This window comes from Nocardia sp. NPDC059195, from assembly GCF_042754695.1.
In the GTDB taxonomy this organism is placed as follows: Bacteria; Actinomycetota; Actinomycetes; order Mycobacteriales; family Mycobacteriaceae; genus Nocardia.
Window position 1 is genome coordinate 56,934 of sequence record NZ_JBHZBG010000015.1, and the last position, 57,671, is coordinate 114,604.

At 67.9% G+C, this 57,671-nt stretch carries 51 protein-coding genes (2 of these 51 cut by a window edge); 32 read left to right on the forward strand and 19 right to left on the reverse strand.

What is annotated here, in order from left to right; genetic code table 11:
- Both hutC and ACFXKN_RS20085 read left to right on the forward strand, forming a co-directional pair.
- Positions 1–29 carry the 3' portion of a histidine utilization repressor gene (gene hutC / locus ACFXKN_RS20080; RefSeq protein WP_378966207.1) on the forward strand. The gene continues 727 nt to the left of window position 1, outside the view, so only the last 29 of its 756 coding nucleotides appear in the window; its start codon lies beyond the left edge, outside the window; its stop codon occupies positions 27–29.
- Positions 30–62: 33 nt separating this feature from the next.
- Complete coding sequence (locus ACFXKN_RS20085) at positions 63–233, forward strand: hypothetical protein (RefSeq protein WP_378966196.1); 171 nt, start codon at positions 63–65, stop codon at positions 231–233.
- Between the two features lie 234 nt (positions 234–467).
- On the opposite strand, the gene ACFXKN_RS20090 is transcribed toward ACFXKN_RS20085, so the two are convergent.
- Positions 468–779 (reverse strand): hypothetical protein, encoded by a 312-nt coding sequence (locus ACFXKN_RS20090; protein ID WP_378966188.1) that lies wholly within the window; start codon positions 777–779, stop codon positions 468–470.
- A gap of 48 nt (positions 780–827) precedes the next feature.
- Here ACFXKN_RS20090 and ACFXKN_RS20095 point away from each other — a divergent pair, with 48 nt between their 5' ends.
- The 13 genes from ACFXKN_RS20095 (at position 828) to ACFXKN_RS20155 (ending at position 15,875) form a co-directional block, all read left to right on the forward strand.
- Complete coding sequence (locus ACFXKN_RS20095) at positions 828–1,424, forward strand: hypothetical protein (RefSeq protein WP_379433569.1); 597 nt, start codon at positions 828–830, stop codon at positions 1,422–1,424.
- 772 nt (positions 1,425–2,196) lie between these two features.
- The gene (locus ACFXKN_RS20100) at positions 2,197–3,261 is read left to right on the forward strand and encodes a polyprenyl synthetase family protein (protein ID WP_379433570.1); all 1,065 of its coding nucleotides are present in this window, start codon (positions 2,197–2,199) and stop codon (positions 3,259–3,261) included.
- Positions 3,258–4,520, forward strand: coding sequence for a hypothetical protein (locus tag ACFXKN_RS20105; RefSeq protein WP_379433571.1), 1,263 nt, complete (start codon positions 3,258–3,260; stop codon positions 4,518–4,520). Before ACFXKN_RS20100 ends, ACFXKN_RS20105 begins: the two co-directional genes overlap by 4 nt.
- Before the next feature lie 50 nt (positions 4,521–4,570).
- On the forward strand, positions 4,571–5,566 hold the full coding sequence (locus ACFXKN_RS20110) for a fatty acid desaturase (RefSeq protein ID WP_379433572.1): 996 nt from the start codon (positions 4,571–4,573) through the stop codon (positions 5,564–5,566).
- Positions 5,557–6,354 carry a methyltransferase family protein gene (locus tag ACFXKN_RS20115; protein ID WP_378966151.1) on the forward strand — a complete coding sequence of 266 codons (798 nt, stop codon included), beginning with the start codon at positions 5,557–5,559 and terminating at the stop codon, positions 6,352–6,354. The genes ACFXKN_RS20110 and ACFXKN_RS20115 overlap by 10 nt, the downstream gene beginning before the upstream one ends.
- A 36-nt stretch (positions 6,355–6,390) precedes the next feature.
- Entirely contained in the window at positions 6,391–7,437 is a 1,047-nt protein-coding gene (gene mvk / locus ACFXKN_RS20120; protein ID WP_379433573.1) for a mevalonate kinase, read from the forward strand.
- The gene (gene mvaD / locus ACFXKN_RS20125) at positions 7,434–8,516 is read left to right on the forward strand and encodes a diphosphomevalonate decarboxylase (protein ID WP_379433574.1); all 1,083 of its coding nucleotides are present in this window, start codon (positions 7,434–7,436) and stop codon (positions 8,514–8,516) included. Before mvk ends, mvaD begins: the two co-directional genes overlap by 4 nt.
- Positions 8,513–9,595 carry a phosphomevalonate kinase gene (locus ACFXKN_RS20130; protein ID WP_379433575.1) on the forward strand — a complete coding sequence of 361 codons (1,083 nt, stop codon included), beginning with the start codon at positions 8,513–8,515 and terminating at the stop codon, positions 9,593–9,595. The genes mvaD and ACFXKN_RS20130 overlap by 4 nt, the downstream gene beginning before the upstream one ends.
- Positions 9,592–10,689, forward strand: a complete 1,098-nt coding sequence (gene fni, locus ACFXKN_RS20135; RefSeq protein WP_379433576.1) for a type 2 isopentenyl-diphosphate Delta-isomerase — start codon at positions 9,592–9,594, stop codon at positions 10,687–10,689. Before ACFXKN_RS20130 ends, fni begins: the two co-directional genes overlap by 4 nt.
- Positions 10,682–11,740, forward strand: coding sequence for a hydroxymethylglutaryl-CoA reductase (locus tag ACFXKN_RS20140; RefSeq protein ID WP_379433577.1), 1,059 nt, complete (start codon positions 10,682–10,684; stop codon positions 11,738–11,740). Before fni ends, ACFXKN_RS20140 begins: the two co-directional genes overlap by 8 nt.
- 2 nt (positions 11,741–11,742) lie before the next feature.
- Positions 11,743–12,909, forward strand: coding sequence for a hydroxymethylglutaryl-CoA synthase (locus tag ACFXKN_RS20145; protein ID WP_379433614.1), 1,167 nt, complete (start codon positions 11,743–11,745; stop codon positions 12,907–12,909).
- A 9-nt stretch (positions 12,910–12,918) separates the two neighbouring features.
- On the forward strand, positions 12,919–14,400 hold the full coding sequence (locus ACFXKN_RS20150; protein WP_379433578.1) for a flavin-containing monooxygenase: 1,482 nt from the start codon (positions 12,919–12,921) through the stop codon (positions 14,398–14,400).
- On the forward strand, positions 14,397–15,875 hold the full coding sequence (locus tag ACFXKN_RS20155; protein ID WP_379433579.1) for a flavin-containing monooxygenase: 1,479 nt from the start codon (positions 14,397–14,399) through the stop codon (positions 15,873–15,875). Before ACFXKN_RS20150 ends, ACFXKN_RS20155 begins: the two co-directional genes overlap by 4 nt.
- On the opposite strand, the gene ACFXKN_RS20160 is transcribed toward ACFXKN_RS20155, so the two are convergent.
- From ACFXKN_RS20160 to mftR, 6 genes are all read right to left on the reverse strand, one after another.
- Complete coding sequence (locus ACFXKN_RS20160; RefSeq protein ID WP_379433580.1) at positions 15,867–18,224, reverse strand: SpoIIE family protein phosphatase; 2,358 nt, start codon at positions 18,222–18,224, stop codon at positions 15,867–15,869. The two genes, ACFXKN_RS20155 and ACFXKN_RS20160, sit on opposite strands and share 9 nt — an antisense overlap.
- A 52-nt stretch (positions 18,225–18,276) precedes the next feature.
- On the reverse strand, positions 18,277–18,870 hold the full coding sequence (locus tag ACFXKN_RS20165) for a SpoIIE family protein phosphatase (protein WP_379433581.1): 594 nt from the start codon (positions 18,868–18,870) through the stop codon (positions 18,277–18,279).
- Between the two features lie 19 nt (positions 18,871–18,889).
- Positions 18,890–19,303 (reverse strand): ATP-binding protein, encoded by a 414-nt coding sequence (locus ACFXKN_RS20170; RefSeq protein ID WP_378966074.1) that lies wholly within the window; start codon positions 19,301–19,303, stop codon positions 18,890–18,892.
- A complete protein-coding gene (locus tag ACFXKN_RS20175) occupies positions 19,293–19,673 on the reverse strand; it encodes an STAS domain-containing protein (protein WP_056809990.1) in 381 nt (126 codons plus the stop codon). The genes ACFXKN_RS20170 and ACFXKN_RS20175 overlap by 11 nt, the downstream gene beginning before the upstream one ends.
- 10 nt (positions 19,674–19,683) lie before the next feature.
- Positions 19,684–20,589 carry an STAS domain-containing protein gene (locus tag ACFXKN_RS20180; protein ID WP_378912777.1) on the reverse strand — a complete coding sequence of 302 codons (906 nt, stop codon included), beginning with the start codon at positions 20,587–20,589 and terminating at the stop codon, positions 19,684–19,686.
- Positions 20,590–20,700: 111 nt separating this feature from the next.
- Positions 20,701–21,327 (reverse strand): mycofactocin system transcriptional regulator, encoded by a 627-nt coding sequence (gene mftR / locus ACFXKN_RS20185; protein ID WP_379433582.1) that lies wholly within the window; start codon positions 21,325–21,327, stop codon positions 20,701–20,703.
- 82 nt (positions 21,328–21,409) lie between these two features.
- Here mftR and mftE point away from each other — a divergent pair, with 82 nt between their 5' ends.
- Entirely contained in the window at positions 21,410–22,111 is a 702-nt protein-coding gene (mftE, locus tag ACFXKN_RS20190; protein ID WP_379433583.1) for a mycofactocin biosynthesis peptidyl-dipeptidase MftE, read from the forward strand.
- Complete coding sequence (gene mftD / locus ACFXKN_RS20195) at positions 22,108–23,352, forward strand: pre-mycofactocin synthase MftD (protein ID WP_379433584.1); 1,245 nt, start codon at positions 22,108–22,110, stop codon at positions 23,350–23,352. The genes mftE and mftD overlap by 4 nt, the downstream gene beginning before the upstream one ends.
- Before the next feature lie 99 nt (positions 23,353–23,451).
- Here mftD and ACFXKN_RS20200 read toward each other — a convergent pair whose 3' ends face one another.
- A complete protein-coding gene (locus tag ACFXKN_RS20200) occupies positions 23,452–23,643 on the reverse strand; it encodes a hypothetical protein (protein WP_379433585.1) in 192 nt (63 codons plus the stop codon).
- Positions 23,644–23,659: 16 nt separating this feature from the next.
- Between ACFXKN_RS20200 and ACFXKN_RS20205 the strand changes: the two genes are divergently transcribed.
- Positions 23,660–23,905, forward strand: coding sequence for a hypothetical protein (locus ACFXKN_RS20205; protein WP_379433586.1), 246 nt, complete (start codon positions 23,660–23,662; stop codon positions 23,903–23,905).
- On the opposite strand, the gene ACFXKN_RS20210 is transcribed toward ACFXKN_RS20205, so the two are convergent.
- Positions 23,902–24,411, reverse strand: a complete 510-nt coding sequence (locus tag ACFXKN_RS20210) for a MarR family winged helix-turn-helix transcriptional regulator (protein WP_379433587.1) — start codon at positions 24,409–24,411, stop codon at positions 23,902–23,904. The genes ACFXKN_RS20205 and ACFXKN_RS20210 overlap by 4 nt on opposite strands.
- A gap of 256 nt (positions 24,412–24,667) precedes the next feature.
- Here ACFXKN_RS20210 and ACFXKN_RS20215 point away from each other — a divergent pair, with 256 nt between their 5' ends.
- From ACFXKN_RS20215 to ACFXKN_RS20225, 3 genes are all read left to right on the forward strand, one after another.
- Complete coding sequence (locus ACFXKN_RS20215; protein ID WP_378965993.1) at positions 24,668–26,344, forward strand: fumarate hydratase; 1,677 nt, start codon at positions 24,668–24,670, stop codon at positions 26,342–26,344.
- A 103-nt stretch (positions 26,345–26,447) separates the two neighbouring features.
- Positions 26,448–27,869 (forward strand): ABC1 kinase family protein, encoded by a 1,422-nt coding sequence (locus tag ACFXKN_RS20220; RefSeq protein ID WP_379433588.1) that lies wholly within the window; start codon positions 26,448–26,450, stop codon positions 27,867–27,869.
- Positions 27,870–27,878: 9 nt separating this feature from the next.
- Positions 27,879–28,388 (forward strand): M15 family metallopeptidase, encoded by a 510-nt coding sequence (locus ACFXKN_RS20225; RefSeq protein ID WP_379433589.1) that lies wholly within the window; start codon positions 27,879–27,881, stop codon positions 28,386–28,388.
- A gap of 38 nt (positions 28,389–28,426) precedes the next feature.
- Here the strand turns inward: ACFXKN_RS20225 and ACFXKN_RS20230 are convergent, their stop codons facing one another.
- Positions 28,427–29,563 carry an epoxide hydrolase family protein gene (locus ACFXKN_RS20230; protein ID WP_379433590.1) on the reverse strand — a complete coding sequence of 379 codons (1,137 nt, stop codon included), beginning with the start codon at positions 29,561–29,563 and terminating at the stop codon, positions 28,427–28,429.
- An 85-nt stretch (positions 29,564–29,648) separates the two neighbouring features.
- On the opposite strand from ACFXKN_RS20230, the gene ACFXKN_RS20235 reads away from it, so the two are divergent.
- Entirely contained in the window at positions 29,649–30,611 is a 963-nt protein-coding gene (locus ACFXKN_RS20235; RefSeq protein WP_379433591.1) for a helix-turn-helix transcriptional regulator, read from the forward strand.
- A 130-nt stretch (positions 30,612–30,741) separates the two neighbouring features.
- Here the strand turns inward: ACFXKN_RS20235 and ACFXKN_RS20240 are convergent, their stop codons facing one another.
- Complete coding sequence (locus tag ACFXKN_RS20240; RefSeq protein ID WP_378965948.1) at positions 30,742–31,170, reverse strand: RidA family protein; 429 nt, start codon at positions 31,168–31,170, stop codon at positions 30,742–30,744.
- A gap of 62 nt (positions 31,171–31,232) precedes the next feature.
- Between ACFXKN_RS20240 and ACFXKN_RS20245 the strand changes: the two genes are divergently transcribed.
- Positions 31,233–32,204, forward strand: coding sequence for a helix-turn-helix transcriptional regulator (locus ACFXKN_RS20245; RefSeq protein ID WP_378965941.1), 972 nt, complete (start codon positions 31,233–31,235; stop codon positions 32,202–32,204).
- A 134-nt stretch (positions 32,205–32,338) separates the two neighbouring features.
- Here the strand turns inward: ACFXKN_RS20245 and ACFXKN_RS20250 are convergent, their stop codons facing one another.
- The 4 genes from ACFXKN_RS20250 to ACFXKN_RS20265 form a co-directional block, all read right to left on the reverse strand.
- On the reverse strand, positions 32,339–36,826 hold the full coding sequence (locus tag ACFXKN_RS20250) for an SbcC/MukB-like Walker B domain-containing protein (protein ID WP_379433592.1): 4,488 nt from the start codon (positions 36,824–36,826) through the stop codon (positions 32,339–32,341).
- A 2-nt stretch (positions 36,827–36,828) separates the two neighbouring features.
- Positions 36,829–38,208, reverse strand: a complete 1,380-nt coding sequence (locus tag ACFXKN_RS20255; RefSeq protein WP_379433593.1) for a TIGR02678 family protein — start codon at positions 38,206–38,208, stop codon at positions 36,829–36,831.
- A 73-nt stretch (positions 38,209–38,281) separates the two neighbouring features.
- Positions 38,282–39,787: a TIGR02677 family protein gene (locus tag ACFXKN_RS20260; RefSeq protein WP_379433615.1), complete on the reverse strand. Its 1,506-nt coding sequence runs from the start codon at positions 39,785–39,787 to the stop codon at positions 38,282–38,284.
- A 132-nt stretch (positions 39,788–39,919) separates the two neighbouring features.
- Positions 39,920–41,059, reverse strand: a complete 1,140-nt coding sequence (locus ACFXKN_RS20265) for an XRE family transcriptional regulator (RefSeq protein WP_378965915.1) — start codon at positions 41,057–41,059, stop codon at positions 39,920–39,922.
- A gap of 348 nt (positions 41,060–41,407) precedes the next feature.
- Between ACFXKN_RS20265 and ACFXKN_RS20270 the strand changes: the two genes are divergently transcribed.
- A complete protein-coding gene (locus tag ACFXKN_RS20270; RefSeq protein ID WP_056809962.1) occupies positions 41,408–41,713 on the forward strand; it encodes a hypothetical protein in 306 nt (101 codons plus the stop codon).
- On the opposite strand, the gene ACFXKN_RS20275 is transcribed toward ACFXKN_RS20270, so the two are convergent.
- Both ACFXKN_RS20275 and ACFXKN_RS20280 read right to left on the reverse strand, forming a co-directional pair.
- Entirely contained in the window at positions 41,615–44,179 is a 2,565-nt protein-coding gene (locus ACFXKN_RS20275; RefSeq protein ID WP_379433594.1) for an AMP-binding protein, read from the reverse strand. The genes ACFXKN_RS20270 and ACFXKN_RS20275 overlap by 99 nt on opposite strands.
- 72 nt (positions 44,180–44,251) lie before the next feature.
- The gene (locus ACFXKN_RS20280) at positions 44,252–45,082 is read right to left on the reverse strand and encodes a PAC2 family protein (protein WP_378966605.1); all 831 of its coding nucleotides are present in this window, start codon (positions 45,080–45,082) and stop codon (positions 44,252–44,254) included.
- A 192-nt stretch (positions 45,083–45,274) separates the two neighbouring features.
- Here ACFXKN_RS20280 and metH point away from each other — a divergent pair, with 192 nt between their 5' ends.
- From metH to hisG, 8 genes are all read left to right on the forward strand, one after another.
- On the forward strand, positions 45,275–48,871 hold the full coding sequence (gene metH / locus ACFXKN_RS20285) for a methionine synthase (RefSeq protein ID WP_379433595.1): 3,597 nt from the start codon (positions 45,275–45,277) through the stop codon (positions 48,869–48,871).
- A 232-nt stretch (positions 48,872–49,103) separates the two neighbouring features.
- Positions 49,104–50,969: a protein kinase gene (locus tag ACFXKN_RS20290; protein ID WP_379433596.1), complete on the forward strand. Its 1,866-nt coding sequence runs from the start codon at positions 49,104–49,106 to the stop codon at positions 50,967–50,969.
- Positions 50,970–51,050: 81 nt separating this feature from the next.
- On the forward strand, positions 51,051–51,722 hold the full coding sequence (locus ACFXKN_RS20295; RefSeq protein ID WP_378965876.1) for an HAD family hydrolase: 672 nt from the start codon (positions 51,051–51,053) through the stop codon (positions 51,720–51,722).
- A 179-nt stretch (positions 51,723–51,901) separates the two neighbouring features.
- On the forward strand, positions 51,902–52,765 hold the full coding sequence (locus ACFXKN_RS20300) for an arpA protein (RefSeq protein ID WP_378965871.1): 864 nt from the start codon (positions 51,902–51,904) through the stop codon (positions 52,763–52,765).
- A gap of 12 nt (positions 52,766–52,777) precedes the next feature.
- Positions 52,778–53,593 carry a class I SAM-dependent methyltransferase gene (locus ACFXKN_RS20305; protein WP_378965867.1) on the forward strand — a complete coding sequence of 272 codons (816 nt, stop codon included), beginning with the start codon at positions 52,778–52,780 and terminating at the stop codon, positions 53,591–53,593.
- 9 nt (positions 53,594–53,602) lie between these two features.
- Positions 53,603–55,423: a choline/carnitine O-acyltransferase gene (locus ACFXKN_RS20310; protein ID WP_378965865.1), complete on the forward strand. Its 1,821-nt coding sequence runs from the start codon at positions 53,603–53,605 to the stop codon at positions 55,421–55,423.
- A 55-nt stretch (positions 55,424–55,478) separates the two neighbouring features.
- Positions 55,479–55,760: a phosphoribosyl-ATP diphosphatase gene (locus ACFXKN_RS20315; protein WP_174562637.1), complete on the forward strand. Its 282-nt coding sequence runs from the start codon at positions 55,479–55,481 to the stop codon at positions 55,758–55,760.
- 57 nt (positions 55,761–55,817) lie between these two features.
- The gene (gene hisG / locus ACFXKN_RS20320) at positions 55,818–56,669 is read left to right on the forward strand and encodes an ATP phosphoribosyltransferase (protein WP_378919606.1); all 852 of its coding nucleotides are present in this window, start codon (positions 55,818–55,820) and stop codon (positions 56,667–56,669) included.
- Positions 56,670–56,708: 39 nt separating this feature from the next.
- Here the strand turns inward: hisG and ACFXKN_RS20325 are convergent, their stop codons facing one another.
- Together ACFXKN_RS20325 and ACFXKN_RS20330 are read right to left on the reverse strand one after the other, a co-directional pair.
- Positions 56,709–57,068: a hypothetical protein gene (locus ACFXKN_RS20325; RefSeq protein ID WP_378965854.1), complete on the reverse strand. Its 360-nt coding sequence runs from the start codon at positions 57,066–57,068 to the stop codon at positions 56,709–56,711.
- 5 nt (positions 57,069–57,073) lie between these two features.
- Positions 57,074–57,671, reverse strand: the final stretch of a protein-coding gene (locus ACFXKN_RS20330; RefSeq protein WP_378965848.1) for a putative T7SS-secreted protein. The gene runs 5,948 nt beyond the window's last position; 598 of the gene's 6,546 nt are visible here — the last part of the coding sequence; its start codon lies beyond the right edge, outside the window — the gene reads right to left on this strand; it ends in the stop codon at positions 57,074–57,076.

Genomic DNA, 57,671 nt, shown 5'->3' on the forward strand with positions numbered 1-57,671 from the left:
AGGGCAGCTTCGGTAGCGAACCGAGCTGATTTCGCGTCGAGTGTCGGTGGCTCGCAGCAACAGTGCGCCGTCGACTCGAAATCGCCGTAGCCGCGGGACAATTGCGCGATGGCAATCCGATCAGGGAGATAGTCGAACTGATCCGTGCGCCGTTGCATTACCGGCTACTTGTCGGCGGCAATGATCTCGCCGAAACGTCAGCCGTTGTCGAGTTCATTCACGATGGCCTGTGACCCGCACAATGAGAACGATAGGCGAGTGCGGCCGACCCCTGAAATTGTTATCCGATCTAAATGGAATCCAGGCATAGCAAATTCATAGCTACCCAAAAAATAGTGTCTGAACTGGGTATACGTCTGATAGGTGGATCGAGTTCAGTTTCGGGTTATCACTGTTTCGTGACGAAGTACGCGCTATGCCGGATCGGGGCTGTACGTTTGGGGCTCGAGAGTTTCGCTGGGTTCCATTCAGGTAACGGAGAGGGCGGAAATGGCTACAGTCACGCAGCCGTCGGGGCCGCACACCATGATCTCCCGACGTAGTTTCTCCGCAGCGAAACCGGCGATGGCTCCGGCGAGTCTGGTGACTCTCGGGTTGATCTTGCTGATCCCCGTGTTCATCACGGCGGGGCCGATCTTCGCGTTGGCGTTGATCGCGCGAAATAACGGTGTCGGGTGGTCCGGCGGGGTGGTTTTCGGGGCGATCGCGGCCTGCGTCGTGATGTCGGTGCTCGCCTCGGCGTGGGCATTCCGCCTGGCATGGCGGCGCGGCTGCGCCACCACGCAGCACCCGTTCGGTTCTTCTCGCTTGCGGTAGGAGGTCGACCAATGCAGACGCACCGACACCCGGCGGCGCCGCTCATCGAACCGCCCGCGGCCACCGCTGCCGACGAATGCCGCCGCCTGCGGATCGTCGCCCGGATCGAGTCGCCCCACCTGTGGGACTCGACCGCCGCCCGCTTGCTCGACTGCGCGCGTCGGCGCTGGCAGGGCAGACGTGATATCGCCGATCACCCGGCGTTGCGCCGCTGGTCGCAGATCCAGGACTCCCAGCAGCGGCCCGAGCAGCCCTGCCTGCGCACGCTTTTCGCTGCCTTCGCCTCGGGTTCGCTGGTCGGCGGAGATCCCTGCGCCGACCTGGCCGCCGCCGTCATGCTCCTGTCGAGCTGCCCGGCCGACGCGGTCCAGCAGGCCGACCCGCTCAACGACCAACGCACGGTGCGCTTCTCGGTGTACGCCTACCGCGAAGACGACCTCCCGCTGGCCGAAGACTTGATCACCACCACCATCCACGCCTGCGGCACCTTGCTGGCTCGCCGCTGCACGATCATGCACCCGCCGACCCGTTCCTCGGCTTCACTCGTCGACCACCCGACCCCGGACCTACTGGTCCTCGGCGGCCTCGGCAGCACCGCCGCCCGCTGACCCCTCTGGTCAGCGCGGCGCGAGCGGGGGGATGCCCGATTCTCTGCGCGGTCGACGACGGACTGCCGCGATTTCGCACCTTTTCACTTCGCACTGCTGTGCCGCAGTGTGTTGCTAGCGAAACTAACAGTGCTGCAACATATTTGAACGCCACACCGAACGCGATATCGGATCGTCGTGGGACCTCCGGGTCGGTTCCCGATCGCGCCTCGGCTCGCGAGAAGGCGCTCCGGATTGTATGGTTCTGACGGAGCTGCACCGTCACCGAAGCTGTTGGCGATCTGGCAGATCATGTCACTCTGGTCCTGATCCCGTGTGTGCCAACAACATTGACGTGGTGTGGTTGCTGCGCGACCGCGTGCCTGTCGACCCCGCGCATCGCCGGACGACCCTGAGGTCGTTTCCCGGCGATCTATGAGTTCATGCCCAGATGTCCCGCGATGACGCGGAAGCCGTTGTGGTGCAGGTGATTACGCCGCGCAATGGAATCGGAAACCCCTCCGCTGCCGCTGTGGTTCCCGCTCATCGACTTCGTAAACCGTTGTGATGCAGCACAATTGCGCGAACACAACTTGGAACATGTTGGAATGCTTGACATCTCGAGCTTCCTACAGAAAACTACCCGTCGGTAGCCAGCGAACGGGACGCTCGACCCCGTCGGCTGCGAGAGGTGACTCCCTACGACTGCCCCGCCGGAATCTCCGTCAACCCGTGTCCGGCCGTCGCCGGTGACCCTCTCCGCATCGTGACCACACCAAAGGAGCTCAGCGCTATGGATAATCCCGCGCTACCCGCAGCACAGCACTCGGGTGACCAGCACTCGGGTGACCAGCACTCGGGCGACCGAGTGGTGGTCATGCCCAGACCGGCCGGACCGGTCGAGCAACTGGCGTTGGTCACCGAACGGCTGCGGGAACTGCTCATCACCGGTGAAGACTTCGACGCGATCTACACCCACATCCTGGCCGCTCCCGGCAAACGCGTGCGGGCACGGCTCGTCCTGGCCTGCGCCGGCCTGCTCCCCGATGCCGCCGACACCGCGGTCCCGCTGCCTGACGCCGTCGACCTGGCCTGTGCGATGGAGATGCTGCACGAATCCTCGCTGGTCCACGACGACATCTGTGACGGCTCACTGCTACGCCGCGACGCACCGTCGGTGCCCGCCGCGTTCGGCGTGCGCACCAGCGCCCGCGCCGGGTTTCACCTGGCAGGCGCCTCGATGCAGGTGGTCGCCCGGGTGCTGACCGACAATCCCGAGATCTTCGCGCGGGTCGGTGAGGCACCCGGCATCACCTACGCGGATCGGCTTTCCGACCTGTCCTACGGTCAGCTCATCGAGACACTGCCACCCTCGATCGACGAGGTGGCGCTGCGCCGCCACTACGAACTCGTGGCCGGGGCCAAGACCGGCACCCTGTTCCGCCTGTCGTGTGCCTACGGCGGCACCGCGGGCGGCGTCGATCTCGATCGGCTCTACGCCCTGATGGAGTACGCCGACCAGCTCGCGCTCGCCTTCCAGATCATGGACGACGTGCGCGACATCGAAGGCGGCCCCGGCCTCGGCAAGGACGCGGGCGGTGACCTCGAACGCCGTGTGCCGACCTGGCCGGTCATCGAATGGCTCGGTGCGCGCCCCGGCGCCCGTGAAATGTGGCTCGACGCGGAGATTTCCAGCGCGACACTGCAAGCAGACCTGGTCGACAGCGGCGCGACCAAAGCCGCCCGCCTGGTCGCGATGGACGCCACCGAGAAGGCCACCCGCGCCCTGGATGTCTTCCCACCTTCCCTCGCGCGCGACGACCTGCGCGAACTCCTCCAGCAGGTGATATCCCGATGAGCACAGCACGACTTCCCCTCCTGATCCGCGGACTGCGCAACCTGCGCCGCGCACCGGATCTGGCCGCGCTGCGGGCCGCGCGGTCGCCGCGGGAACTGGCCGCGCTCGCCCTGATCCCCGCGGGCCGCAACCTGGGTATCGCCGTCGGCCTGCTGCCCGCGACCTTGCGCGCCGAAGCCACGGCCGCGCTGCTCGCCTGTCGTGTGCTCGACGCATTCGAAGATCTCAGCGACCGCGCGGTAGCGAGCGGTGCCGTGCTGTCGGCGGTGGACTATCTCAACGGCACCAGCGAGACTCTCCCGCCACCGCTGCCCGCGCTCGAGGGCAAGATCCGCGACAGCGAAGCGGTCGACCGCGTGCTCGCCGAGCGCATCGCCGACATCAGGGCACTGCTCACGGCGTTGTCCGCACAGGGCCGCGAGCGCGTCGGCCACGTGCTCACCGATGTCGGCCGGGTCATGGCCCGCAATATCGACGCGCCACTGACCCGCGTCGCCTACAGCGAGGGCGTGCTCGGCCGGATCACCCACTACGCGTGCGCTCTGGTCGCCGAAGATGTTCTGCCCGAAGCGGATCTGCGCGAACTGACCGCCTGTGTCGCCGTGATCGCCCAATCGGCCAACGACCTGCGCGACAACGAACTCGCGATCTACGGCGCCGCCGACCGTGAGGAACTCACGCGCATGGTGATGCTGCGCCAGCTCACCCCCGCGCTCGGCGGTTTCGCGCTGCTGGCCAAGCTCGGCCCCGGCACGCCGAGCCTGGGCGCGCGGGCGGCGATGGCGTACATGACGATCACGACCTCGGCGTTCCTGTGCGGTGCCGTCGACGCGCCCGCGCCCTTCCGGCGCCCGGTCGCCGCGGCCACGCTGGCCGCCGCCTCGCCGGCCTACTGGACCACGATGCTCGAGCGTGTGCGCCGCAGTGGCGATGCCGCGATCCATCAAATGCTCGACGCCTCACCGGATTTCACCACCGGCTCGGCCTCGGCGTCGCAGGTGCTCGCTGCGGGCGATCTCGCCTCGACGGAGACCTCGCTGATGCCGCTGATCGTCGACACCACCTTCGCGCTGGTGCACACGCTGCCCGAAGGCCGCTTGACCGGCGAACTCTCCGATTCGGCGATCCGCACCATGATGATCGCCGATCACCTGGCCTTCGGTGCCATGGAGCGGGTGCCGAGCCACGAACCCGACGCGATCCGGGCGCTGGCCACACGGCTGCAGCTCGCCGCTCTCGACAACAGCAGCCACCAGTAGTCGGGGAACACCTCCTCGATGATCGTCACTACTAGCGAAGGAGCTCTCCCATGAGCACCGGAACGCCCGTCGCGCCCACAGAGAAACCGCCGTTCAGCCGGCGCGTGTTCAAACTCGAGCACGCAGCCAACGTCGGCCCGCTGCTCCACATCGTGTTGTGGATCGGCATGACCTCGGCCGCGCTGTTCGTGCCGGGCACCTCGACCTGGTACCTCGCGGTGCCGCTGATCATCGTGCTCTCGCTGCTCAACCTCTCGCTGACCATCGGTGTGATGCACATGCACACCCATCGCCCGCTGTTCGTGTCCAAGTTCCCCAACCGGGTGGTCGACATCCTGTGCTGCCTGCCCGGCAACCTGACCGCGGCCGAGATGCGCGAGGTACACGTACTCAACCATCACCGGTTCAACGACGGCCCGGGTGACGTCACCGCGACCACCGGCATGGACAAGGGCATCGGTGCCATCTGGTACTGGGTCCGCTACGGCATGGTCGTCAAGATCCACACGGTGCGCACGGTTTTCGCCGCGAACCCGGCGCCGCGCCGCCGCAAGACGCGCCACCAGTTCATCTTCGACCTGGCCGTGTACGCGGTCGTGATCGGCTCGGTCTGGTACGTCGCCGGCTTCGAGAAGTTCGTGCTCTTCTACTGGGTCCCGTTCCTGATCACCCAGGTCAACGCCGGCTACTTCGCCTGGCTGAGCCACGCCCCCGCACGCGGATTCACCGATGAGCCGAGCACCTCGCTGAACAACGCGGGCAACATCCTCAACTTCTTGATCTTCAACCAGGGCTACCACAGCGTGCACCACCGCTACCCCGGCATCCACTGGAGCCAGATCCCCGACAAGCTCGACTACATGCGCGACGTGAACCCCGGGGTCATCGTGCCGTATTGGATGGTGGCGCAGTCGGGTTGGCGTCTGGTCGTGCCCGGCGGCTTCCTCAACGAGGGTTACGGCAACAAGTGGAAGGCGCGTCTGGAGACGCGTTTGGCAGCGGGCACCGTTCGTTCGCGTTTCCTGCCGTGGTTCGCATGGATCTGATGACACCCCAGCAGGTTCGGGGTGTGGTGAAAACCCCCTCGCGGCTCGTCCCGTTCCTGTTCTCCTTCGCCGTCTACGGTTTCGCGGGCATCACGGTGCCGCTGATGCTGCTGTTCGCGGGCGGCTGGTGGTTGCCCAAGACCGTCGACAAGGGACCGCACCTGTCCGCGGTCCCCGCGATCGCGATCGACCTCGTGCTGCTCGCGCTGTTCGCGCTGCAGCACTCGGGGATGGCCCGGCCCTCGTTCAAGGCATTCATCACCCGCTGGGTGCCCGAGGCGCTCGAGCGGACCGTCTACATCATCGGCGTGTGCCTGGTGATGTGGGTGATCATGCTGGCGTGGCAGCCGGTGCCGCACGTGCTGTGGTCGGCCGACGGTGCGCTCGGGGTGATACTCGACACCGGGTTCTGGATCGGCTTCGTGCTGGTCTACGCGGCTACCTTGCTGCTGAACCACTTCCACCTGCTCGGCATCAGTCAGGCCTACCGCCAGTACGTGATCCAGGTACCGGACGCGACGGTCGACCGTCTGCAGGTCAACGGCGTCTACAAGCTGGTTCGTCATCCGTTGATGACCGGCCTGCTGGTGTCGTTCTGGTTCGCGAGCGAGTTCACCGTGGGGCATGTGGTGTGGGCGCTCGGGCTGACCGGGTACATCCTGCTCGGAACCTACCTGGAGGAGCGCGATCTCATCGCTCGGTTCGGTGCGTCCTATCGCGCCTATGCTGCGCAGGTGCCCGCGTTCTTCCCGTCCGTGCGGGCCATTTTCGGTCGATCGACTCGGTAACCGGTACGGCCGGGCCGAGTCTGGAGAGGAATCGTCGTGAACAGTCCCGTTCGAGAACGCACTGAACACAGCTCCGCAGCGACCGGCCCGGTCCGTGGCGTGGGTCGGGCCCACGCCAAGGCGATCCTGCTGGGTGAGCACACCGTGGTACACGGGACGCCCGCCATCGCTTTCCCGCTGCCGACCTTGTCGGTGCGGGCGATCGCGCGTCCCGGTACGCCGGGTGCGGTCATCGATGTTCCCGAAGGACAGTTCGGGTTCGTCGCGGGCAACCCGAATGCCGCGGAGCACACGTTGTCCGGGCCGCGCGTCGCGGTCGAGGAGGCGTTGCGGCGCTGGGGACTGACCGGGCATATCGCCGATGTGGTGGTGGAGTGCGATATTCCGCTCGCTCGTGGGCTCGGATCGAGTGCGGCCTGCGCGGGTGCGGCGGTGCGCGCGGTCGCCGATCTGCACGGCCGGACCGTCGATCCCGCCACGCTCTACGAACTCGTGCAGTGCGGTGAACAGGTCGCCCACGGCAGGGCCAGCGGTATCGATGCGAGCGCGGTGCTCGCCGACGGCCCGGTCCTGTTCCACGAAGGAACCGCCACCGCACTGGATATCGGTGTCGACGCCGCCCTGGTGATCGCCGATACCGGGGTGCCCGGGTCCACGCAACACGCGGTCGCCGGGGTGCGCCGCACCCTCGAGCGTGATCCGCGGTCCGCGCGGGCGCTACTGGCCAGGGCGGGTGAGCTGATCAGCGGTGCCGCGGCGGATCTCTCGGCCGGGCACGCGGCCTCGCTGGGCCGGGCGATGCTCGACTTCCAGAACTTGCTGACCGAGCTCGGCGTGAGCACCCCCCACATCGACACCCTGGTCGCCACGGCGCTGGACGCGGGCGCCTACGGCGCCAAGCTCACCGGCGCCGGCCTCGGCGGCTGCGTCCTCGCGCTCACCGAAACCGGCGACGCGCGTACGGTGAGTGCCGCATTGCGCCGCGCCGGTGCGGTACAGACCTGGACGGTCCCCACCCGCAGCTTGCGTTCTGGCGCGCAGTCCCTATCCGTCTCGACATCGGAATACGGTGCCAACCAATGACTTTCACTCCCGCATCACCCGCTGCCACCGAACGTGGCGCCGTGACCGGGCCGTCCGCCGAGGCTGTCGCGGTGGCGTATCCGAACATCGCCCTGGTGAAATACTGGGGTAAGCGGGACGAAGAACTGTTCCTGCCAGTCACGGGCAGTCTGTCGATGACGCTCGATATCTTCCCGACCACCACGTCGGTGCGGCTGATCGATGGACCGGCCGATGTCGTGGAGTTCAACGGTGTCGCGGCGAGCGGTGCCGCCCGCGCCCGCATCGAAACGTTCCTGGATCTGGTGCGCGCCAAGGCAGGTCGCGGCGACCGGGCGATGGTGGTGACGTCCAATGCCGGGCCGACCGGCGCCGGTCTGGCCTCCTCGGCGAGCGGCTTCGCTGCCCTGGCCGCGGCCGCCGCGGCCGCCTATGCGCTCGACGTCGACCCTCGCGCGTTGTCGCGGCTGGCCCGGCGCGGCTCCGGCTCCGCCTCGCGCTCCATCTTCGGTGGATTCGTCGTCTGGCATGCCGGTGACGGGGAAGGTGAAGCGGGGGACCTGAGTTCGTACGCGGAGCCGATCGGCGGCGACGAACTGGACCCCGCCCTGGTAGTCGCCGTGGTGAACCAGGGCGCGAAGGCAGTCTCCAGCCGTGTCGCCATGCGCCAGACCACCGCCACGTCACCGTTCTATCGTCCGTGGGCGGAATCATCGGTGCTCGATCTCGCGGAGATGCGCAAAGCCGTGGCGCGGCAAGACCTGCCCGCGATCGGGGAGATCGCCGAGCGCAATGCCCTCGGCATGCACGCCACCATGCTCACCGCCCGCCCCGGAATCCGGTACCTGTCACCGCATTCGATCGCCATCCTCGACGCGGTACTCGCGCTGCGGGCCGACGGGATCATGGCGTACGCCACGATCGATGCAGGCCCGAATGTCAAAGTGCTGTGCACCCGCGCCGACGCACCGCAGGTCAACGCCGTACTCGACGGCCTCGGCGACTTCGTCACCACCAGGACCGCGCACATCGGTCCCGGCGTGTCCCTGACGACGCCCGCCGCAGCGGCGGCGGCTCCTGCGGCGGGTGGCGATCGATGATCAGTTGTCGCGCCTCGGGCAAGCTCTTCATCGCCGGTGAGTACGCCGTTGTGGAGCCGGCACACCTCGCGGTGCTCACCGCGGTCGACCGCTACGCGACCGCCACGGTGACAGCGGCGGATCCGGGCGAGGACGTCATCCTGTATTCGGATCTGGACGGCGGCATCACATTGTCCTGCGAGCGTCACGGTGACGAATTGTCGCCCACCTCCGATGCTGTTGTGCCAGCGGCCTTTTCCTACGTATTCGCGGCAGTTTCGGTGGTTCACCGGCTGCTCCTGGAACGGGCGATCCCCCTGTCCGCCTTCCGTCTGAGCGTCACCGCCGACCTCGGTGACGCCGACGGCCGCAAGTTCGGCTTGGGGTCCAGCGCGGCCGTCACGGTGGCGACCGTCGCAGCCCTCGGGCAGTACTTCGCCCTCGGGCTCGATCCCATGGACCGGTACCGGCTGGCCATGCTCGCCACGATCGCGGTCAACCCGCGCGCCTCGGGCGGCGATGTCGCCGTGAGTACCTGGGGCGGCTGGCTCGCCTACCGTTCCCCGGACCGCGCGCAGGTGGCTGCCTCGCTCGCCCGCGACGGCGTCGAGGCAACCCTGCGTTCACCGTGGCCGGGCCTGTCGGTCCGTCCGCTGCCCACCCCGACCGAGCTCACCGTGCAGGTCGGCTGGACCGGGAACCCGGCCTCCACGCCGGCACTGGTCGCCGGACTCGACGGTGACCGCACCACCTTCCTGGCGCACAGCAACGACTGCGTCGAACGACTCGTCGCCGCCATCGAGGCCGACAACTCCCAGGCCATGCGAGTCGAAATCGACAGCGCGCGAGCACTACTCGTCGATCTCGATGCGATGTCCGGTCTCGGCATCATGACGCCGCGTCTGCACGCGCTGTGCGACGCGGGCGCCGCGGTCGGCGCCGCGGCCAAGCCGTCGGGCGCCGGTGGTGGTGACTGCGGGATCGCGCTCATCGAACGCACCCGTCCCGCCGCGATCGCCGAACTCACCGGCCGCTGGATCAGCGCGGGAATCCGCCCGCTGCCCCTGCGGACCCACCCAGTCGAAGGGGGCCACCGATGATCGCCGATCGCAAGGACGACCACGTCCGCCACGCGGTGAATCACCAACGCCAGGCCACTGGTAGCAGTGACTTCGACTCCGTCACTTTCGTTCATCACGCCCTCGCGGGCATCGACGCAGGCGAGGTCTCTCTCGCGGTGAATGTCGCCGGAAAGCAATGGGACACACCACTGTTCGTCAACGCGATGACCGGTGGCAGCGCCAAGACCGGCGAGATCAACCGCCAACTCGCCATCGCCGCCCGCGAGACCGGCATCCCCATCGCCTCCGGATCGATGAGCGCCTACTTCCGTGATCCGTCGGTCGCGGGCACCTATCGCGTGCTGCGGCAGGAGAATCCGCACGGATTCGTGATGGCCAATGTCAACGCGAACGCGACCGTCGACGAGGTGCGCAGCGCCATCGACCTCCTCGAGGCCGACGCGCTGCAGATCCACCTCAACGCCGCGCAGGAAGTGGTCATGCCCGAGGGCGATCGTTCCTTCGGGGCATGGCCGCGCCGGATCGAGGAAATCGTCGCAGCTACCGCCGTCCCCGTCTTCGTCAAAGAAGTCGGGTTCGGACTGAGCAGGCAAACCGTCACCTGGTTGCGGGACGCGGGCGTCTCGGTGGCCGACGTGGGCGGCCGCGGCGGTACCAATTTCGCTCGTATCGAGAACGATCGGCGGGCAGGCGGCGACTTCGGGTTCATCGAGAGCTGGGGCCAGTCCACCCCGAACTGCCTGCTCGACTGTTCGGGGATCCCCGGCATCGATATCGCCGCCTCCGGCGGCATCCGCTCACCACTGGACATCGCGCGCGCACTCGCGCTGGGCGCCGACGCGACCGGTGTCGCCGGCGCGTTCCTGGAAACCCTGGTGAGCCAGGACACCGCCGCCCTGGTCGACAAGATCGGGACCTGGCTCGACCAACTGCGCACCATCCTCACCGTGCTCGGCGCCCGCACCCCAGCGGATCTGGTCGGCGCCGACCTGCTCATCACCGGCGATGTCGCGAGCTTTTGCCTGCTTCGCGGTATCGACGCCGCAGCACTTGCCCACCGGAGCCCCTGGTGGCGTGAATCCGAAAATCGAGAAGGAGCCACCCATGAATGACATGTCGTACGCGGCGGTGCCGCTGCAATGGGTGGGACCTGTGCGCATTACCGGAAACGTCGTCGACGATGCCGTCGACGTTCCCCTCGCCACCTACGAAACCCCGCTGTGGCCCTCGGTCGGGCGCGGCGCGCGGATCAGCACCCTGGCCGAGAAGGGCATCGTCGCGACCCTGATCGACGAGCGGATGACCCGCTCGATCCTCCTGGAAGCCGACGACGCCTACACCGCCTACACCACGGTCCAGCAGTTAGAAGGCCGCATGGCCGAGCTCCAGGAGGTGGTCGCGGGCAGTAGCCGTTTCGCCCGGCTCATCGACCTGCACCACCAGATCGCGGGCAACCTGCTGTTCCTGCGCTTCGAATTCACCACCGGTGACGCCTCGGGCCACAACATGGCGACCCTGGCCAGCGATCACCTGATGGATCACATCCTGTCGACCATGCCCGGTGTGCGCTACGGCTCGATCTCGGGCAATTACTGCACCGACAAGAAGGCCACCGCGGTCAACGGCATTCTCGGTCGCGGTAAGAACGTGATCACCGAACTGCTCGTTCCCCGCGAGGTGGTCGAGCAGCGGCTGCACACCACTGCGGCGCAGGTGGTGCAGCTCAATATCCGCAAGAACCTGATCGGCACCCTGCTGGCGGGTGGAATCCGTTCCGCCAACGCGCATTACGCCAACATGCTGCTCGCGTACTACCTGGCGACCGGTCAGGACGCCGCCAATATCGTCGAAGGATCCCAGGGCATCACCCATGCCGAGGATCGCGACGGTGACCTCTACTTCTCGTGCACCCTGCCCAACCTGATCGTGGGCACGGTCGGCAACGGCAAGCACGCGAGTTTCGTCGACGAGAACCTGGAACGCCTCGGTTGCCGCGAAGACCGGCAGCCCGGCGAGAACGCCCGACGCCTCGCGGTGATCGGGGCGGCCACCGTGTTGTGCGGGGAGCTGTCGCTGATGGCGGCACAGACCAATCGCGGTGAATTGATGCGTGCCCATACCCAATTCGAGCGGTCCACCACGAGCAACGGAAGCCCACGATGACAATGACGCCGGTCGGTATCCACGACCTTTCGTTCGCCACCACCCACTACGCTCTCGATCACGCTGTCCTCGCCGACCGGCTCGGGGTGGATCGTGACAAGTTCTACCTCGGCATCGGCCAGGAGAAGATGAGCGTCGCCGCCGCCGACGAGGACATCGTCACCATCGCCGCGGCCGCCGCCAAGCCGATCCTGGAACGGCACGGCACCGACAATATCCGCACCGTGCTGCTGGCCACCGAAACCGGTGTCGACCAGTCCAAAGCCGCTGCGCTGTACTTGCATTCGCTGATCGGGCTGCCCAATGCCGCGCGTGTCGTCGAGCTCAAGCAGGCCTGCTATGGCGGTACCGCCGGGCTGCAGTTCGCGGCGGGTCTGATCGCCCGCGACCCGTCGCAGCGCGTGCTGGTGATCGCCGCCGACATCGCGAAGTACGAACTCGACACTCCGGGTGAGCCGACCCAGGGCGCCGCCGCCGTCGCGATGCTCGTCACCGCGGACCCGGCGATCCTGGCGCTGGACCCGGTGTCGGGCCTCTACAGCGCCGACATCATGGACTTCTGGCGCCCGAACTACCGCACCGAGGCCATTGTCGACGGCAAGACCTCGGTCAATGCCTACCAGAAGGCCGCTCAGGAGGCGTGGACCGATTACCGCCGCCAGGGTGGCCGCGAACTCGGTGAGTTCGCCGCGTTCTGCTACCACCAGCCCTTCACCAAGATGGCCTACAAGGCGCACCGCCATCTGCTCGAAAGCCAGGGCCACACCGCCGACGCGGAGGCGATCGAGGCCGCGATCGGCAACACGACCACCTACAACCGCACGGTCGGCAACAGCTACACCGCCTCGCTCTACCTCGGCCTGGCCTCGCTGCTCGATCATTCGGGGGACCTCACCGGCAAGGCGCTCGCCATGATCAGCTACGGGTCGGGCAGTGTCGCCGAATTCTTCAGCGGCACAGTGCAGGCCGGCTACCGCGAACACCTGCGGACCCAGGCGAACCAGGCGGCCATCGGCTCGCGTGAGCTGCTCGACTACGAGCGCTACCGGGAACTGCACGAGGCTGTCTCGCCCAGCGACGGCGCGTACCACGCCATGGTCGAGGAAACGCGGCGCCCTTACCGGCTGGCCGCCGTCTCCGGTCACAAACGCATCTACGAATCCCGCTGAGGTCGCCCCATGAGCAGTAACGACACCCGCCACGTCCAGGTCATGATCGTGGGCAGCGGGCTCTCCGGCCTCGGCACCGCCATCCGGCTGAGCCAGCGTGGCCTGTCCGACTTCGTGGTCATCGAACGTGGCCCCGATGTCGGCGGTACCTGGCGCGACAACACCTACCCGGGTGCGGGCTGCGATGTTCCCTCGCACCTGTACTCGTATTCGTTCGCGCTCAATCCCGACTGGTCGCGGTCGTTCTCGCCGCAGCCGGAGATCGAGCAGTACCTGCGTACCGTGTCCGAACGCTACGGCGTTCGCGACAAGCACATCTTCGACTGTGCGATGACCGCGGCCCGCTGGAACGATGCCGAGGGCCGGTGGGATATCGAGACCAGCAAGGGCACCTTCACCGCCGACTTCATCGTGTCGGCGGCGGGTGTGCTCGCCGAGCCGAATCTTCCCGATATCAAGGGCATTTCGAGCTTCGAGGGCGAGATCTTCCACTCCGCGCGCTGGAACCACGACGCCACCTTGACCGGCAAGAAGGTCGCCGTCATCGGCACTGGGTCCTCGGCGGTGCAGATCGTCCCGTCGATCGCGCCCGAGGTGGAGCACCTCGACGTCTACCAGCGCACCGCCACCTGGGTGATGCCGCAGATCTCGCGGCCGTACCTGGCGCTGGAACGCTTCGCCTTCAAGCACATTCCGGGTCTGCAACGGTTGATGCGCGCGCTGATCTACACCACGCGCGAGCTGTTCGTGATCACGCAGGTGAAATACCCGTGGACCGGCATCGTGCTGGAAACGGTCGGGCGGTTCAAGATGCGCTTCGAGATCCGTGACCCGGAGCTGCGGCGAAAAGTGTTGCCCAAGCACCGCATCGGCTGCAAGCGCATGCTCGTGTCGAACAAGTTCTACGGTGCGCTCGATCGTGACAACGTCGACGTCGTCACCGACGGCATCGCCGAGGTTCGCGCCGGTTCGATCGTGTCCGAGGACGGCACGGAGCGGGAGGTGGACGCCATCGTGCTGGCCACCGGCTTCCATGTCGCCGATTCGCCGACGTTCAACCTCTACACCGGTCGCGACGGCCGGACCGTGTCCGAGGCGGCCGACGCCGAGGGCTACCAGATGTACAAGGGCACGACCGTCGCGAATTTCCCGAACATCTTCTTCATGCTCGGCGCCAACTCCGGGTTGAACTACACCTCGCTGATCTACATCATCGAATCCCAGATCAATTACATCGTCGACGCCATCACCACCATGGAGCAGCGCAACCTGCAGTCGTTCGAGGTCCGCCTGGACGCGCAGGTCGAATACAACCAGCAGCTACAGCCGAAGATGGCCCGCACCGTGTGGGTCAACGGCGGCTGCACCAGCTGGTTCCTCGACAAGCACGGCAACAACTCCGCGCTGTGGCCCGACTTCAGCTTCAAATATCGGCGCATGGTGCGGAAATTCGACATCGACGCCTACGACACCACGACGAAGACACGATGACCGCGACGCCGGCGCGCCACACCCGCGTCGCGATCATCGGCGCCGGTTTCGCCGGGCTGGGTGTGGCTATTCGATTGCGCCAGTTGGGGATCACCGACTTCGTCGTCTTCGAGCGTGCGAGCGATGTCGGCGGAACCTGGCGCGACAACACCTATCCCGGTGCCGGGTGCGATGTACCGTCGCAGCTGTATTCGTATTCGTTCGCCCCCAATCCGGACTGGACGCATTCGTTCTCGACGCAGCCGCAGATTCAGCAGTACGTCCAGGATGTGGTGGACCGGGAAGGTGTCCGCGATTCGATCGTCCTCGATTGCGAGGTCACCGACGCGCGGTGGAACAACGACACCGCGCGGTGGGAGATCCGGACCAGCCACGGCGCCTACACCGCTGACATCACGGTGTCGGCGGCCGGGCCGCTGAGCGCTCCGAATCTGCCCGATATCAAGGGCATCACCACGTTTCGTGGCCCGATCTTCCATTCCGCGCGCTGGGACCACGAGTTCGAGCTCGCGGGCAAGCGGGTGGCGGTCGTCGGTACCGGCGCGTCCGCGATCCAGATCGTGCCGTCCATCGCGGGTGAGGTTGCCCGGCTGGACCTGTACCAGCGCAGCGCACCGTGGGTGTTGCCACGGATGGGACGCAAGTACAGCCGGCTGGAACGCCTGTACTACCGGCGAGTTCCGGGTGCGCAACGGCTGGCGCGGATCGGCGTGTACTGGGTGCGTGAGTCTTTCGTGCTCTGGCAGTCCAAGTACCCGCCGTTCGCCGACTTCTTCGCGCGTGGTGCGCGTGTGAAGATGTGGTGGGTGATCCGGGATCGGGAGCTGCGCCGCACCCTCACCCCCGGCTACCGCCTCGGATGCAAGCGGATGCTGATCTCGAACGTCTACTACCCCGCACTGGCCCGCGACAATGTCGAGGTCGTCGCCGACGGCATCGCCGAGATCCGCGAACAGTCGATCGTCGCCAACGACGGCACCGAGCGCGAAGTCGACGCCGTCGTGCTGGCGACGGGCTTCCGGATCGCCGACTCGCCGACCTACGACCTGATCAGCGGGCGGGACGGGCGCACCCTGTCGGAGGTTTTCGGCGCCGGGGGACTGAGCGTGTACAAGGGCACCACCATCGCGAACTTCCCGAATATGTTCCTGATGATCGGCCCGAACTCCGCACTGAGCTACACCTCGGCGATCTTCACCATCGAAGCGCAGATCGACTACATCATCGACGCGATCACGACGATGGCTGCCAGTGGCCTGCGAACGGTCGAGGTCCGGGAGGACGCGCAGACCGCCTACAACCGGGACCTGCAGGAGAAGTTCGACGGTACCGTCTGGAACGCGGGCGACTGCACCAGCTGGTTCGTCGACGAGAACGGCCACAACGCCACCCTGTGGCCGGATTTCAGCTTCCGGTTCCGGCGGATGCTGCAGGCATTCGACGTCGACGCCTACGAGACGACCCGGTCAGAATGAATTCTGCCGGGAGCTGACGGCCGGCGGCCGCGAGGAGGCGCGCAGCGGGTTCGCGGTGGGGAAGGTGATCGAGGGCAGGGTCACCCACATGCGAACCCGGGTGCCGTTCTCGTCGTGGTCGAAGGTGAGATCCTCGGTGAGCACCCGCATCATCTCCACGCCGCGACCGCGATAGCCCGGGTCGGTGGGAGTGGGGATCCAATGGCCGTTGTCGGCGATCTCGAGCACCACCCGATCGCCGTCGCAGCGGGCCGTGAGGCTGACGCGGCCGGGTTCGGTGTCGCGGTAGGCGTGTTCGACACTGTTGCTGCAGGCCTCGTTGGCCGCGGCGACGAGGTCGGCGGCCAGGTCGTGCGGGACCGCGGCAGTGGCGAACCAGCGGTAGAGGCCCCGGCGCACACCGGCCAATTCGGCTGCGGCAGCGGGAATGTCGAGGCTCAGCGGCTCCGGGGGCTGCCGGTAGACGACCATGGCCACGTCGTCGTCGTAGCCCGCGGGCGGGCACAGCCGCGACAGCACCGCGTCGGCGACATCGCGGGGGAGCGCGGCACCGGTCTCGCTGAGCACTTCGGCGATCTTGACGAAGCCCTCGGCGATGTCGTACCCGCGCTGCTCGACGAGGCCGTCGGTGAACAGCACCAGGGTGGCGCCCGGCGGCAGCGCCGTGGTGGCTTCGGGCCTGCGCGGGGTGTCGAAGGTGGCCAGGGGGACCGCGCGTCCGCCTTCGAGGATCCGGCCCGGCCCGCCGGGCGGTGCGAGCACCGGCGGCATGTGGCCCGCGTTCGAGTACCGCACCATCCCGCGCTCGGGGTCGAGCACGGCCGCGCACACCGTCGTACACATGGCGCCCGGGATCCGGGAGGCCACCGCGTCCAGTTCGGCGAGCAACTGCGCCGGTCCGGCGCCACGCAACAGCAGAGCCCTTGCCGCAGTGCGCAATTGGCCCATCACCACGGCGGCGGACAGACCACGACCGACACAGTCGCCGACGACGACGCCGATCGTGCCGTCGCGCAACGGCACCACGTCGTACCAGTCGCCGCCGATCTCCAAGGGCGGCAGGGCGGGTTCGTAGTGCACCGAGAACCGGGGCGGCAGTTCGATCGGCCCGAGCATCGCCCGCTGCAGGGTGAGCGAGGTGGCGCGGGCCTGATCGAAGTTGCGGGCGCGCTGCAGTGCGACGCTGAGATGACCGACGAGCAGTGAATACAGGGCCCAGTCCGCGGCGTTCACCGCGCGTGGCGCACCGAAGCGCACCCACAGCGCCGCGTCACCGGTCTCGCCGAGCGGTGCGACGACCGCGTCGACCCCGCCCTCGTCACCGGTGATGGCCGAGAGCCCACGGGCGGATTGTCTGCGCGAGCGGTCGAGCAGGGCCTGGGTGTCGTCGTCGAGCACGACGGGGCCGTCCGCGCGTGGGCCGCTCTGCCGCATCGGCGTTGCGGTGAATTGTGGTGCGATGCCGTTGTTTTCGGGTTCCGGATCGGCTTCTCTACTCGTCGGCGTCACCCCGCAGGAGTAGACGTCGGGGCGTCCGGTGCGGCTCGGCCAGATCGCGACAAGTGCGGTCTCGGCGCCCATGGTTCGGCGCAGTTCGTCGAGTCCGACCGCGAGGACCTCCACCATGCTCGTCGCCGCGCCGACGGCGGTGGCCAGGCGTGAGGCGGCTTGGTCGCGGGCCTGCGCGTCGTGCTCGGCGGTCACATCGCGCACGGTGCCGACGAAGATCCGTTCGTCGTTCTCCTGCTTCACCAGCGAGCTCGCGCTCACCGCCAGCCAGCGTTCCCGGCCGTCGCGATGACGTATCGGCATCACGAACCGCGATGCCTCCGAGCCGATCTGCGGATATCCGGCGCGATCGGTCAGTGCCCACGGATGCGGTAGCCCGAACGGCACCTCGCCCGCGCCGTATCCGGTGAGCACCCCGAACGCGGAGTTCACCTCGACGATGGTGCCGTGGTCGTCGGCGACGAAGAACCCGTCCTGCAACGACTCGACGAGCGCGGTGCGAAACGCGTCGCGGCCTTCGAGATCCTCGGCGCGGGAACGCTGTTGTTCGTAGCGGCGGGTGCCGTCGAGATAGCCGCGGGTGGCGATATCGAGGGCCGCCATGGTCTGCAGCAAGAACTCCAGTGCTACCTCGGCGCGGCGCGGATCGGCCTGCGTTTCGGCGTCCCCGGCGACGGTCCGGAAGTGATGCTCGGTGAGATCGAGCAGGCTGATGCCCTCGACGAGGGCCCGCCGCCCGAGGTCGTATCCCTCCGAGAGACCGGCCTGGCCCGGCGCGGCGACGTGGCGGCGCATGGCCACCGAATAGTCGTCGAGAAATGCGACCAGGACAGCGCTCATCGGCAACCTCTTATCGGCCAGGTCTGGGGGAACAGGCCGCGATGTCGCGGCCTCACGGGCAGGGCCCACGGAAACGCGCCGCGAGCACCAGTGCGTCGTCGGTGTCCTTCGCGTCGCGCGCGAGGAGATCGCCCGCGATGGCAGTGGCGGGTTTGGCCAGGTCAAGGGATTCCGGGCCGACCGCGACGATCCCGTCGGTCGCCATCAGCAGCAGATCTCCGGGTCGGATCGGCAGCGTCTGTGGCTGCAGATGCGAAGGCAACCGGTACCCGACGATGCCGCCGGTGAGCAGCATCGTGGCCCGCAGTTCCGCACCGGCCGGACCGAGGGTGAGCAGTCGCGAATCGACGTTGCCGACGCCGAGCCATTGCAGCGTTTCTCCCGGCTCGATCAGCGCCAAAGACACTGCGGCACCGCGGGTTTCGACCATCGCGCGATGGCAGAGCACCATCAGCACGTCCAGCGGTTCGCCGCAGTTCTCGTTGAGAATGTGCGTCGCGCGATCGGCCGCCTCGGCCGCGGGCGCACCGTGACCGAGCCCGTCGAGCACCGCGAACAGCACGCCTGCGCCGGTGTCGAGAACGAGCGCGCGGTCACCGGAGACGTCCTGACCGGGCAGTGCCCGGCCGGCCGTCGACCACTCCATGCGCCCGATGATCCCGTCCTCATGCAACGTCGGGTACCCACTTCCACATCTCGATCAACGTCCCACGGCCCGGGGCGGAATCGATGGTGAGGCGGTCCATCAGCCTGCGCGCGCCGGGCAGGCCGAGTCCGAGTCCGCGGCCGGTGGAATAGCCGTCTTCGAGCGCGCGGGGAATGTCACGGATGCCGGGGCCCTGGTCCTCGGCTTGGATGACGAGCGCGCGGCGACCCTCGCGCACATCGATGAGCAGCCTGATCTCGCCGCTGCCCGCGTAACTGGTGATGTTGCGGGCGATTTCGGAGATGGCGGTGGAGATCATGGTGCGGTCGGTGAGGGTGAAACCGAGGTCACCGGCCAACTCGCTGCCGGCCTGCCGGGCGGTGACGATGTCCTCGGACACCTTGACCGCGATCGCCACCTGCTCAGCGGCCACTGTCGCGACCGTCTCGTCGCCGCGGGTGCCGATTCAGCCAGGAGAGGCCTTCCTCGAGATCCAGCGCGGTGTGCATGTCTTCGAAGGTAAGGCCCAGCTGGACCATGGCGAAGGCGACTTCGGGTTGCAGCCCGACGATGACGGTTTCCGCGCCGCGCAACTGGGTCATGTGCGCGATGGTGCGCAATGAGCGCGCGGCGAAGGAGTCCATCACGTCGATGGCGGTGACGTCGACGATGATGCCGGTCGCGCGGTAGCGACTGACCTGCTTCATCAGGTCGTCCTGTAACCGCTCGGTGTCGGCATCGGTCAACGCCGACTGCACCGACGCGATCAGGTACGTGCCCTGTTTGAGAATAGGTACCGGCATGGTGGCTTGGTCAGCGCCCGTCCCGCTCGCTCAAGCGTTCGGTGACTCGGGAGACCTCGTATCCGAGCAGACGCTCGGCCTCTTCGATACCGCCCTGCAGGTCGCCGACCGCGTTCATCTTGGACAGATCCAGGCCGATGGTCACCAGGGTCAGCGCGATCTCCGAGGACAGGCCGGTGATGATCACGCTGGCGCCCATCAGGCCGGACGCGTCGACGGTCTGCACGAGGTGGTTGGCCACCACGGAGTCGATCGCGGGCACACCGGTGATGTCGATGACGACCACCTTGGCGCGATTGGCGCGGATGGCGCGCAGCAGCTGCTCGGTGAGCTGGCGGGCGCGCTGGGAGTCGAGCACACCGATGATCGGCAGGATGAGCAGCTGCTCGCGGACCTGCAGCACCGGGGTGGACAGCTCGCGGATGGCCTCTTGCTGACGGCTGATGACGCGCTCGCGCTCCTGCACGAAGGACACGGCCACGGTGTTGGCGATCCGGTTGGCGGCCGGTTCGTAGGCGTCGAGCACCCGGTTGAGCAGCTCGAAATTGGACTGGTACTTCTCGAAGAGGCTGCGCGCGAGCACGTCGCGCAGCAGCAGGACGATGCCGATGACCTCGTCGGTCTCGACCCCTCGCGGAATGATGCGCTCGGACAGGTCGCGGGCGTAGGCCTGCAGTGCCTCGACGCTACCGGTGACGAGCACCTCGACGTAGTTGTCGTACATCGACGTCGCCTCGGAGAAGATTTCCTCCGGGGTCATCGCGGTCAGCAGTTCGGCCTCGGTGATACGCCGTGCCCACTCTTCCCGCAGCCCGGTGCGGTTCTGCCGCAGGTGCTCGACCAGCTGCGGGAGCAGGTTGTCGAGTGGCTGCACCGGCAGCGAATCCGCCGAAAGACTCGTGGACACCTCGGACATGGAAACCCCTGCCCCTTTCGACGACGGACGTTCTCGAAGCGCACAGTGCGCTTTGAGCCTGAAGCCTACTCATACCCCTTCCGTGGTGCTGCCCAAACGTGGTGCCGTCGGCTATTCCGGGGCGAACCCGCGTTCCAGCGCCCGCAGTGCCTGGTCCAGATAGACGGTCAGATCGGTATCGCCGCGCTCGAGCCAGGCATCGAAAGCGGCCCGCGCGGCGGCCAGCGTGGTGCGCCCGATGGCGAGGGGAATCAGGTCGCCCGCGCCCGCGCCGAGGCGGCTCGCGGCGAACTCGCCGACGGCGTGTTCCCACGCGTCGTAGTGCGCCCCCGCGCCCGCCGAGAGTGCGGGTACCCCGGAGACCAGCCGCATTCTGGTGTGCAGTTCGGGGATGTCCTCGGCGCGATACCTGTTGGCCGCCACCACAATTCGACGCACCGCTGCCATCATCGGCTCGTCGGGAGGGACGGCGGCGAACGCGGCGCGAAGGTCGTCGACCTCGTTGTCGAACTGGTGCCACAGCACCTCGGCCTTGGTGGGGAAGTAGCGGAAGAAGGTGCGCTCGCTCACCCCTGCCTCGGCGGCGATGCGTTCGACGGTGACGTCGTCGAATCCGTGTTCGGCGAACAGTTTCATCGCGATCACCTCGAGTTCGCGACGCGTGGTGCGCGGCGGACGCCCGCGGTGCCCCGATTGCTTGGGGGTCGACATCGGTGCGCGCGGTGGCGGGGCGGACATGGATACAGGATAGGGACTCGGCGAGCTTTTCGACCTGCGCGAGCTATTGATTATGTCAGTGACTGACGTTAATGTTGGCGCCATGTTCGTGGCGCACCTCACATCGCCCGAGGCGGGTGTGCGCGCCGCCGCGGGGGTGATCCTGGTCATTCCGCTCGGTGCGACCGAGCAGCACGGCCCGCATCTGCCGCTGTCGACCGACAGCGATATCGCGTCGGCGGTGTGCCGCCGGGCCGCGGCCGAGCGTGGTGACCTGCTCATCGCGCCTGCCCTCGCCTACGGGGCCAGCGGCGAGCACGCGGGGTTCGCCGGCACCTTGTCGATCGGACAGGCGGCGCTGGAACTTCTCGTCGTCGAACTGTGTCGCTCCGCGACGGACACGTTCTCGCGGATCGTGCTGGTCAACGGCCACGGCGGCAATGTGGAAGCACTACGCCGAGCCGTCGCCTTGTTGCGTTCGGAGTCGCGCGACGTGCGGGTGTTCTCGCCCGGCTACGGCGGCGACCCGCACGCCGGGCGCACCGAAACCTCGATCCAGCTCGCGCTGAGCCCCGACCTGGTGCGCACCGAACTGGCCGAGCCGGGGGACTGCCGCCCGCTGGCCGAACTGCTGCCGCTGCTGCGCGCGGGTGGCGTGCGGGCGGTCAGCCCCAATGGAATCCTCGGCGACCCCACCGGGTCGAGTGCCGTCGAAGGCACCGGCCTGCTGCGGGTCGCCACTACCGCATTGCTGGAAGACCTGCGCCGATGGTGGCCGCAGGATCATGAGGAAGGACCCCGATGAATCCCTGGTTCGAGACCGTTGCCGAGGCGCAACGGCGCGCCCGCAAGCGTCTGCCGAAGGCGGTGTACGGCGCGCTGATCGCTGGTTCGGAACGCGGACAGACCATCGAAGACAACCAGACCGCGTTCACCGAACTCGGTTTCGCCCCGCACTGCGCGGGCCCGATCGGCGACCGCGACCAATCGACCACAGTGCTCGGTCAGCAGGTGTCCATGCCGGTGCTGATCTCGCCGACCGGCGTGCAGGCGGTACACCCCGACGGTGAGGTCGCCGTCGCGCGTGCCGCGGCGGCACGCGGAATCGCCATGGGGCTCAGCTCTTTCGCGAGCAAGCCCGTCGAGGATGTGCTCGCCGCCAACCCGGCGACCCTGTTCCAGCTGTACTGGTGTGGCAACAAGGATCAGATCCTCGAGCGGATGGCCCGGGCGAAGAAGGCCGGTGCGGTCGGCCTGATCCTCACCCTGGACTGGTCGTTCTCGCACGGCCGCGACTGGGGCAGCCCGGTGATCCCGGAATCGCTGGACCTGCGCACAATGATGAAGTTCGCGCCGCAGACCCTCGCGCGCCCGCGCTGGCTGGCGACCTACCTGCGCTCGGGCAGCATCCCCGACCTCACCGCACCCAATATGGCGGTCGGCGGCGGCGCGGCACCCGGGTTCTTCGGCGCCTACGGCGAATGGATGCAGACACCGGCACCCGATTGGGACGATGTCGCCTGGATCTGCGAGCAGTGGGACGGCCCGGTACTTCTCAAGGGCGTGATGCGCGTCGACGACGCCCTGCGCGCCGTCGACGCGGGCGTGGCGGGCATCTCGGTGTCCAACCACGGCGGCAACAATCTCGACGGCACCCCCGCCGCCATCCGGGCACTGCCGGTGCTCGCCGACGCGGTCGGCGACCAGATCGAGGTGCTCCTCGACGGCGGCATCCGGCGCGGCAGCGATGTCGTGAAGGCAGTGGCGCTGGGTGCGCGTGCGGTGCTGATCGGGCGCGCCTCCCTGTGGGGTCTGGCGGCCAACGGTCAGGCCGGCGTCGAGAACGTTCTCGATATCCTGCGTGGCGGAATCGATTCCGCGTTGCTGGGTCTGCGCAAGACCTCGATCTCCGACCTGACCCGCGACGACATCATCGTTCCCGCCGGCTTCGAACGTGCGCTGGGGGTCGGTGCGGGGCACAAGGATTCCGGCAACCGGGATTTCGCGTCCAACGGAACTGTCGTCAGCGGCGCCGCGGCTGGATAGTATCGGCGGTTGGGCTCGACCGTCTGAGGGGGAATTCGTGAGTGTGGTTTCGGATATCGAGGGTTCGCGTAGGCGAATCATGATGTCGCGCAGCGTGTCCTACACGCTGCCGGCCGTGGTGGCGGTGGCACTGGTCTCGGCCGGATGTGGCACCGCCACACCGAAACCGGCGCCGCCCGCGGCGTCGACCACCCTCACGACCACCTCGAAACCCCCGACGACCACATCCCGGGCGCCCACGACCACCTCGGCCGCCGCCACACCGGCGGCTGTCGGTGTCTGTGTGGACAAGACGACCAATGTCCGTGTGGCAGACGAACAGTGCGACACCGCCGACACCGAGTACAAGCGGTTCTGGTATCAGCACACCGACACCTTCGTGTACCCGGCGATCGGCGTCGCCGTCGCTCTCGCCGCGGGCAGTTTCCTGCGCCCGACCAGCGGCGAGGTCTTCGACCGCGGCGCACCGGCCAAGGGCGGCACCGTCGCGCGCGGTGGTTTGGGCAAGGCCCGCCCCGACTCCTCCGGCGGGGGCGGCAGCGGCGGGTCCTAGTCCTCGCCGGGCGCGGCGGTTTGCAGTCGGCCGACCGGTTCGGCCGCGTTCGCGCCGCGGTGATGGTCAACGAGCACGTCGTAGATCTCCGCGAGGGTGGCGAGCTGGTCGCGATCCAGCACGTCGATCATGTGTTTGCGCACGCTGCGGACATGGGCGGGCGCGGCCGTGGTGAGCAGTTGCCCGCCGGTCGGGGTCAGCTTGGCCACGGTGCGGCGCTGGTCGTGCGGCATCGTCTCGCGTGAGACCAAACCGCGCTTCTGCATGCGGGTGATCTGGTGCGAGAGCCTGCTCTGCGACCATTCGAGCGCGCAGGCCAGATCGGCGAAGGTGAGCCGCTGGCCTGGTGCGTCGGCTAGGTAGACCATCACGGAATATTCGACATAGCTCAGGTTGGCTGCCTTGCCCGCGTCACGCCCGATCGCCGCGGCGATCAGGTCGCGGGTCCGGACATAGCCCAGCCAGGCACGCATTTCGACATCATCGAGCCACTGTGGATCGGTCACGATCGAGCTCCAGATTCTGAAGGTGCAGGCTTCGGATTGAACGGCGCACGCCCGCCACCGCCCGGAGAATGGGTAGCACCGTTTGGGTTGAACGTGCAACCTCGATATTAGTTATGGTCGGCCGATAACCTCACATAGGGTTGCCTAACCACCGTGCGGGTGTGGGTGGTCGATAGGCTGCGGATTGCTTTGTGACCAGCCCTGCCTGGTGCTCCGCAGTGTTGCGGTGCCCGCCCTGCCCGAAGGAGTGCGATCCGTGACCGCGCCGGAGTTCCGCTATTCCGATCTGCTGCCCATCGGCGCCGACGAGACGCCTTACCGCCTGCTCACCACCGAGGGGGTCAGCACCGTCGAGCACAACGGGCGCACCTTCTTGCAGGTCGAGCCCGAGGCGCTGCGGCTGCTGACCGAGACGGCGATCCACGACATCAGCCACTACCTGCGCCCCGCGCACCTGCGGCAGCTGCGCAAGATCATCGACGACCCCGAGTCCTCGGGCAACGACCGCTTCGTCGCGCTCGACCTGCTCAAGAACCTCAACATCTCCGCCGGTGGCGTGCTGCCGATGTGCCAGGACACCGGCACGGCGATCGTGATGGGCAAGAAGAGCGAGGGCGTGCTCACCGGTGTGGACGACGCCGAATGGCTCAGCCGCGGCATCTTCGACGCCTACACCAAGCTGAACCTGCGCTACTCCCAGCTCGCCCCGATCACCATGTGGGACGAGAAGAACACCGGCACCAACCTGCCCGCCCAGATCGAGCTGTATTCGACCGAGGGTGACGCCGACAACCCGGTGTACAAGTTCCTGTTCATGGCCAAGGGCGGCGGTTCGGCTAACAAGTCGTTCCTGTACCAGGAGACCAAGGCCGTCCTGAACCCCGAGCGCATGCTCGAGTTCCTCGACGAGAAGATCCGCTCGCTCGGCACCGCGGCCTGCCCGCCGTATCACCTCGCCGTGGTCATCGGTGGCACCAGCGCCGAATTCGCCTTGAAGACAGCGAAGTACGCGTCCGCGCACTACCTCGACAACCTGCCCACCGAGGGCTCGATCACTGGTCACGCGTTCCGTGACGTCGAGCTCGAGGAAGAGGTCTTCCAGCTCACCCGTGAGTTCGGCATCGGCGCGCAGTTCGGCGGCAAGTACTTCTGCCACGACGTGCGCGTGGTCCGCCTGCCCCGCCACGGTGCGTCCTGCCCCGTCGCGATCGCCGTCTCCTGCTCGGCCGATCGCCAGGCGCTGGCCAAGATCACCAAGGACGGCATCTTCCTGGAGCAGCTGGAAACCGAACCGGCCCAGTACCTTCCGGAGCAGACCGCCGACATCCTCGGTGGCGACGTGGTGCAGATCGACCTGAACCGACCGATGGACGAGATCCGCGCCGAGTTGTCGAAATACCCGGTGAAGACCCGTCTTTCGCTGACCGGCCCCTTGGTCGTGGCCCGCGACATCGCCCACGCCAAGATCAAGGAACGCCTCGACGCGGGCGAGCCCATGCCGCAGTACCTGCGCGACATGGCCGTCTACTACGCCGGTCCGGCGAAGACCCCCGAGGGTTACGCCTCGGGCTCCTTCGGTCCCACCACCGCGGGTCGCATGGACTCCTACGTCGACCAGTTCCAGGCCGCGGGTGGCTCCATGGTCATGCTGGCCAAGGGCAACCGCTCCGCCCAGGTCACCAAGGCCTGCAACGAACACGGCGGTTTCTACCTGGGCTCCATCGGCGGCCCCGCTGCCCGTCTCGCCCTGGACTGCATCAAGAACGTCGAGGTCCTCGAGTACGCCGAACTCGGCATGGAAGCCGTCTGGAAGATCGACGTGGAAGACTTCCCCGCGTTCATCGTCGTCGACGACAAGGGCAACGACTTCTTCGCCGAAACCTCCAAGCCCATCGCCCTGCGCGTGCGTTCTCGTTCCAAGGAACGCGTGTAGACACCCGCTCCGATGCCCCGGTGTCCGCTTCGGCGGGCGCCGGGGTTTCGTCTGTTCCCAGGGTCCAACGGCCGTCACCTCGGTGTACTGTGACGCGCGACATATGGCGTACAGGGCCTGGCAGGGGTGTGGATTGGCGAGCGGTGGAGTTCCCAAGGGGCGGGCGACGCGCAGTGCGAAGCTGGGGCAGTTCGCCGCGGGGCAGGCGGTGCGGGAGGTCGGGCGCCGGCTGTCGATGATCGGGCGCACCGATGAGGCGCGTGAGGTGCTGGCCGAGCGGTCGGCGATGATGAAGGCACAGCAGATCGTCGCGGTGCTGGGGAGCATGAAGGGCTCGGCGATGAAGCTCGGGCAGATGGGCTCGGTGCTCGATCTCGACTTCGTTCCCGAAGCGCACCGCGAGCAGTTCCGCGCACAGCTCGCGGCATTGCAGGACCGGGCGCCCGCGATGCCGTTCTCGACGATGCGGCAGGTGATCGAGGACGACCTCGGCTCACTGGCACAGACCTTCGCCGAGTTCGACGAAACATCGATCGCGGCGGCGTCGATCGGCCAGGTGCACCGGGCGCGGCTGCACGACGGGCGCGCCGTCGCGGTCAAGGTGAAGTACCCCGGCGTGGATCGTGCTGTCCACGCCGATATCAGCAATCTCGAGTTCCTCGGCAAGATGGCCAGAACGGTGCTGCCGAGCATGGCCGATACGGGTGTGCTGGAGGAGGTCGCCAGCAATCTGCGCAGTGAGCTCGACTACGAGCGCGAGGCCCAGACCCAGCATCGGGTCGCGCGGCGCTATCGTGGCCATCCCTTCATCACCGTGCCCGACAGCATCGAGGAATTCTGCACGCACAATGTGCTGGTAACGGAATTCGTTGAAGGGCGCCCTTTTTCGCACATTCAGACGCTGCCTGCCGCCGAGCGGGACCGGCTCGGCGAGCTGATCTACCGCTTCTACATCGCCGGCCTGTTCGCCGACAACGAGTTCTGTGGCGACCCGCATCCGGGCAATGTGCTCCTGGCCGCCGACGGCAAACTCGCCTTCGTCGACTTCGGCCTCTACAAGGAGATGGACCCCGCGCACGTCGAGTTCGAGCGTTCGGTCCTGCGGGCCGCCGCGGAGGGGCGGGGCGAGGATCTGTTCGCCGCGTGGCTGGGCCGGGGGATCATCGACCCCGATTCCGAGGTCACCGTGGAGGAGAGTCTGGCCTACGTCTGGGCCGCCACCGGCTGGCACCTGCTCGACGAGGAAGTCACGATCACCCCCGAACTGGCCACCGGCGCACTGCTGCTCGCCGTCGATCCGCGCGCGTCCGACTTCCAGGGCATGCACAAACAGCTGCTGCCGCCCGAGCACGTGTTCTCCCGCCGCGCCGACCTGTTCACCTTCGCCACCCTCGGCCAGTTGCGCGTCACCGCCAACTGGCATCAGCTGGCCCGCGAATGGCTCTACGACGAACCCCCGCAGACCGACATCGGCCGGGCGATCGAGCAGTGGCGCCGTGGTCTCGGCGACCGGCCCGGTCGATAGAATCCGCCTATGAACACTGTGCTCGGCCGCGTGGCCGACCGGATCCTGGTGACGATGACGGCCGCCGCGGCCGTGACCGCTATGAGCATCGGCACCACCGCCGCCCAACCCGAGCCGCGCGAACAGTTCCAATCGGCAGCGGGCACCGAAGGCCTCGACCCGCCCCTCGCCGTCGCCTACACCCTCGCCGAGCAGCAGGCCCACGCCGAGAACGTGCCACTGTCGATCACCTCCGGCCATCGCACCTACGAGCAGCAGGAATGGCTCTGGCAGGACGGCCTCGCCACCTACGGCAGCCCCGATGAGGCGCGCCGCTGGGTGCTGCCGCCCGAGGAGTCGACGCACGTCTCCGGGCACGCTGTCGATGTGGGCCCGCAGGTGGGGGCGCAGTGGCTCGAGGAGAACGGCAACCGGTGGGGACTGTGCCGGACCTTCGACAACGAGTGGTGGCATTTCGAGCTGGTCACCGCGCCCGGCACACCGTGTCCACCCCGGGTGCCGGACGCGAGCCAGCGCTAGATCTGAATCCCGCAGCTGAGGTCCCCAACTGGAGAGGTTCAGCGCAGCTCGGCGAAGAAGGTCCGGATATCGGCGACGTGCGCGGCGGGCTCCTCCATCGCGACGAAATGGTTGCCCGGATTTCCCGACGGCCAGTGGGTGATCTTGTTGCCGCGGTCGGCGAGTTTGCGCATGAGCGGTGAACCGCCACCGTAGACCCCGGTCGGCACCAGGTTCTGGTCGGTCGGCCAACCGAAACCGCCGTCGCGCAGTCCGTTGTACATCGGCCAGGACGAGGTGCCGGTGGTCTGGGTGAACCAGTACACGGCGATATTGGTGAGCAGGTGGTCGCGGTCGATCACGTCTTCGGCGAGGTCGGCCATGGGCGTGAACTCCTGGAACTTCTGCATCATCCACGCGAGCAGCGCGACCGGTGAATCGTTCCAGCCGAGTGCGAACGTTTGTGGCGCCGCCCGCAACAGCGCGTGGTGGTCGACGCCGCCGGTCATCCACTGCTGCATTTCCGCCCATTGCGCGCGGTCCTCGGCCGCCATCGCGGGCACCTCAGCCTCCGTCGGCATGCCGATCCCACCGTCGAGGTGCACGCCGATCACGTGTTCCGGGGCGGCCAGCGCCATCTCCGGTGCGATATAGGCGCCGAGGTCGCCGCCCTGGGTGCCGTAGCGGGCATAGCCGAGGCGGGCCATGAGGGTGGCCCACATCTGCGCGACCCGTGCCGTGGTCATTCCGGTTTCGCGCGGCGCCGCCGAGAAGGCGAATCCGGGGACGGACGGGATCACCACGTCGAAAGCGAGCGCGGGATCGAGTCCGTGCGCGCGCGGGTCGGTGAGCGGGCCGATGGTGCGGGTGAATTCGACGAACGAGTTGGGCCAGCCATGGGTGAGCAGCAGCGGCACCGCGTCGGGCTCGGCGGAACGTACGTGCACGAAATGGACGTCGAGGCCGTCGATTTCGGTGATGAACTGGGGGAAGGTGTTCAGCGCGGCTTCTTGTGCGCGCCAATCGAATTCGTTCACCCAGTAGCGGGCGAGCTCGCGCAGGTACTCGGTCGGCACGCCGCGTTCCCAACCCTCGCCCGGCAGTTGATCCGCCCAGCGCGCCCTGGTCAGCCGGTCGTGCAGGTCGTCGATATCGGCCTGGGGGATGTCGATGCGGAACGGGCGAATGGTGCTCATCGGGACTCCTCGTTGTCGGTGTGATTCCGACGCTATCGGCCATCTAGGACAGATACGGTCCTAGATGTGCGGCAGAATCGAGAACATGACCGACACCGCCGCCCGGCTGCTCCGTTTGCTCTCCCTGCTGCAAATGCCACGGGAGTGGCCGGGCAGCGAACTGGCCGACCGGCTCGGCGTCACCGATCGGACCGTGCGCCGCGACGTCGACCGGCTGCGCGAGCTGGGCTATCCGGTGGTCGCCGCGATGGGTGCGGCCGGCGGGTACCGGCTCACCGCGGGCTCCGCGCTGCCACCGTTGATCCTCGACGCGGACGAGGCCGTCGCGGTCGCCGTCGGGTTGAGAGTCGCTGCGGGACAGGCGGTTGCGGGCATCGAGGACGCGTCGGTGCGGGCCTTGACCAAACTCGAGCAAGTCCTGCCCGCGAAACTACGCAGGCGGGTGCGCGTGGTCGGTTCGGCGGTCGCGGTCCGCGCGGGCGATGGCCCCACCGTCGACCCGGAGGTCCTCACCACCCTCGCCGCCGCCGTCACCAACCGAGAACGCCTGCGCTTCACCTACCGCGACGCCGCCGGCACCGAATCCCGCCGCCACGCCGAACCCGCCGGCGTCGCCGCCGCGGGCCGCCGCTGGTACCTCGTCGCCTACGACCTCGACCGCGACGCCTGGCGCAGCTACCGAGCCGACCGCATCGAAAGCCCCCAACCCACCGGCGCCCGCATCACCCCACGCCATCTACCCGCCGCCGACCCGGCCGACTACGTCGCAGGCCGCCGAACCGACTGGGCCACCCCCGAATACCACGTCGACATCACCATCGAAGCCCCACACGCCCGGATCGCAGGCCGCCTCGGCGAAGAACCGGACACCCTGCACGCCGACAGCGCCACCACCTGCCGTCACACCGCCACCCGCGATGACGACCCAGCGTGGCTCGCGGTACAACTGACGTCCTCGGGAATGCCGTTCCGCGTCCATGATTCGCCTGAATTGACCGCGGCGTTGCGTGCCATGGCGGGTCGACTCCGAGACGCAGTGGGCGATTGAGTGGCCGGTCGGCCGCACCGCTGGTCCGGCCGAATCGCTGCAACCATCGATGAGACATTCGCCTGAGTCGCTGTCCGCTTTCCGGAACCACCTGCATCGGGTGAGATTGCCCGGTGCAGGTGGTGTGGGCTCAGCGGCGGGTGGCGACGGCTTCGACCTCGAACAGCACGTCGGGCGTAGCCAGGCTCGCAACGCCGATGAGAGTCTGGGTGGGTGGCGTCGTCCCCCAATTCGCCTGTACAGCACCAGCGATGGGGCCGAGCTTGCTGACGTCGTGGTTCACCACATAGGTCCTGAGCTGGACGACGTCGCCGAGGGTGAGGCCGTGGGCGGCGAGGGCGGTGCCGATATTGCGGAATGTCTGGTTCACCTGCTCGGTGAAATCGGGCGAGACGACCGAGCCGTCCGGTCGGGAACCATACTGTCCTGAGACGAGCACCAGTTCCGTTCCCGCGGGGATAGTGGCGGTGTGGCTGTAACCGAAGGGGGTCGGGTCGTGCAGGCCGTCCGGGTTGACGATGGTGTGGGCGGTGCGGGGTGCGTGCTCGGTGTTGGTCATGGCGATGAATCTGCCAGGAATACACGACATCTTGTGTCGTGTATTCCTGGCATAGTTTTCCTATGCGAGCTGACCGGCTGGTCTCCCTGGTGCTGCTGTTGCGTCGGCACGGCCGGCTGTCGGCCGACGCCCTCGCGCGCGAACTGGAGGTGTCCACCCGCACCGTGCTGCGCGATATCGAGGCGCTGTCAACGGCCGGTGTTCCGGTCTATGCCGAACGCGGCAGACATGGCGGTTTCGCGTTGCTGCCCGGGTTCCGGACCGAGCTCACCGGGCTGAACCACGACGAGGCTCTCGCCTTGCTGATCGCCGGATCACGGCGCGGCGCACAGGCATTCGGTTTGGGGTCAGCGCTTGCGTCGGCCATGCTCAAAGTGGTCGACGCGCTGCCCGAAAGCTATCGGGATATCGCGAACGACGCGGCCGAGCGCTTGCTCATCGACCCGGAGACCGATCTCCTGTCGCGTCGGCTGGTCGCCGAGGAATTGTCCGACACGATCGTCGCCGAGGTCCGGCGCGCGGTGCTCGCCGGACACAAGCTGCGCATCCACTACGCGGCGGTGGACCAGAGTCCGCAATGGCGCACAGTTGACCCGATCGGCCTGGTCACCGCCCGAGGTCAGGGTTACCTGCTCGCCACGAGATCCGGCGCGGATCGCACCTACCGCCTGTCGCGTGTGCTGGCCGCGCAGGAACTCGACGAGCCCGCACAGCGACCGGATCGGGTCGATCTGGACCAGGCGTGGCAAGAGCGCAGCAACCGGTTCCGGGCAGGCGGCGACCAGGTCACCGTCCTGGCGCGAGTGCACCCGGCTCGGCGGGAGGAACTGGCGGGCACCGCGCTGGCCATCGGCGTCGAGGAGACCGACGCGGAGGGCTGGCTGCGGCTGGAGACGACCTTCCAAGACCCCAGGCACGCCGAATGGGCACTGTGGCAGCTCGGCACGAACGCGGAAGTTCTTGCCCCGCAGTGGTTGCGCCGATCTCTGCACGAGCGTGCCACCGCGATCGCCGCGCGCTACGCATTGTCCTGAGAGCGGACTGGCCGCGGTCGCACGCCGCAGGTCCCGGGCGTTCCACCCGGCGTCGTTGAGGTCTGCCGTGGTGACCTGCTCGAGCTGTCCGCGGTGCGCTCATCGTGTATCGGCTGCCGCGACGACGTCGGCTTTCAGCCCACCGATGCCGGTTCGCCGGGCATCCCCGCCAAAGTCAATCCACCTTCGATGGTGTTCGGCACGCGCCGGCGGTTGGGGGAACCCAGCGCTGTGGTGAGGTCGCCGCCGTCGTGTTCGGCGAGGAGTTCGCCGCTGTCCCAGACGAGAAGGGTTGCGCTGACGGTGTTCTCGGCGGTGGAGTGGGCCAGGTCGTAGTGCGCGCAGCCGGGCACGTGGGCATAGGTGATCCACAGGTCGTAGCCGGTCATGAACAGGTCGAGGTCGAATTGCACGCTGAGGCCGAGCAATTCGCTGCGGCCGTTGTCGTCGACGCCGGCGAAGGCCTCGTCGAGGGCCAGTAGCCGGGGGGCCTGGGGGTCGGCGGAGTCGAGCATCACGTGGGCGGCGGCGAACAGCGGCAGGTGCAGGGAAACGGATTGTTCGCCGCCGGAGAGGGCGCTGTGGCGGGCGACGGTGAGCTTGTCCTCGGTGCCGTCGCCGGAGATGAGCGTGAAGGAGAACACGCGCCAGGTGCGGTAATCGAGGGTGGCGGCGAGGATTTCGGGGTAGGAACGTTCCGGGTGCGCGGTGCGGGCGGCGCGGATTTCGGCGGCGAAATGGGCGCGCACCGAGCCGAGGTCATCGGAGCTCAGGGCGGTGGTGTCGCGGTCGAGGAGTTTGCACATCGAGCGCGCGGACTCCGACAGGCCGTCGGCGAGGATCCAGTGCACACCGATGGTGTTGCCCGACGACATCCGCCGCTGCTTCATCTCCGAACCCATGCGGGAGATGAGTTCGCGAGCGTCGCTGGTGCGTTCGTGGATCTGCTGGGCCAGACCGGTCAGCAGCGCGTCTTCGAGGATGCGGCGTTCGGCATCGGTGAGCAGCAGTTCCTGGTCGCGGCGGGCGGCGTCGATGCGGGCGGCGAAGTCGGCGAGAGCGGCCTGGCCGTTTTCGTCGTGGACGGCGACGACGGTGAGTCCGTCGGCGGCGTCCCAGTTCAGGCGGTAGTCGCGACCGGATGCGGTGAGCGCGGCGTCGAACTCCTGCAGGGCACTGGTGACCGCGGACCGGGTGGACTTGCGACCGGCCTCGGTGGCGCGGACCTGGCTGGTGGCGGTGTCGAGGTCGGCGAACAGAGCGGCTACCTCATCGGGCAGCACCACCGGGTCGGTTTCCGGGCCTGCGGCGACGATGCGGTATTGCAGCTGTTCCGGCGTGGACCACGCGGCATCGCTACTGGGCCAACGGTGTTCGACCGCGGCGCCGAGCAAGCTCAGCAGGTCGGGTCGGGCGTAGGGGGCCAGCGAACGCACCTCGGCGAGCACCTCGGCGAGTGCGGTGGCGAGGGCCTCGTTCGCGGTGCGATAGGCGGCCTCGGCATCGCCGACCGCTTCGATGGCGGCATTGGCGGCCTTGCGCGCGGCCCGCTGTTCGGCCTTGGCCGCCTCGATGGCGCCACGGGCCAGGTCGAGGTCACGGTCGATGTCGGCGGCACTGGCGCCCAACGCTTCGCGCAGCGTTTCGAGTTTGCGATGCTGTTCGGTGAAGCCGAGTCGGGCAGCCTCGGCCTCTTCGGCGAAAGCCTCGGCGAGTGCGCGCGCTTCGTCGTGCCGGTCGGCGCCCTCGCGTTCGCGTTCGCGTTCCCGCTCGTGTTCGGCGCGCAGGCGAAGCAGGCCGGTGCCGGTGTTCTCGAAATGGCGGATGGTGGCTGCCAGTGCGTCGAGTTCGCGTGCCCCACGCGGGGTTCGGTGTGCCGCGGCGGCGGCGCGAACCTTCTTGTCCAGGGCCGCGACTTCGGCGACGGCCTGGTCGAGTTCGCGCTCGGCCTGGGTCGCGGCCTCCACCCGCGAACGCATCAGACCGGCGGTCTCGGCTACCGCACGCACAGCGGAGGTCACCGCCGACGGGCGCGGCAGAGCCTTGGCAGCTGCGGACAGCGCGGCCAATTCCGCGGTAGCCGAAGCGTCTTCGGCTCGGGCGGCGTCGTGCTCGGCAGCGGCTGCCTCGATCGCCGCCTCGATCTCGGCGAGCCGGGACGCACGCCTGCGGGCTCGCGCGGTCGTCCCGATGAACTCGGCCTCGGACTTGTGATGGTGGCCGACGAGAACGCCCTGTCGGAAGGACCCGGCGAGGCCGACCACGACGTGCGGTGTGTCGGCAGTGGTCAGCGCGGTGAGCGTGGCGCCGGTGCACGACGCTGAGTGTTCGCTCATCGCTGCTGTGGTCGAGATTTCGACGGCTTCGTCGGAGCGTGACCGCGCAGCGTGGTCCGTGCCGAGGGTCGCCGTGGCGCGGGCCTGCTGATCCGGGCTGGGCGGCTGGGCGGCGTCGTGTAGAGCGATGGAGGCCAGCACCGCGGCGACCGTCTCGGCGGGAACAGTGAGCGCGGTGGAGTCCTCTTCGACGACAAGGACTTCGGCGAGCGTGCGCCCGGATGGACGCTGGTCCACCGGCAACGGGAGCAGAAAGTGGTCGGAGTCGATGTCGGCGGGCAGGGTCGGGCCGCAAATCCAGCTGTCGAGCAGGCCGCCGGATTGGAGCGCCGCTTCGATACCGGCCGCATCTCGCGCGGACACCGAGTCGGCGAACCGCACCAGCTGCCAGAGCGGAGCGCCTGGAAGTGCTTCTCGGACACCGGTTCTGGCGGGGTGCGGCGGGGGAGCGTCGTCGCGCTGCGCGGCGATCTGTTCGCGTTCGGCAGTCAGTGCGTCGCGGCGGGCGGCGGCAGCCCTCGCACGGGACCGGGCTTCCTGGCGGCGGGTGCGAATCTGTTCCTGCAGCGGCTCGCATCGCTCGGCCAAAACCTCTGCGGCGGACGGAATATCCGCCACTGCCGCGCCGGCGATGGCGGTGTCGAGCGCCTCGAACAAACCCGCGCAACGACCTCGGTCGGCCGCGACGTCGATCTGCGCATCCGCCGTGGCGTCGGGGTCGACCGGCCCGCTGGTGGCCGTGATGCCACCGGTGTCATCTGCGGGCATGCCTTCAGATCCGGCGACCGCGGCGAAAATCTCGGCGTTGGTGCTCCACCAGGCGCGCAGAGCGGCCGCGGATTCGCTGCGCGCCAAGGCAACCGCCGCTTCGGCGTGGGCTACTTCCGCGGCAGCGGAGTCACGCAGTTCGATCGCGCGTTCGGCGAGACGTTCGGACCGGGTGCGGTCCGCGGCGGCGGTTTCCCACTTGCCCAGTGCATTTCGTACCGCGCGGACGTCGGCGTCGCGCTCCTCGGCGTGGCCGCGGACCGCGGCGGTGAACTGGTCACCGCGGCCTTCGGCGCTCGGCGGGGTCCATTCGATGCCCGCTTCCTCGGCGGCGGCGCGGACCGCGTCTTCGCCGCGGACGAAGGCGGCTGCCGCGGTACGCACCGCTTCGGTGGCACGGGAGGCCTCTTCGGCGCGGCGTTGCAGGGTATGCCCGGCCTCGGCGGCCTTGTCGCGGTGGGCCGCGGCCGAGGTTTCGAGGCGGCGCACGGCGTCGGCCAAGTCGTCGAGTTGCTGCTTGCCCTCGTAGGCACTCGAGCGTTGGAGGTTCTCGCGATCGGCGATGGCCTGTTCGTAGGCGTGATCGGCGTTTTCGGCTCTGGTCTCGGCTTCGGCGCGGTCGGTGTCGCGACGGGTGCGCAGCGCTGTCGCGGCGAAGAGGGCAGTGGCGGTGTTGGTGACCGCGTCGAGGCGGGTGCGGAGCTGGTCGACGTCGGTTTTCGCCTGTACCGCGAGGTATTTGCGGTACACGTCGACGAATCGGCGGGTGGCGGTATCGGCTTGGACGAGGCCGTCGAGGGTCCGGCCGACCTCCTCCATATCGCTGAACGAGCGAGCGGCGTCGAGGATCAACTGCTCGTCGAGGGGCCGCAGGCCGTCGGTGAGTGCCTGGGAGAGGCCGCGCGGGTCGAGGTTCTTGGCGAGCTGGGGCCTGCGCAGCGTGAGGATCAGGTTGATCAGCTGGTCGTAGCGCTGCACGCCGAGCCCGAACATGCGCGCGTCGATCGCCGCGCGGTACTCGACGGGACGATCGACGATGGCATCGCTGCCGATCTGCTCGGCCAATTGCTTGCGGGTGAGTGGGCGGTCGTCGGGGCCGATGAGGGAGAAGTCGACCCCGGCGCGGCCGTCGGCGACGAAGTACCAGCGGGTCACCTTGTCCGAGGAGCGGGTGGCGCGCATGCCGATGCCGACGGTGACGGTCTCGGGATCGTCCCAGCTACCGCGCGCGAACTCCATCCACACATACGAGTAGGCCGATTCCTGCTTGCGGTACAGCAGATTCGACTTCATGGTGCGTTCTTCACCGGCGAACGGATTCAGCCTGCGCGGTTCGATCCGCCCGTCCAGCACGAACGGGAACAGCACCTCGAGTGCCTTCGTCTTACCGGAGCCATTGGGTCCGCGCAGCACCAGACGGCCGTCGGCGAAACTGAACTCCTGGTCGCGGTAGTCCCACAGGTTGACGATGCCCGCACGGGTCGGGACGAACCGCACTCCGCCGTGGATGAGTGACATGCTCAGACCCCTCCCTCTCCGATGCTGCCGTCGGTATCGGCGGCGGTGACGAACAATTCCTCGGCCTTGCGCACTCGTACGGTGACCACCGCGCCCCGATATCTGGCCAGCGCGGGCAAGACCAGCAGCCCGTCATCGACCGGCCGGATCAGCCGCAGCTTGGCGAGCAGCGCGAGCACCTCGGTGGTGAGCCCGCCGACATCGGCCTGCCATTGCGCGGCGAAGGTCGCGCCGTAGCGGTCGGTGAGCGCGGTGACAGTCGCGCGCACCCAGGTGTTGTCCAGGAACGGATAGGTGACCGGTTCGGCGGCCTCGGGGTTTTCGTCCACGAACTCTGTTGCGTCGCTGACAGTTTCGATGTCCTCGGCCAGCGGGGCGAACACGCCTGCGGTGGGGATGGAAGCGTCGAGCTGATCGAGCAGCGCGTCCTCGGCAGTGCGAGCGTCGCGCCGGTGGGGGACCGGATTGTCGATATCGAGCACCGCGTCGGCGATCTCGCCGATCAGCAGCAGTGCCACCTGAGCCAGGGTGCCGGTGCCGGGGAAGCGGGTATCGGACAGCCGACCCGAGGTGTCGATCAGCGCTACCCCTTCGGCCCGGCGTTCGGCCCGCAAGCCGGTGCAGTATTCGACCTCGCCGACCAGGCGATCCTGGCCGAGCAGCGCCCGCTCGGCCTCCGACAGCTCCTCGAGATAGACGACCGGACGCTCCACCAGTGCCCGGCGAACCCGGCGGGCCTGATCGGGCGATGCCTGTTCGGAGTCGTCGGCCAGCAGACCGCGCACGCTGTGCAGGTGTTGCAGTGCTCGTGGGGGCCGGAACAGGGCGAACACCACCGGCCGGTCGATGTCGTAGAGGGCCTCGCCCGCCTCCGGGTCACTGGCCCAGCCCCCCGCATCGCCGTCGGCCAACGTCAGCGCACCACGCGCACCGAGCCACCCGACAGCGTCGACGAAGGCGTCGCGATCGGCGGCCCGCTCCGTCGACAGGTCGAGGCCCTCGATCCGGCTCGCGTAATCGGCGACGTGCTCGGCCAATTCGGACAGGGTGATCTGGTCGCCCGCCCGGCCGAGCGCGGCCAGCGCCAGCGACAGGTAGGCGTAGCGACGGCGGTCGAAGACGCGGTCGTTGACGCTGCGGGCGGGCCTGGCGTCGTCGAGACGATCGTGCACGGGGTAGAGCCGCGCCGTGGTCTCGGTGACTTCCAGTCGGTAGCCGAACAATTCGGCCAGATCCTCGCGCAGCTCCGTGGCCCAGCGCCGGATCAACGGCAAGGCGATCCGATCGGGGTAGACGCGGGTGACCAGGTGATTGGCCAGCATCACCCGGGCCGCACGCTGATAGCTGTCGAGTGCCAGCGTGTCGATCCGCTGACGCTTCATCGTGGGGTCCCCTGTCGTACCGGCGCCGGTCGCGCCGCGCGGAAGAGGCCGAGCGAGTCGATGCACCACTGTCTCATCGCGTCACCCCCCGTCGCGCCGAACCGCCGCGCACTTCGAGACGGCGGTTGTTCAGATGGAGCAACCCCACGGCGGTGCGGATCACTGTCGACCCATCGCACGGGCGCACCGTCAACGTGACGCCGTTGTCGGAACCGGTTGTGCCGTCGACCTTCCCGCTGACCGGCACCCAGGCGGTCGAGGCCGCGTCGAGCAGGCGCAACAGCACCTCGGTCTCGCGCTGATCCAGCACTCGCTCGTGCACATTGCCCTCCGACAGCGAGGCGGCGGCCACGGCTCGTTCTCGCTGCGCCGCCAATTGGGCCTCGCGCAAACGCCGCACACCCGCGTCGTTGCGTGCGATCCGGGCGGGGGCGCCGGCGGTGGGTGCGCGCCCGGTCTCGGCGAGCGTGCGCGAGATCTCCAAAGGCGGTGCGTCCCACCAGGAACGACTGGTCGGGATCAGCTCCGCATCGGGATGTTCGAGCGACAGATGGCGCGGCTTGCCCAGCCCGAATACCGCGTCGTAGAGCGCGTGCGCACCGCCCGCGGTGGGGGTGGCGACGAACCACTCGGCCAGGTGCCGCAGCGCCGATTCCCGGCTGACGCCACCGCGGCGGGTCTCCGTGACCCGGCGCAACAGCGACAGCACCGCCGCGATCGCGCTCATCGTCGCCTCCCGCAGCCGGTCGGCCTCGCACGTTTCGGACGACTCGGTGCCCGCGGCGACGAACCAGGTGCGCAACCCATCCCAGCGTGAACGCCAATCCGCTTCGCGCTCAGCGAAACTCAGCAGCACCCGCTCGTCGCACCCGGCGGCTCGAGCGATCAACTGCTCCACTCCGGTCTGCTCGACCTCGCCGATCGCCGCCGCCAGCCGCGGCGCGAACCGGGCCAGATCCAAGCTGAACTCCCGCATGTGCGCGAGCAACGCATCCTTGTGCGCGAGAAAGGATTCCGGCGTGATCTCGGTCGTGCGCACCAGATCGCCCAGCGACAGATAGAAATGCGCGGCCCGTGCGGCCATGTCGGTGAGCGCGGCGTCGAGCCTGCGCAAGGTGGTGTAGACCCGCTCGGCATCGCCGTCGCGGTTGGCGGCGGCGAGCGTGCGCAGGTCGGCGAGCAACTCGGGCAGCACCAGCCGCGACAGCGACGCGTCTTCCATCCGGGCCGCGAGTACCCCGGCCACCGCCCGGTAGGCCTGGAATCCGGCCTGCGCGAACTGGTAGACGTAGTGCCGGTTGCGGTACTCGGCCAGGGTGGCCGCACGGGTGCCGTCATAGCTGCGTTCGAGCACACCCCAGCGATGCAACTGCTCGAGCAGCGGACCGATCTCGGCCGCGGGCAGTGGGACACCCGCGGCCGCCTCGATCCGGCCGCCCGCCTCGGCTCTGGAAATCCACTCGGCGACGTCGTCGGCGTGCAACAACACCACGTAGGCGGCGCGAGCGCTGTCGAAGGCGCGCAGCACCCGCAGGTAGTCGGCGCGTTTCTCGGCGGTCGCGAACGAGAACAACCGCAGACGCTCGTCCCACAGGGCGGGTACGGCGCTGGGCAGGCCGTCGGCGGAGTCGGTCACCGTAGACAGGTTAGTGGTGGCCTTCGGGTGCTCCGCCGGACCCGTCCCCGATCGGCGTGGCATCGCCGGGCGAACTCACCCGACATTGAGCGATCGCAGCTGGTCGAGGAACGATTGGGTGCGCTGATCTCCTGGGTACCGTTCGATGATCTCCCTGGCTGCCTCGCCCGCGATCCAGGCCAGCGAGGGCAGCGACTTGCGGCCCGCCGAGAACGCCGCCACGCCCTCCTCGACCGCGCGCTCGAGATCGCGGTCGCGCACGGCGACGACAGCCAGGGTCAGCCGCGCCTCCGAGACCCGCATGGGATTGCGGACCGAACCATCGGGTCGGGTCGAATCGCTGATCACCTGCCGGGCGTAGCGTTCGGCCAGTCTGTCCTGGCCGGCCACCCGGCAGCAGTCCATCGCGTAGAAGTCGAACTTGGTGGCGTCGACGACGAAGTGGTTGGCCAGGTCGGCCGGGTGACCCATCCGCGACAGAATCGCCTTGCCCTCGTCGAGGGCGGTCTGCATCGCGCGGTGGTCACCCAGCCGAGCCCAGCCCTTGGCGCGCTGCGCGGCCAACTGCACCCCGACACTCGACGATGTGGTGCCTGCCATCGCCTTCTCCGAGACATCGATCGCGCCACGGAAGTTGCCCTGCGTCAACGCGAACCACGCCGACATCTCCGCGGCCCACCCGACGATCTCGGTGTTGCCCGCCTCGCGGCCGAGTGAGTCGGCGGCCCGGCGAGTGGCCTCGGCGCCACCTCGGCGGCCGAGATCGTAGTCGACGCAACCGACCAGCAACGCGACCCAGCCGGCCAGTACGAGGATCTCCCGATGCTGGCTGAGGGTGAGTCTGCCGTCGAGCAGTGAGGTGATGCGGCGCAGCCAGGCGGTGCCCTCGGCGTGCAGCACGTGGGGGTCGGCGTAGGCGTATTCGCAGCACAACCTTTCGGCGGTGATCCGCACCGCGTCCAGTGTCGCACTGTTGACGTCGGACATTCTGAGTCGTCCGATGAACTCGAGGGTGTCCATACCGGTTGCCGATAACAGCTCGTCATCCCGGTTGGGGCGGGACTTCGGGAAGAATGCGGCGGGGACGGTGTCGAACGCGGCCGCGATGATCGGCGCGTAGAACTCGTCAGGTCGCGATTCCCCGGATTCCCAACGGCGCCAGTTGCGCAGCAGGGTACTGTCCGTCGGCAGGTTGCTGGAGGACTTGGCACGCATCGCGCGAACGGCATCGCCTTGCGACCACCCCCTCGCGTCACGTTCCGAGCGCATCCGAACAGCCCAGACGGGTCGATCATCAGTTGCGGTCACGGCGGTAGTATTCCACCAGTTAACGTTCGGCGTCCCGGATAGGGCATGTAGATGTCATCGGATTGACATCTGCTGCCGGGGGCCACGAATGTCCATGATGTAAGAAGGTGTCCGGCGCGACAACCGGATACCGGCTTTGCAGGAGAGCTTGCAGGGCAACGCAGTACCCCCGCGTGGCGCACCGCGCGACGCGGGGGGATCGGTACAAGACAGGTCCGACAACAGAACAGCGATCCCAATCCAACGGAGGTTCGGGTGGAAGCGTTGATCTATGGATACTTGCGCGACGATTTGGCCGATGGCCAGAGCGACCAATTGGAGGATGCGCTACGCAGCCTCGCACGCACCGCGGGCATGTGTTTCGCCGCGACGTTCCACGAAGCACCCGCGGGTGACGGTGCGGCATTCGCCGAGCTCACCCAGGAATTGAAGCGGGCCGACGCCCACCACGTGGTGGTGCCGTCACTCGATCACCTTGCGGGCCAGACGATTCCGCGTGACCTGCTGATCGCGAAGCTGGCGCACGAGGCGGCCGCTCAGGTTCTGACCCTGGAGCGTTAGCCATGGGATCCGACGCCTGCACCGATCCGCCATCTCGGTAGTGGCCGCTCCAGCGGCCAGGCAGGCCACCAGCGCGAGCAATCGCTGGTCGCCGAACACCGGGTACACCTGCCAGTGCAGCAGATACGCGAACAAGGAGCTGTCGGCCACCGCCACCGCCACCACGGCGACGACGGCGGGCACGCGCAGCGCGGGCAGCCAGATCAAGATCGCAATGCCAACCATGACAAGGCGTTCCCGCTCGGTGACGCCGAAATATCCGGGCACACCAGCCAGCAGCACGGCGCTGACGATCAGCCGCTGCCAGACTGCCGTCGCCTTCGCTCCGGCCCAGCCGAGAACGAAGTACCAACAGGCCAGCGGTGAGAACGCGATGTCGCGTTCGGGATAGAGCCCGAACGAATGCCAGCGCAGGATGAGGGTGAGGCCGAGCAGGCCGAGGGCGAACCAGAACGGCGCCCGCCGCTCCCACCTGTCGATCCGGGGGATCCGGATCAGCAGCGCGCCGGCCACCGTGCAGTACACGAGCACCTCGAGGAACCACAGGTGTCCGGCCGTGTCATTGCGCGGTCCGAGAATCTTGTTGAGCAGCAACACATTCTGCCAGCTGTAGTAGCCGGGTTGCCAGGCCATCGTGATCAGTACCCAGAGTGCGGTCGGCACCGCGATCATCGCCACGGTCCGCCCGGTGAGCTGGAGTCGCCGGGCGCGCGGGGCCGAACTCACCGCGAAACGCGCGAAGTTGTAGCCGGCCACGGCGAGCAGCACGTGTGCCGCACCCCACCATTCGAACAGCTGGATGTGGGAGCCGAGGATGAGCACGATGCCGATCGCGCGCAACGCTGTCGAGGAATCGAGGGCCCGGCCGAAGCGGGTGCGGGTGCGCGGTGATCGTCGCAGGTCGGCGATCGAGCGCTGTGGCCAGTCGGTGGGCAGCGTGCCGAGCACACGCTCCAGGCGGGCCGCGACGGTGACGTAACTCAGGGAACTGCCGCCCAGGTCGGCGAAACTGTGTGCGGGCGAGATCGTCTCGATCGGCAGGCCGAGGGCGTCGGCGTAGATCACGCCGATATCGTCGCTCGGGCTCGCCGGCGTGGTCGCGAGCGCGCGCACCGCTGGATAGTCGATCTTGCCGGTGGCCAGCCGCGGTAGTTCGTCGAGGACGGTCACGCTGATCGCGGTGACGGGCAGTCCCGATACCTCGGCGATCCGCCGCGCTGCCGCATCTCTGTGCACTCGAGGCGATGTCGCAGACGAAGAAGATCGGGGCAGTGTCGCCGCGATCAGCCGGGTGCCGTCGTCGGTGCAGGCGGCGACGAAACCGGCTGTGGCCAGCTCTGATTCGATGCGGCCCAGGTCGATGCGCAGGCCGAACAGTTTGGCGAAGCGACTGCGCCTGCCGACTATCTGGAACAGCCCGTCGGGGGTGCGCCGGGCCAGATCGCCGGTGCGCAGCGCGTCGACGGTGCGGCCGAGCGCCAGGTCGGCGGGGCCGTGCGCGTAGCCGAGCATCACGTTCGGGCCGTGGTAGACGAGTTCCTCGGCGGCGCCGTCGTCGACCGGTGTCAGGGTGAACTGCCCGCCCGGAATGGGGATTCCGATGCAGTCGGGGTGTTCGGCCGCCGATTCCGGTGGCAAATACGCCATTCGGGCGGTGGCCTCGGTCTGGCCGTACATCACGAAGAACCGCCAGCCCGCGGCCGCGCCGAGCTCCGCGTAGGTCCGTACCCTGGCCGGTTCGAGTCTGCCGCCCGCCTGGGTCACGTACCGCAGATCCGGCAGCGACATCTGCGCGAAGCCGATCCGGTCCAGAAGGTCGACGGTATAGGGCACCGCGGCGAACGAGGTGGCCCGGTGCGCGCGGAACTCGTCCCAGAATTCGGGCTCGAGCACCGAACGCTCGGTGAGCAGCAGGCTCGCACCGCGCAGCAGATGACTGTGGACGACCGACAGCCCGTAACAGTAGAACAGCGGCAGGGTGGTCGCCGCGCGATCGTGCGGGCCGATGTCGAGGTACTCGGCGATGGACTCGGCGTTGGCGGTGAGGTTGTGCGCCGACAGCCGCACCAGCTTCGGCGACCCGGTCGAGCCGGAGGTGCTGAGCAACAGCGCCAGCTCCGGATGCAGCCGGTGCGCCGACTGCGCGCGGTTCGCGACGACGCGGCCGCGATCGATGATCACGTCCGGGTCGTAGGTTGCGGTCAGTTCACCGGTGAGCTCGCCGGTCAGCAACACCGCGCACCCCGCGTCGAGCGCGCCGAGGTAGGCGACCAGGGAGTCGAGATCATTGCCCGCGGTGAGCGCGACGAGCCGCCGGACAGGTCCCAGCCCGGCCGAGAACTCCGCGACACGGTCGCCGAGCTGGGCATAGGTCACCGATGCGATGGACCCGGGACCGGGATGGTGCAGCACTGCGATGCGGTCGTCGAAACCACGTAGATGGGCGACGATCGACTGGGCTGGCACGCGAAAAAGTCTAAGCGGCGTGCCGACGGCGGCCGGGAGCTACCTGCCCGGCGAACTCCCGGTGAACGAGGACTAGAGGCCGAAGCTGCCCGGCCCGCGCCGGCGCAGGTACTTCTCGAACTCCGCCGCGATGGCGTCGCCGTCGATCTTGGACATGGTCTCGTTGAGGTCGATCGCGGCGTCGCCGCGCTCCTCGAGCGAGCGCACGTACTCGCTGATCTCCTCGTCGCCGAGGGTCATCTCGTTGACCGCGACTTCCCACTCCTCGGCCTGTTTCGGCAGCTCACCGAGCGGAACCTCGATATCGAGGACGTCTTCGACCCGGTGCAGCAGCGCGATCGTCGCCTTCGGGTTCGGCGGTTGCGACACGTAGTGCGGGACCGCGGCCCAGAACGACACCGCGGGCACACCGGCCTTCACGCACTGGTCCTGCAACACCCCGGTGATCCCGGTCGGACCCTCGTACCTGGTCTGTTCCAGATTGAACCGCTCGGCGGCCTCGGGACTGTAGGCCGAACCGGTCACCGGCACCGGGCGGGTGTGCGGGGTATCGGCCAGCAGCGCGCCGAGGATGACGACGGTCTCCACCCCGAGTTGCTCGATGAACTCGAGCAGGTCATCGCAGAAACTGCGCCATTTCATGTTCGGTTCGATGCCACGCAGCAGGACCACGTCACGGTCGCTGCCGGGCGGGGAACACACCGACAGCATGGTCGAGGGCCACTGGATCTCCCTGGTCACCCCGTCGACCTGACGGACCGTCGGCCGGTTCACCTGGTAGTCGTAGTAGTCCTCGGAATCGAGTTCGGCCAGGGGCTCGGCATCCCAGATCAACTCCAGATGTTCGATGGCGCCACTGGCGGCATCGCCGGCGTCGTTCCAGCCCTCGAAGGCGGCAACCATGACGGGATTGCGCAACGTCGGCAGTTCCGTCTCGGGGGTCTCACTGGCATCCACCCGGTCAGCCTAGTGTCTTGTGCGAATTGTTTTGCGGTGACCGACGCTGTTGCGTGTTTCCGCCGCGGACAGTGGTCCACGCCACTCGATTCACCCACAGTGGTCTTGTTCGTCGGAGGCGCCCTCTAGTCTTGAATCATGTCTGCGTCCTTGCCCACCGGGTTCGATACCACGCTCCTCGACACGCTGCGGCGGCGTGTCGTCATCGGCGACGGCGCGATGGGCACGATGTTGCAGGCCGCGGATCTGTCGCTCGACGACTTCCGTGGCCTCGAGGGTTGCAACGAGATCCTCAACGACACTCGACCCGATGTGCTCGCCGAGATCCACCGCGCCTACTTCGCCGCGGGTGCGGATGCGGTGGAGACCAACACTTTCGGCTGCAACCTGCCCAACCTCGCCGACTACGACATTCAAGACCGGATCCGTGATCTGTCCGAGCGCGGCACCCGCATCGCCCGCGATGTCGCCGACGAGATGGGCCTGTCGGCCGACGGCACCCCGCGCTATGTGCTGGGCTCGATGGGGCCGGGCACCAAGCTCCCGACGCTGGGTCACGCGCCGTTCGTGTCGCTGCGTGATGCCTACACCGAAGCGGCGCTCGGCATGCTCGACGGCGGCGCCGACGCCATCCTCATCGAGACCTGCCAGGACCTGCTCCAGGTCAAGGCCGCGATCACCGGCAGCCGCCGGGCCATGATCGCGGCGGGCCGCCGGATCCCGATCATCACCCACGTCACCGTGGAGACCACCGGCACCATGCTGGTCGGTAGTGAGATCGGCGCGGCGCTGACCGCGCTGGAACCGCTCGGCATCGACATGATCGGTCTGAACTGCGCCACCGGACCGGCGGAGATGAGCGAGCACCTGCGGCACCTGTCGCGGCACGCGAACATCCCGGTATCGGTGATGCCGAACGCGGGTCTGCCGGTGCTCGGTGCCAACGGCGCGGAATACCCGCTCACCCCCGAAGAGCTCGCCATCGCGATGAGCGGGTTCGTCTCCGAGTTCGGTCTATCGCTGGTCGGTGGTTGCTGTGGCACCACCCCGGAGCACATCCGTCAGGTCGCCGAGGCGGTGCGCGAGGTCGAGAAGACTCTTCCCCCGATCACCGATCGTCGCCACCCCGAGCACGAGCCTGCCGTGTCGAGCATGTACACCGCTGTCCCGTTCGAGCAGGACGCCTCGATCATGATGATCGGCGAGCGCACCAATGCCAACGGCTCCAAGGCTTTCCGTGAAGCGATGCTCGCGCAGGACTGGCAGCGGTGCCTCGAGATCGCCAAGGACCAGACCCGCGACGGCGCGCACATGCTCGACCTGTGCGTCGACTACGTCGGTCGCGACGGTGCCGTGGACATGAACGAACTCGCGTCGCGCCTGGCGACCGCCTCGACGCTGCCGATCATGATCGACTCGACCGAACAGCCTGTGCTGGAAGCCGGCCTGCAGCACCTGGGCGGTCGGTGTGCGGTGAACTCGGTGAACTACGAGGACGGCGCGGGCCCGGATTCGCGGTTCCAGCAGATCATGCGCCTGGTGTCCGAGCACGGTGCCGCGGTGGTCGCGTTGACCATCGACGAGCAGGGTCAGGCGCGCACCGCCGATCACAAGGTCGCGATCGCCGAACGGCTCATCGACGACATCACCACCAACTGGGGCTTGAAAGAGTCCGACATCATCGTCGACACCTTGACCTTCACCCTCGGCACCGGGCAGGAGGAGTCGCGCAAGGATGGTGCGGAGACGATCGCGGCCATCCGCGAGCTCAAGCTCCGCCGCCCGCGGGTGCAGACCACCCTGGGCCTGTCGAACATCTCCTTCGGTCTGAATCCGGCCGCCCGGCAGGTGCTGAACTCGGTGTTCATGCACGAATGTGTGCAAGCGGGTCTGGATTCGGCGATCGTGCACGCGTCGAAGATCCTGCCGATGAGCCGGATTCCCGAGGAGCACCAGCAGGTCGCCCTCGATCTGATCTATGACCGCCGCACCGAGGACTACGACCCGCTGCAGAAGCTGATGGCGCTGTTCGAGGGTGTCTCGACGGCATCGTCGCGGGCCTCGCGCGCGGAGGAGATGGCGTTGCTGCCGTTGTTCGAGCGCCTCGAGCGGCGCATCGTCGACGGTGAACGCAACGGCCTCGGTGACGATCTGGACGAGGCGATGCAGACGGTGCCGCCGCTGCAGATCATCAACGAGACCCTGCTGTCGGGCATGAAGACCGTCGGTGAGCTGTTCGGTTCGGGCCAGATGCAGCTGCCGTTCGTGCTGCAGTCTGCCGAGGTGATGAAGACCGCTGTCGCGCACCTGGAACCGCACATGGAGGCCAGCGACGACGCGGGCAAGGGCCGGATCGTGCTGGCCACGGTGAAGGGCGACGTCCACGACATCGGCAAGAACCTGGTCGACATCATCTTGTCCAACAACGGCTACGAGGTGGTCAACCTCGGCATCAAACAGCCCATCGCGACCATCCTCGACGCCGCGCAGGACAAGAAGGCCGACGTGATCGGCATGTCCGGGCTGCTGGTGAAGTCGACGGTCGTGATGAAGGAGAACCTCGGCGAACTCAACTCCAAGGGCGTCGCCGAACAGTTCCCGGTGCTGCTCGGTGGCGCCGCGCTGACCCGCTCCTACGTGGAGAACGACCTGACCGAGGTCTACGAGGGCGACGTGTACTACGCCCGCGACGCGTTCGAGGGCCTGCGGTTGATGGACGAGATCATGACCGTCAAGCGTGGCGGTGGCCTCGACCCGGACAGCCCCGCGGCGATCGCGGCCAAGGAGAAGGCCGCCGAGCGCAAGGCCCGTCACGAGCGGTCCAAGCGGATCGCGGCCGAACGCAAGGCCGCCGAAGTGCCGATCGTGGTGCCCGAGCGTTCCGATGTCGCCGCGGATCTGCCCGTGCCGACGCCGCCGTTCTGGGGCACGCGGGTGGTGAAGGGTCTGCCGCTGGCGGAGTATTCGGGTCTGCTCGACGAGCGGGCGCTGTTCCTCGGCCAGTGGGGGCTGCGCGGTCAGCGTGCCGGTGAAGGGCCCACCTACGAGGATCTGGTGGAGACCGAGGGTCGTCCGCGGTTGCGTGCCTGGCTCGACCGGCTCGCCACCGAGGGTGTGCTGCAACACGCGGCCTTGGTCTACGGGTACTTCCCCGCGGTATCCGACGGCGACGAGGTCATCGTCTTGACCGAGCCGAATCCTGATGCGCCGGAGCGGTATCGGTTCACCTTCCCGCGTCAGCAGCGGGACCGGTTCCTGTGCATCTCCGACTTCATCCGTTCGCGTGAGCGGGCCCGGGAGACCGGGCAGGTCGATGTGTTGCCGTTCCAGCTGGTCACGATGGGTCAGCCGATCGCCGACTTCGCGAACGCGCTGTTCGCCGCCGACAACTACCGCGACTATCTCGAGGTGCACGGTGTCGGTGTGCAGCTCACCGAGGCGCTGGCCGAGTACTGGCATCGCCGGGTGCGGGAAGAACTGACCGTCGACGGTAAGTCCGTGGCTGCCGAGGACCCCGCCGATGTGCAGGACTACTTCAAGCTCGGTTACCGGGGCGCGCGGTACTCCTTCGGTTACGGCGCCTGCCCGGAGCTCGAAGATCGCGCCAAGCTCGTCGACCTGCTCGACGCGGGCCGGGTCGGGGTGACGCTGTCGGAAGAACTGCAACTGCACCCCGAGCAGTCGACGGACGCGTTCGTGCTGCTGCATCCGGAGGCGAAATACTTCAACGCCTGACACACTTCAGGCACAGATGAATAGGCGTCGGCAGATCGGATCGGCCCCGGCGGGCCGGTCCGATTGTCGTTGTGGCGCTTGTGAGTCTGGTCACGATGCGGCGCTGGGTCCATGGACCGGGCTGTCCCGCAACAGGATCGAAGCAGTTCAGCACGTAGGATTTTCGAAAGTTTCATCCCGCTGTGGCGCGTAGGGCGAGACGACTCAGCGGTAAGCAGGAGGGGCACAGAATATGACGTCGGATCGGTTGATCGCGGGACGCTATCGACTCACCGACCCGATCGGCACGGGTGCGATGGGAGTCGTGTGGCGCGCCACCGACGTCCGGCTGCGGCGCACCGTCGCGGTGAAGCAAGTGCTGCTCGCGCCTGGTCTCACCGGAACGCAGGCGCTGGAAGGCAAACTGCGCGCGATGCGGGAGGGCCGGATCGCGGCCCGCCTGCACCACCCCAACGCCATCACCGTCTTCGACGTCGCCGAAGAGGACGGCCAGCCGTGGCTGGTCATGGAATACATGAACGCCCCGAGCCTCGCGGTGAAGCTGGCAGGCGGGGTGACCCTGCCGCCGATCGCGGTGGCGGGGATCGGTGCCCAGGCCGCAGCGGCGCTGTCCGCCGCGCACGATGCCGGGATCATGCACCGTGATGTGAAACCCGCCAACCTGCTCGTCGGCGACGACGGCACGGTCAAACTCACCGACTTCGGCATCTCGCACGCGACCGGGGACGTCACCGTCACCGCCACCGGCTTCCTGGCGGGCACCCCCGCGTACCTGGCGCCCGAAATCGCGCGTGGCGACAACCCGAAGCCCGCCGCCGACGTATTCGCCCTCGGCTCCACGCTGTACGCCGCCTCCGAAGGCGCGCCGCCGTTCGGTGAGGGCGACAACCCCCTGGCTGTGCTGCACGCCGTCGCGCGCGGTGTGGTGCCGGAGCCGAAGAACGCGGGCCCGCTCGCTCCGGTCCTGATGTGGCTGCTGACCGCGACCGTCGATGACCGGCCGACGATGGCGCAGGCCCGCATCGCGCTGGAAGACGTTGCGGCGGGCCGGGTCCCGGCACTTCCTGCCTCCGCGACGAAGATTCTGCCGGTAAGTGAGGCGGCGACGACGCTGACCCCGCAGCCCGCGAACGGGACAGCGGCGGCGAAATCCGGTGCGGCCGCACTGTTCGGCAGTGGCCTGGCCATGAGGAAGGCGGCCCGCTCGGCCTTCTCGGGACGGAACTCGACGGCGGCGGCCACGGGCACACCGGCATCGGGCGGGGTCGGTCAGGCGGGCGCGGGCGATCCTGGCTCGGTGCGGCCGCGCGACGCCACCCCGCCGAACTCGAGCGGTGTCGAACGTGCGGGCGCTGAGGCGGATACCCGCGCCCGAGCGGCGGCCGGGCCGACGCAGGCCTCCGCCGCCGGCGTCCCTCCCGCGTTCCCCGCCCCGCAGTCGCGCACCGAACCCGCGAACAACAGCCGCGCCGTCCTGCTGCTTGCCGCCGCCGTCGCCGCCTTCACGGTCATGCTCGTCGTGCTGGTGGTCACCCGTGACCGGGGCGGCGAACCCGATCAGCAGGCACAGATCCCGGCATCGCCGGTCACCGTCACGACCGTGGTCGACGGCAAGGTGAGCACCGTCGTCATCGTGCCCGAGCAGGAAACGATCACCGTGTCGGCCCCACCCGCGGCCGTGCCCAGCGGTGCGACAACCACGGGTGCGACCCCGACCAGCACCTCGGCCAAGCCCACCCCCACCACCCCGAATCCGACCAGCACGACCATCACCACCACACCCTTCGGCCCGCCGACCCCGGACCGGATCACCCAGTTCGTCGCCGGGTACTACGGCATGCTCCCCGGCAATATCGGCGGGGCGTGGGCGCAGCTCGCTCCCGGCTACCAGGCGCAGACCGGCGGGTTCGGGCAGTACTCGTCGTTCTGGTCGTCGGTGCGGTCGGTGACTGTCGGCTCCATCACGCCCAGCGGCCAGAACCGCGCAGTCGTCACCCTCACCTACCAGCTGACCAATGGCACGGTGACCTCGGAGAACCGCTGGATCCAGGTCTCCGGCGACGCGGGCAACCTGCAGATCGCCGGATCGGGCGTCTGAGGCTGACCCGTTACCCTGAACGGGGTCCGGCGACTGCCGGTCACCTCCGGCGATGTGTGACGAGAACGAGGCGAGTAACAGGTGAGCGCGCGACCGGCCGCGGTGCTGTGGGACATGGACGGCACGCTGCTCGATTCGGAGAAGCTGTGGGACATAGCGGTTCGCGAACTCGCCCGCGAGCACGGCCGCGAGCTGACCGACGAGGTCCGCCACGCACTGATCGGCGCCTCCGGCCCGAACGCGCTGCGCATGCTCTTCGACGGCATCGGGGTCGACCCGACACCGGCGATGACCGCCGAGGCGGGGGAGTTCCTCGAGCGCCGGGTCACCGAGTTGATGCTCGGCCCGATCCCGTGGCGTCCGGGCGCCAAGGACGCACTGGCGATGGTGCGCGAGGCGGGTCTGCAGTGCGCGCTGGTGACCAATACCAAACGCTCGCTCACCGAATACGGCCTCGACACCCTCGGCCGCGACTTCTTCGACGCGTCGGTCTGCGGCGACGAGGTGGCGCACGGCAAGCCCGATCCGGCCATCTACCGCCGCGCCGCCGAACTGCTCGGGGTCGACCCGGGCGACTGTGTCGCGATCGAGGATTCGCCGACCGGCTCGCTCGCCGCACAGGGCGCGGGCTGCGGTCTGATTGTGATTCCGTGCGAGATCGCGGTTCCCGAGGCGCCGGGGCGGGTATTCCGAGAGTCGCTGATCGGTTTGTCGGTAGCGGATCTGCGTGCCGCTCTCGACGCCCGCGTCTGAAATTGTGCGGGCTCACCGAGATAAGGCGAAATAGCCTATCGTGATAAGGCTGAAACCTGGGTGGAATTCGCGAAAACTGTTGCCGCACAGTTGATTTCGCACGGTTGTGATCTTCCCGGGATACGCCCGATTTGTCGAAACCGCGAGCGCGCGTCCGAATTTTCCCGCAAACTGGGTACATGACGGGCACGCGGGGGCTTGACGAAATCGTCGACATCGCACGGTATCCACTCACCGATCTCGGTGGTTCGGGCAGGCAGGCGGCCATCGAAGCCGCCCGCGCCGAGCTGGCCGAGGACGGCTGTACGGTCCTGCGTGAGTTCATCCGGCCGCAGCTGCTCGACACGCTGCGCGCCGAGGGGGAGGCGATCGCACCCCACGCCCACTACAAAGTGGAGCGGGTCAATGCCTACAACATTCCCCTCGACGCCGACCTGCCCGCCGACCATCCGGCGCGGATCGTGCTCGACCGCGGCAACGCCTTCGTGGCCCGCGACCGCATCCCCGCCGAGGCGCTGATCCAGCGTCTCTACACCGATCCGGTGTTCCAGCGGTTCGTCGCCGATTGCTTCGAACTCGACGATCTGCACGAATTCGCCGACCCCCTCGCGGGTTTGTGCCTGAACGTGGTCGAGCCGGGGATGTCGCATCCGTGGCATTTCGACACCAACGAATTCACCGTGAGCATGCTCACCCGCAAGCCCGAAGCCGGCGGCGTGTTCGAGTACTGCCCCAATATCCGCGACCCGCACGCTGAGCACCTCGACGATGTGCGTGACGTGCTCACCGGCGAGGGCACCCGGCTCATCCGCGCGCTGGCACTGCGCCCCGGCGACCTGCAGCTGTTCAAGGGCCGCTTCTCGCTGCATCGCGTCACCGAGGTGGCCGGTGCGGGACAACGACATTCGGCGATTTTCGCCTACACGGACCGACCAGGGGTGATCGGCACGGTCGAACGCACCAGGCAGTTGTTCGGCCGTGTCCTGCCCGACCATGTGGCCGCCGCGGCCGACGCCGTCCGAGGTGACCGACTGCTCGACTGAGAGGAACCGCCCATGTCCGTTCCGTTGCACACCACCGGCAAAGCATCCTTCGACGACATCTACGAAAGTCCCGATCCACGTGCGTATTTCGCGCGCATGAACGAGCTGGACTACCGGATCCCGGAACTGGCAAAGCCGCACTTCGCCGAACAGCTGCGCCAGCTGCGGGCCGCCCGGCCGGACCGGATCCCGACGGTTCTCGACCTGGGGTGCTCCTACGGGGTGAACGCGGCTCTGCTGCGCAGCGACACCACCGTCGACGAATTGGCCGGGCACTACCGCGATCACGCCGACACCGACAAGATCGGGCTGCTCGCGGCGGACCGGGAGCGGTTGCGCGCCGATCTGATGCCCGACGTACGCTTCATCGGGATGGACGCCGCACGCCCGGCGCTGACCTACGCCCACGCCGCCGGACTCCTGCACGACTACGTGCACGCCGACCTCGAGGCCACCGAGCCCACCGAGGCGCAGCGGCGTGTGCTCGCCTCCGCCGATCTGGTGATCTCCACCGGGTGCGTCGGCTACATCACCGAGAAAACCCTGTCCAGGGTCGCCCAAGCCGATCCGCGCAAGCGACCGTGGATGGCGCATTTCGTGTTGCGGATGTTCGATTTCGGTCCCATCGCCGAGGAACTGGCCGCGCTCGGCTATCGCAGCGAGCAGCGTCCCGGTATGTTCCAGCAGCGGAGGTTCGCCTCGGCGCAGGAACGCGAACAGGTACTGGATGCGTTGGCGGCCAAGGGAATCGACACCACCGACCACGAAGCCGAAGGCTGGCTCTACGCCAACCTGTTCCTGTCCCGCCCGCATCCCATCGAGACCTGAGGACTTGGATTGAACCAACCCACGTTCGCCGCCGAAGACACGCTGCCCCGGGTACCGCTGCCGACACTGGACGACAGTTGCGCGCGGTTCCTGCAGTGGTGTCAGCCCCTGCTCGGCGCCGAGGAATACGCCACCACCGAGGGCGCGGTAGCCGAGCTGCTGCGCCCCGGTGGGGCGGGGCGCGCGCTGCACGCCGCGCTGGCCGAATACGACGCCACCCCCGGCGTCGGCAGCTGGCTCGACGAATTCTGGCCGTCACGGTATCTGGGCCGTCGAGACCGGATCGCGTTGAACGCCAACTTCGTGTTCCTGTTCCGTGACGACACCCCCCTGGCAGCGTCGACCGTCGCCGGGCAGACCGAGCGGGCAGCCGCGATCATCGGGGCGGCAGTCGATTACAAGCTGGCGCTGGACGCGGAGAAGATTCCGCCGGTGACCCAGCGCGGGCAGCCGCTGTCGATGTGGCAGAACGAGTACCTGTTCTCCGAGACCCGGATCCCGGGCGAGATCCAGGACAGTGTCCGCAAGCCCTACAGCCCCCAATGGCCAGGCCCCTCGGACGCGCGTCATATCGCGGTCTTCTATCGCGGCAACATCTTCCGGATGGATGTCATCGGCGGCGACGGCGCGCCGTACGCGTTCGAGGATGTGGTCGACGGGCTGCGCGCGGTGATCAAGGGCGGCACCAAGCCCGCCGCGACCGACACCTCGGTCGGGCATCTCACCACCAAAGCCCGTGCGGCCTGGGCGCGCAGCCGGGAAGTGCTGCGCACCGAGCCCGCCAACGTCGAGGCGTTCGACGCGGTGGAGACGGCGCTGTTCTCGGTGTGCCTGGAGGACTTCGCACCCCGCGACGAACTGCACGCCTGCGACCAGCTGCTCCACGGCGACAGCGGCAACCGCTACTTCGACAAGTCGGTGTCGTTCATCGTCTTCGCCGACGGTCAGGCCGGCATCAATATCGAGCACTGCGGGCTCGACGGCACCACCGTGCTGTCCTTCGTCGACACACTGCTCGAACGGAGTACCCAGGACCACGCGGCCACCAGCGGGGCGCAGTCGCAGGGACTGCCCTCGGTGGAGCCGATCGAGTTCGTCCTCGACTCGGCCGCCCGCGCCGACATCGCCGCGGCGGGTGCCGACTTCGCCCGCTTCGCCGCCGATACGGCCACCACGCTGGTGTCCTTCGACGACTTCGGGACCGGCGAGGCCAAGAAGCTGGGCATCTCACCCGATGCTTTCGCACAGCTCAGCTACCAGCTCGCCCACCGGCGCAGCAAGGGGCTCACCGGCGCGACCTACGAATCCATCGCCACCCGGCAGTTCCGCAACGGCCGCACCGAGGCCATGCGGGTGGTGACCCCGGAGATGGTGTCGTTCGTCGACGCGATGGTGTCCGACGACGCCGACACCGCGACGAAGCTGGCCGCGGCGCGCACCGCCGCGTCCGCCCACGTGGCGCGCGCCAAGGACTGCCAAGCCGGGCAGGCGCCCGAGCAGCACCTGTGGGAACTGGAGTGGATCCAGCGCCGCCGCGGCGAACAGCTCGGCGTCGCCGATGAGCGGATCGCGCTGTTCGACAGCCCCGGCTGGACGATCATGCGCGACGACTACCTGTCGACCAGTTCGGCCCCGTCGAAGTACATCCGCTACTTCGGTTTCGGCTCGACCAGCCCGCGCTGCATCGGCATCGCCTACGTGCTGCTGCCGGACCGGTGGAACATCTACCTGGCCACCCCGAAGTCGGTGTCCGACCAGATGTACGCCTTCGCCGATCACCTGCGCACGGCCGTAGCCGACCTGCGCGAACTGCTGTCCGAACCGGCGTGATCGTTTCCCGGCGCGCCGCACCTCGCGGTGCGCCGGGAAAACCGCTGGGTCGGGTATGAAACAATCTCTACTCGTGAAGAACTTCGAATCCCTGTTCGCCGAGCTGACCGAGCGTGCCCAGACCCGTCCTGAGGGGTCTGGCACCGTGGCCGCGCTGGACGCAGGCGTTCATTTCCAGGGCAAGAAGGTCCTGGAGGAAGCCGGTGAGATCTGGCTGGCCGCTGAGCACGAGAGCGATGAGGCGCTCGCCGAGGAGATCTCCCAGCTGCTGTACTGGGTCCAGGTGATGATGCTGGGTCGTGGGCTGAAGCTCGAGGACGTGTACCGACATCTGTGACGGCGGATCCGTCCCGATCGACACGTTCTCCACTTCCCCCGAAAGGACCCCTATCCCATGTTGCGCGTCGCCGTTCCCAACAAGGGCTCGCTGTCTGAATCCGCCACCTCGATCCTGAGCGAGGCCGGATATCGCAAGCGGACCGACTCCCGCGATCTGACCGTTCTCGATCCCGCCAATCAGGTCGAGTTCTTCTTCCTTCGTCCCAAAGACATCGCCATCTACGTCGGCTCCGGTGAGCTCGACCTCGGCATCACCGGCCGCGACCTGGCCCTGGACTCCGGCTCCCCGGTCAGCGAACGGCTGTCGCTCGGTTTCGGCCGCTCCAGCTTCCGCTACGCGGCCCCGGCAGGCGAGGACTGGAAGGTCGAGGACCTCGCGGGCAAGCGCATCGCCACCTCCTACCCGAACCTGGTCCGCGCCGACCTCGCCCGCTTCGGCATCGAGGCCGAGGTGATCCGCCTCGACGGCGCGGTCGAGATCTCGATCCAGCTCGGTGTCGCCGATGCCATCGCCGACGTGGTCGGCTCCGGCCGCACCCTGCGTCAGCACAACCTGATCGCGTTCGGCGAGTCCCTGTGCGACTCCGAAGGCGTCCTCATCGAACGTACCGGTTCCGACCGCGACGACCGTGCCCGCAACCAGCTCATCAACCGCATCCAGGGCGTCGTCTTCGCCCAGCAATACCTGATGCTCGACTACGACTGCCCCAAGTCCCTGTTCGACCAGGCCGTCGCGATCACCCCCGGCCTCGAGTCGCCGACCGTTTCGCCCCTCACCGACCCCGACTGGGTCGCCGTTCGGGCGCTCGTCCCGCGTAAGCAGGGCAACGAACTGATGGACCGTCTCGCCGACCTCGGCGCCAAGGCCATCCTCGCCACCGACATCCGCTCCTGCCGAGCTTTCTGAGTCCAGGCGGGCTGCCGGGGCCCGCGCCGGATCCGATGATCAGCCGTTGCGCTGACCATCGGATTCTTGGACAACCTCGCGAATGAGTGTCGCGAGTCCACGCAACCAGTCGGCCGCCAAGTCGTCGGAGGTTTCGTCTTCGAGGACCCAGTTGCCGTTGGCGGCAACCATCCACGAGAGAGTTCCTGGCGGTTGAGGGGTGGACAGTAGCGTTTCGATTGCTTCGGCATCGCGAAGCACCGTCCGCCGATTGAGCCGTGCTGTTCGGGCAATGTCCATCCGGAGATCGTCGAGGCCGTCGATGTCTGCAACGTGGCAAATCAAGAATTCGCGCACCTGGTCGATCGCGGGAGGACGCGGTTGGTTCATTCGCGCACGTAGTGCTTCCGGGATATCCACGCCCATCAGGATAGTACTCCCGCCGGGTATGCGGTGATGACCATGAACGATGGTGGACTGCCCGGGATCAGCTCGAATACTACTGCGGCATTGCGAGCATGGTGGAGGTGCGCCGACCGTGGCCCGGGTGAGTACATGCCTTCGTTGTAGAACCCCAATCCGGTAGGGCGGCCCGCGTCGAAAACAGCTCTGTGGCGGCCGTCTAATGCGAGGTCGCTACGAATGGCATCCCAGTTAGCCCGAAGATAGTCGTTTACGGTGCTGTTCATCGTTTCTCGGTCGAGCCAGCGATATGACCAGTTTTGTTGGTTACCCCACGGCGGGTCGCCAAAGATTCGGCCCTCGATAGTGCGGTCTCCTTGCGGGGCGTCACCCCGGTTCAACGGCACGTCTGGACCGTGGCGCTCCAGAGAGTGCGCGCCATCGGCGACATGGTTGGCGTCGTTAGCGGCCATGTCGATCCGTGGAGGCGTATCGCCGAGGCCGTCGTAGATCTCTATTTGCTCGCGCAGCAAGACTTCATCGGCGGACTCAGGGGTATTCGGGGCGTTGTCCCCGTCACTGGATCCTGCCTGCCCAGTGCCCTGGGTTGTGTTGGGATCG

Coding starts and splice junctions, on each gene's coding strand:
- ACFXKN_RS20095 (WP_379433569.1), top strand. CDS start 828: ATGCAGACGCACCGACACCCGGCGGCGCCGCTCATCGAACCGCCCGCG.
- ACFXKN_RS20100 (WP_379433570.1), top strand. CDS start 2,197: ATGGATAATCCCGCGCTACCCGCAGCACAGCACTCGGGTGACCAGCAC.
- ACFXKN_RS20105 (WP_379433571.1), top strand. CDS start 3,258: ATGAGCACAGCACGACTTCCCCTCCTGATCCGCGGACTGCGCAACCTG.
- ACFXKN_RS20110 (WP_379433572.1), top strand. CDS start 4,571: ATGAGCACCGGAACGCCCGTCGCGCCCACAGAGAAACCGCCGTTCAGC.
- ACFXKN_RS20115 (WP_378966151.1), top strand. CDS start 5,557: ATGGATCTGATGACACCCCAGCAGGTTCGGGGTGTGGTGAAAACCCCC.
- mvaD (WP_379433574.1), top strand. CDS start 7,434: ATGACTTTCACTCCCGCATCACCCGCTGCCACCGAACGTGGCGCCGTG.
- ACFXKN_RS20130 (WP_379433575.1), top strand. CDS start 8,513: ATGATCAGTTGTCGCGCCTCGGGCAAGCTCTTCATCGCCGGTGAGTAC.
- fni (WP_379433576.1), top strand. CDS start 9,592: ATGATCGCCGATCGCAAGGACGACCACGTCCGCCACGCGGTGAATCAC.
- ACFXKN_RS20140 (WP_379433577.1), top strand. CDS start 10,682: ATGAATGACATGTCGTACGCGGCGGTGCCGCTGCAATGGGTGGGACCT.
- ACFXKN_RS20145 (WP_379433614.1), top strand. CDS start 11,743: ATGACGCCGGTCGGTATCCACGACCTTTCGTTCGCCACCACCCACTAC.
- ACFXKN_RS20150 (WP_379433578.1), top strand. CDS start 12,919: ATGAGCAGTAACGACACCCGCCACGTCCAGGTCATGATCGTGGGCAGC.
- ACFXKN_RS20155 (WP_379433579.1), top strand. CDS start 14,397: ATGACCGCGACGCCGGCGCGCCACACCCGCGTCGCGATCATCGGCGCC.
- ACFXKN_RS20160 (WP_379433580.1), bottom strand. CDS start 18,224: ATGAGCGCTGTCCTGGTCGCATTTCTCGACGACTATTCGGTGGCCATG.
- ACFXKN_RS20165 (WP_379433581.1), bottom strand. CDS start 18,870: ATGGAGTGGTCGACGGCCGGCCGGGCACTGCCCGGTCAGGACGTCTCC.
- ACFXKN_RS20175 (WP_056809990.1), bottom strand. CDS start 19,673: ATGCCGGTACCTATTCTCAAACAGGGCACGTACCTGATCGCGTCGGTG.
- ACFXKN_RS20180 (WP_378912777.1), bottom strand. CDS start 20,589: ATGTCCGAGGTGTCCACGAGTCTTTCGGCGGATTCGCTGCCGGTGCAG.
- mftR (WP_379433582.1), bottom strand. CDS start 21,327: ATGTCCGCCCCGCCACCGCGCGCACCGATGTCGACCCCCAAGCAATCG.
- mftE (WP_379433583.1), top strand. CDS start 21,410: ATGTTCGTGGCGCACCTCACATCGCCCGAGGCGGGTGTGCGCGCCGCC.
- mftD (WP_379433584.1), top strand. CDS start 22,108: ATGAATCCCTGGTTCGAGACCGTTGCCGAGGCGCAACGGCGCGCCCGC.
- ACFXKN_RS20220 (WP_379433588.1), top strand. CDS start 26,448: ATGGCGTACAGGGCCTGGCAGGGGTGTGGATTGGCGAGCGGTGGAGTT.
- ACFXKN_RS20225 (WP_379433589.1), top strand. CDS start 27,879: ATGAACACTGTGCTCGGCCGCGTGGCCGACCGGATCCTGGTGACGATG.
- ACFXKN_RS20230 (WP_379433590.1), bottom strand. CDS start 29,563: ATGAGCACCATTCGCCCGTTCCGCATCGACATCCCCCAGGCCGATATC.
- ACFXKN_RS20235 (WP_379433591.1), top strand. CDS start 29,649: ATGACCGACACCGCCGCCCGGCTGCTCCGTTTGCTCTCCCTGCTGCAA.
- ACFXKN_RS20240 (WP_378965948.1), bottom strand. CDS start 31,170: ATGACCAACACCGAGCACGCACCCCGCACCGCCCACACCATCGTCAAC.
- ACFXKN_RS20245 (WP_378965941.1), top strand. CDS start 31,233: ATGCGAGCTGACCGGCTGGTCTCCCTGGTGCTGCTGTTGCGTCGGCAC.
- ACFXKN_RS20250 (WP_379433592.1), bottom strand. CDS start 36,826: ATGTCACTCATCCACGGCGGAGTGCGGTTCGTCCCGACCCGTGCGGGC.
- ACFXKN_RS20255 (WP_379433593.1), bottom strand. CDS start 38,208: ATGAAGCGTCAGCGGATCGACACGCTGGCACTCGACAGCTATCAGCGT.
- ACFXKN_RS20265 (WP_378965915.1), bottom strand. CDS start 41,059: ATGCGTGCCAAGTCCTCCAGCAACCTGCCGACGGACAGTACCCTGCTG.
- ACFXKN_RS20280 (WP_378966605.1), bottom strand. CDS start 45,082: ATGGTTGCCGCCTTCGAGGGCTGGAACGACGCCGGCGATGCCGCCAGT.
- metH (WP_379433595.1), top strand. CDS start 45,275: ATGTCTGCGTCCTTGCCCACCGGGTTCGATACCACGCTCCTCGACACG.
- ACFXKN_RS20290 (WP_379433596.1), top strand. CDS start 49,104: ATGACGTCGGATCGGTTGATCGCGGGACGCTATCGACTCACCGACCCG.
- ACFXKN_RS20300 (WP_378965871.1), top strand. CDS start 51,902: ATGACGGGCACGCGGGGGCTTGACGAAATCGTCGACATCGCACGGTAT.
- ACFXKN_RS20305 (WP_378965867.1), top strand. CDS start 52,778: ATGTCCGTTCCGTTGCACACCACCGGCAAAGCATCCTTCGACGACATC.
- ACFXKN_RS20315 (WP_174562637.1), top strand. CDS start 55,479: ATGAAACAATCTCTACTCGTGAAGAACTTCGAATCCCTGTTCGCCGAG.
- hisG (WP_378919606.1), top strand. CDS start 55,818: ATGTTGCGCGTCGCCGTTCCCAACAAGGGCTCGCTGTCTGAATCCGCC.